The following is a 56,785-nucleotide window of genomic DNA, read 5'->3' as shown; positions in this document are numbered from 1 at the left end:
AAGGAGATCGTGCGGCGCCTCGCGAAAGAAGCGGATATCGTCGTCGAAAATTTCCGGCCGGGTTTGCTGGAAAAACTCGGGCTCGGCTATGACGTGCTCTCTGCGGAAAACCCCGGCCTCGTGATGGTGCGCCTGTCCGGCTACGGCCAGACCGGCCCGTATCGCGACCGGCCCGGTTTTGGCGCGATTGCCGAATCGATGGGCGGCCTGCGTCATATCACCGGCTATCCGGATTTGCCGCCGCCGCGCATCGGCATTTCGATCGGTGATTCGATTGCCGCGCTGCACGGTGTGATCGGCGCGCTGATGGCGCTGCATCACAAGCAGGTGAACGGCGGCAAGGGGCAGGTCGTCGACGTCGCGCTGTACGAGGCCGTCTTCAACATGATGGAAAGCGTGGTGCCCGAGTACGGCGTGTACGGCATGGTGCGCGAGCGCACCGGCGCGTCGCTGCCGGGGATCGTGCCGTCCAATACGTATCCGTGCCGCGACGGCAGCATTGTGATCGGCGGCAATAGCGATCCGATCTTCAAACGCCTGATGATCGCCATCGAGCGCGAGGATCTCGCAAACGATCCGGCGCTCGCGCACAACGACGGCCGCGTGCCGCGCACCCAGGAAATCGACGGCGCGATCGCCGCGTGGCTCGCCACGCGTACCATCGACGAAGCCCTCGCGGTGCTGAATGCCGCCGACGTGCCGGTGGGCCGCATCTACAGCGTGGCGGACATGTTCACCGATCCGCAGTTCATGGCGCGTCAGATGATCCAGCGTTTCAAGTGGCAGGACGGTCAGGAAATTACGCTGCCGTCGGTTACGCCGAAACTCTCGGCCACGCCGGGCGAGACGCGTTGGCTGGGCCCGGAACTGGGTGAACATACCGATGAAGTCCTGCAATCGCTAGGTTATGATGCAGACCACATTGCAAGGTTGCACGCGCAACAGATCGTTTGAGTAGCACACGCGGCGCCCACGAGCGCCGTGTTAAAAGATAAAAACCGGACAACAAAGTTTGGAGACTCGAGACCATGCAACGGAGAAGTTTTCTCGCCGGCACCGCCGCACTCGCGGGCGCCTCTCTCGCCGCCACGCCGCTCGCCTTCGCGCAGGGCAAACCTGAAACCACCAAGGTGGCGATCGCCGTCGGCGGCAAGAACCTGTTCTACTACTTGCCACTCACCATCGCCGAGCGTCGCAACTACTTCAAGGACGAAGGGCTAGAGGTCGAAATTTCCGACTTCGCCGGCGGCTCGCAAGCGTTGAAGGCGGCGGTCGGCGGCAGCGCGGATGTGGTGTCCGGCGCGTTCGAGCATACGTTGCTGCTGCAGGCGCAAAAGCAGATGTTCCGCGAATTCGTCCTGCAGGGACGCGCGCCGCAGATCGTGCTCGCGGTCTCGAAGAAGACCATGCCGAACTACAAGTCGATCGCCGATCTGAAGGGCAAGAAAATCGGCGTGACCGCGCCGGGTTCGTCGACCTCGATCATGGCGAGCTTCGTGCTGGCAAAAGCCGGGCTGAGCGCGAAAGACGTCGCGTTTATCGGCGTGGGCGCGGGCGCCGGCGCGATCGCCGCGTTGCAGTCGGGGCAGATCGACGCGATCGCCAATCTCGACCCGGTCATGACCAAGCTCGAGCGCACCGGCGAGATTCGCGTGGTGTCGGACACGCGTACGCTTGCCGACACGCGCAGCGTCTTCGGTGGCGATATGCCGGCGGGCTGCCTGTACGCATCGCAAAGCTTTATCACGAAGAATCCGAATACCACTCAGGCGCTGACCAACGCGATGGTGCGCGCGCTCAAGTGGCTGCAAACGGCGACCGGCAGCGAACTGATCAACACGGTGCCGGAAGGCTACCTGCTCGGCGACCGCGCGGTGTATCTGGACGCATGGCAGCACGTGAAGGAAGCGATGTCGCCCGATGGCCTGATGCCGGCGGACGGCCCCGCGACGTCGCTGAAGACCTTGCAGGCATTCGACCCGAACGTGCAGGGCAAGCCGATCGATCTGTCGAAGACGTGGACCAACGACTTCGTCAAGAAAGCGCTGACTACCGTCAAGGCTTGAGTCGAGCGCGTGGACGGGGAGGCCGTGACGCGCGGCGTTTTCGCCCGGCCGCGGCCCCGCATGCCATGACGCGATCACCAACCCAATCCGATCTTTCGAAGCGAGCTGAACGATGACCGTTGCCGCACTGGCGCTCGACAACATCACCTGCACGTTCGCTGCGCGCGACAACCGCGCACAGCGCTATACGGCGGTGAAGGACACTACCTTGCGCATCGCGCCGGGCGAGTTCGTCTCAGTGGTCGGCCCGACCGGCTGCGGTAAATCCACGCTGCTCAATGTCGGCGCGGGTCTGCTGGGGCCGTCGTCGGGCACGGTCAGCGTGTTCGGCGAGCCGCTCAAGGGCATCAACCGGCGCGCCGGCTATATGTTCCAGGCCGACGCGTTGATGCCGTGGCGCTCGGCCATCGACAACGTCATGGCTGGTCTCGCGTTCCACGGCGTGCCGCCCGTCGAAGCCCGCGTCAAAGCCGACGAGTGGTTAAAGCGCGTCGGCCTCGGCGGCTTTGGCGATCGTTATCCGCATCAACTGTCGGGCGGCATGCGCAAGCGCGTCGCGATGGCGCAGACGCTGATTCTCGATCCAGACATCATTCTGATGGACGAGCCGTTTTCGGCGCTCGATATCCAGACGCGTCAGTTGATGGAAAACGAGTTGCTCGACTTGTGGGCCGCCAAACGCAAAGCGGTGTTGTTCATTACGCACGATCTCGACGAAGCGATCGCCATGTCGGACCGCGTGGTGGTGCTCTCGGCCGGGCCGGGCACGCATCCGATCGGCGAGTTCACGATCGATTTGCCGCGTCCGCGCGACGTTGCTGAAATCCGTTCGCATCCGCGTTTCGTCGAGTTGCATGCGCAGATCTGGAGCGTGTTGCGCGACGAGGTGCTTAAAGGTTATCAGCAGCAACTCACTGCCGTTTAAACGGGTCACGTTTTTGCGTCACGTATTGGCCACTCAATCGTCCAAGGCAAACCGAGTCATGTGGAAGACGTTGCGCCCGAACCGGGCGAATCTGGTGATCTGGCAATGGCTGCTGCTCGTGCTGTGCTTCGTGCTCTGGTACGTGCTGACCAGCCCGACGCTGCTGCCGGCGTTCTATTTCGACGACCCCAACAAAGCCGCGTTCTTCTTCGGCGAGCCGCAGAAAGTGCTGCAGCGGATCTGGGAATGGTTCACGGGCGGCGAGATCTATCTGCACCTATGGATCACGCTGGTCGAAACCGTGCTCGCGTTCACGCTCGGCACTGCGCTCGGGCTCGGCGTCGGCTTGTGGCTCGCGCTCTCGCCGCTTGCGAGCGCGCTGTTCGATCCGTACATCAAAGCCGCTAACTCGATGCCGCGCGTGATTCTCGCGCCGATCTTCGGCGTGTGGTTCGGGCTGGGCATCTGGTCGAAGGTGGCGCTTGGCGTCACGCTGGTGTTCTTTATCGTGTTCTTCAACGTCTATCAGGGCGTGAAGGAAGTCAGTCCGGTCGTGCTCGCCAACGCGCGCATGCTCGGCGCGAACGGCAAGCATTTGCTGCGCTTCGTCTATTTGCCGAGCGCGATGAGCTGGGTGTTTTCCAGCTTGCACACGTCGGTGGGGCTAGCGTTCGTCGGCTCGGTGGTAGGGGAGTATCTCGGCTCGGCGCGTGGCGTCGGCTATCTGATTTTGCAGGCCGAAGGCACCTTCGATATCAATACCGTGTTTGCGGGGATTCTGGTGCTGACCGCGTTCGCGCTGATTCTGGATGCGATCGTCGGCATCGGCGAGCGGCGCTTGATGAAGTGGCAACCGAAGACGGGCGATACGGAAAAGCTGTAGGTCGGCGCGGCGCGGGGTTGTAAAACGCGAAGCTCAATAAAAACGACGCGCCGGTTGGAAAACCGCGCGTCGTTTCTTTTGGCGCCGAGCAGAACGAATCGGTCGCGCCAGGACTAAGGCGTCACCACCACCTTCCCGATCACACGACGCTCGGCCATGTCCCGCAACGCGCGCCCAGTGTCCTCGAGCGAATAGCGCGCCGACACGTACGGCTTGAGCTTGCCTTCACCGATCCACCGCGTCATCTGTTGAAACGCCGCGTGATTGTGCTGCGGTTCGCGCTTCGCAAAGTCGCCCCAAAACACGCCGACCAGACTCGCGCCTTTGAGCAGCGTCAGGTTGAGCGGCAGCTTCGGAATCTCACCGTTGGCGAAGCCCACCACCAGATAACGCCCGCGCCAGCCGATGCTGCGAAACGCCGGCTCCGCATACACGCCGCCGACGGGATCGTAGATCACATCCGGGCCTTTGCCGTCGGTGAGCGCCTTGATGCGCTCGCGCAGGTCTTCGGTGCTGTAGTTGATGGTGGCGTCCGCGCCGTGTTTGACGCAGGTCGCGAGTTTCTCGTCGCTCGACGCCGCCGCGATCACGCGCGCGCCGAGCGCTCTGCCGATTTCGACGGCCGCTAGTCCGACGCCCCCGGCCGCACCGAGCACGAGCATCGTCTCGCCCGCTTGCAAGGCGCCGCGATCGACCACGGCGTGATGCGACGTGCCGTACGCCAGCGTGAACGCTGCCGCCAGCTCGAAGTCGACATCGTCCGCCAACGGCACGCAGGCCGCGGCGGGCGCGAGCGCCTGCTCCGCGAAACCACCGTGGCCGGTGAAGGCGACCACGCGCGAGCCGGGCTTGAATTGCGTGACGTCGGCGCCGACCGCGCGCACCACGCCCGCGACTTCCGAGCCGGGCGTAAAGGGCAGAGGCGGTTTGAACTGGTATTTGTTCTCGATGATCAGCACGTCGGGAAAGTTGACGGCCGCGGCTTTGACGTCGATCACGACGTGGCCTGGCGGCGGCTCGAGGTCCAGCAGGTTTTCGACGACCAGGCTCTCCGGCGGCCCATATTGTTTACAGCGAATCGCGCGCATCGTGTCTCCATATCGATCAGGGGTTCGCAAGTATTCTGAGTGTAAAACAATCAGCACGACCGTGCGTTTTTATTGCTTCGCACGCGATCGGCAAATGCTCGATGCATGTCCGGCCGCGGACTCGCGCCAGCCTTTCACGATCCCGACGCGTGCGTGTTGCATACGTCGTGCGCACGGCCTGCCGTGTCGTTCGCGCGTCTTCTTTCCTCGGTTACAATCGCCGCATGCGAATCCTACTCAGTAACGACGACGGTTATCTGGCGCCCGGCCTTGCCGCGCTTTACGAAGCGCTCAAGCCGATCGCTGACGTCACCGTGATGGCACCCGAACAGAATTGCAGCGGCGCGTCGAATTCCCTGACGCTGTCGCGGCCGCTCTCGGTACTGCGCTCGGCCAATGGTTTCTATTACGTGAACGGCACGCCCACCGACTCGGTGCACATCGCGCTGACGGGCATGCTCGACCATACGCCGGACCTCGTGGTCTCGGGCATCAACAACGGTCAGAACATGGGCGAAGACACGCTCTATTCGGGCACCGTCGCGGCCGCCACCGAGGGCATCATGTTCGGTGTGCCGGCCATCGCCTTCTCGCTGGTCGACAAGGACTGGGTGCATCTCGACGACGCCGTGCGTGTCGCCGCTGAAATCGTCGCGCACTATCTCGAGCAGCCGTTGCCCGGGCATCCGCTTCTGAACGTCAACATTCCCAATCTGCCGTACGAGCAACTCAGCGACTGGCAGATCACGCGTCTCGGCAAGCGGCATCCGTCGCAGCCGGTGATCCGCCAGACCAACCCGCGCGGCGAACCGATCTACTGGATCGGTCCGGCGGGCAGCGCGCGCGACGCGAGCGAAGGCACCGACTTTCACGCCATCGCCAACGGCCATGTGTCGATCACGCCGCTGCAGCTCGACCTGACCCACACGCAAATGCTGCCCGCGGCGCGCGACTGGGCACGCGCAGGCAGCGGCGCTTCATGACCAGCGAGCGCGCCAAGCGCTTTCCGCTCGGCCTCGAGGACCTGGTGCGCGAACCGCGCCGGCCCGAAGGACGCCCAGGCGAAATCCGCGCGGCGGCGCTGGCCGCGAGCGCGGCGCTGAACGCGCGTCAGCAACCCGCGAAGAACGCGCCGCTCGGTTCCACGGGTAAGTCCCAATCCAAGCAGGCGAGGGCGCAGACCGCGGTGCAGATAAAGCCGCAAGCCAAGCCCTCGGCGGTGACGCCGCCGAAGCCGCTGGCCGCGCCTTCCGCCAAAGCACCGGTCAAGGCGCCACCTAAACCTGTCGTGCAGAGTTCGACCGCGCGTGCCGTGTCATCGTCGGCACCTACGCCGGCCAGGCCCGCTGCCCGATCCAACGAGCGCAGCGCCGCGCCGAATGTCGCTTTGAACGGCGCGATGGCACTGACGTCGGAACGGGTTCGCGAACGGATGGTCGAACGCCTGCGTGCGAACGGCGTGACCGATCAGCGCGTGTTGAACGCGATGTCGGTGGTGCCGCGCCACATGTTCGTCGACCCGGGTCTCGCGGTCCAGGCCTACGAAGATGCGGCCTTGCCGATCGGCCATCACCAGACGATCTCCAAGCCGTCGGTAGTCGCGCGGATGATCGAACTGGCCGCCGCCGGCCGCGCGCTGAACAACGTGCTCGAAATCGGCACCGGCTGCGGCTATCAGGCGGCCGTGCTGAGCCAGGTCGCGCGCGAGGTTTACTCGATCGAGCGCATCAAGCCGTTGTCCGAACGCGCGAAGACGAACTTACGTCCGCTGCGCATTCCGAACATCCGCTTGCACTATGGCGATGGGCGGTTGGGATTGCCGTCGGCGGCGCCGTTCGACGCGATCGTGATCGCCGCGGCGGGGCTCGACGTACCGCAAGCATTACTTGAACAACTCGCGATCGGCGGCCGTCTGGTCGCGCCGGTCGGCTCGCAGGACGGCCAGAACCAGGTGCTGACTCTGGTCGAGCGCCTCGGACCCGCGCAGTGGCGCGAGTCGCGGCTTGATCGCGTTTTCTTTGTACCCTTAAAATCCGGAGTGATTTGACACCGATGAGTATGTTGCGCGCGATGCAGAGAACCAGACTGAATGTCCCCATGACCGTAACCCAGCGTAGCGTGTGCGTGCTCGCCTTGTCCCTGTTGATGACGGCCTGTGCATCCCGGCTCGATCAGGCGCCGGTCGTCGACCGCTCCGGCGGCGGCGTGCTCACCACGCAAGGCGCGCAGCCGGCCGTGCCGCTCGGACCGCCGCCGCCGGGCTACTATCGCGTGAAGCCGGGCGACACGCTGTACCGGATCGCGTTGGAGAACGGCCAGAACTATCGCGACATTTCGGCGTGGAACAATCTGACCAACCCGAATCAGATCGAAGTCGACCAGTTGCTGCGCGTCGTGCCGCCGGGAGCGAACACCGCGGCGCTGACGCCGGGCGTGTCGACCGCGCCGATCGGCAGCGGTGGTGCGGTGCAAAGCGCACCGCTCGGCAGCACGCCGCCGTCGGGTGGGACTGCTGGCGCAGCCGGCGTCGCGGCGCCGCCGCTCTACGGTTCCGCCACGAACAACGCTTCGCTGACGCCGCCGGCCAGCCCGGGTGCGGCCAGCGACTCGAACGCCGGCGCGTCCGGCAACGTCGCCTTCGCATGGCCGGTGCGCGGACCGCTGCTCGGCACGTTCAACGATTCGACCAACAAGGGCGTGAATATCGGCGGCGCTGCGGGCGATCCGGTGAAGGCGTCGGCGGACGGTCGCGTCGTTTATGCAGGAAATGGGCTGCGTGGTTACGGCAATCTCATTATCATCAAGCATGATGCAACTTATCTCACGGCGTATGCACATAACCGCGCTTTGATGGTAAAAGAGGGAGACGCGGTAACGAAGGGGCAGAAGATCGCCGAGATGGGCAATAGCGATTCCGACCGTGTGATGTTGCATTTCGAAGTTCGCCGGCAGGGTAAACCTGTCGACCCACTGAAGTATTTGCCGCCGCAATAAGCGATACGATACGACCATGCCGAAATCGAAGCGCCGCCCACCGCAAGCCGAGTCTGAGACGATCAGCCACGCTATGTCCGCTTCGGTCGAAGAAAGCGGCGCTTCGGAAGTGGAAGAAGAGATCGCCGAGGAGCGCGATCTCGACGAACGCCAGGGCGGCGTGGATGAAGCCGGCGAGACCCGTGAAGGCGCGGCTGAAGCCGCGCCGGATGCGGACGATTTCCGCGCGCTGCTGCAAGCCGAGCTGACGGCCGACACGATTCAGCACTACCTGAACCGTATCAGCGTCAAGCCGCTCCTGACCGTCGAGGAAGAGCAGAAGTATTCGCGTCTTGCCAAGGCGGGCGAGTTCGAAGCGCGGCAGGTCATGATCGAGCGCAATCTGCGGCTCGTCGTCAGTATCGCCAAGGGTTATCTGAATCGCGGCGTACCGCTGCTCGATCTGATCGAGGAAGGCAATCTCGGCCTGATGCACGCCATCGAAAAATTCGATCCGACGCGCGGCTTCCGGTTTTCTACTTACGCCACGTGGTGGATCCGCCAGAGTATCGAGCGCGCCATCATGAACCAGGCGCGCACCGTCCGTTTGCCGGTGCACGTGATTCGTGAGCTCAACCAGGTGCTGCGCGCCAAGCGCCATCTGGAAAAAAATTCGATGAATTCCGGCGAGGCCGCCGAGCGCCGCGACGCCAGCATCGACGACATCGCCTATCTGACCGGCAAGACCACCGACGAAGTCACCGACATCCTCGCGCTGAACGAGCACACCGCGTCGCTCGACGCGCCGCTCGATCTCGATCCGGCGAGCAGCCTGCTCGATCTGCTGTCAGACGACCAGAGCCAGTCGCCGGATGCCGAAGTGCAGCACCGCGAACTGGAAACGCTTACACGCGCGTGGCTCGCTCGCCTGTCGGACAAGCATCGTCATGTGATCGAGCGCCGCTTCGGCCTGAATCACATCGAACCCGCCACGCTCGAAGAGCTGGCCGACGAAATGGGCCTCACACGCGAGCGTGTGCGCCAGATCCAACAGGAAGCGCTCGTGCGGTTGAAGCGCTTCTTCGCCTCCAACGGTGTTCGGAAGGACGCCGTTCTATAACCTGATGACACCGATTCTTGTATTCGACATCGAGACGATTCCCGATGTCGCCGGCATTCGCCGCCTCGAAGATTTACCTGCCACCTTGAGCGACGCCGAAGTCGCCGAGCATGCGTTCGCCGCGCGCCGCGAAAAAACCGGTAACGATTTCCTGCCGCACCATCTGCAACGGATCGCGGCGATTTCCTGCGTGTTCCGCGACAACAACGGTTTCCGCGTACGCTCGCTCGGCACGCTGGAAGACGGCGAAGCGGCGCTGGTGCAGTCGTTCTATCGCGTAATCGAGAAGTACACGCCGCAACTCGTGTCGTGGAACGGCGGCGGCTTCGATCTGCCGGTGTTGAACTACCGGGCGCTCGTCAACGGTATTCCCGCCTACAAGTTCTGGGATCTCGGCGAGGACGACCGCGAGTTCAAGTGGAACAACTACATCAGCCGCTATCACGCGCGTCATACGGATCTGATGGACGTGCTCGCCATGTACCAGGCACGCGCCAACGCGCCGCTCGACGCGCTCGCCAAGATGTGCGGCTTCCCCGGCAAAATGGGCATGGACGGCAGCCAGGTGTGGCACGCGTACCAGCAAGGGCGCATCGAGGAAATCCGCAATTACTGCGAGACCGACGTCGTCAACACGTACTTGCTCTATTGCCGCTTCCAACTGATCCGCGGCGCGTTTTCGCCCGCGGAGTATGCTGATGAGATCAACCTGGTCAAGAACGCACTGGCGCTGGAAACGGCGCCGCAATGGGCCGAGTATCTGGCGGCATTCGATCAGTAAGGTTGTACGGGGAGGGGGCGACGCCGTCTGACTGGCCAGCGCGTGCAGCGGCCGTTGCCGCCGTGCCGAATGATGGCGAGGCGCGGCGCTTCGTCTACAATCTCGCCTTTCCCCAAGTTTGTCAGGAAGTCGCAGGTGTCCCGAACTGCCCCCCATCGCCGCGCGCCGAAGCGCTACAAGACGCCCCCGCCCGCGCCGGCACACGTCGTCACCGGCAACGAGCCGGTCATCGAAATCGTTTCGCTCGATATGGAAGCGCGCGGCGTTGGCCGCACCGAGACCGACGACGGTACGCCCGGCAAGGTGATCTTTGTCGAAGGCGCGTTGCCCGGCGAGCGCGTCAGCTATTCGACGCATCGCAGCAAGCCCAAATTCGAGCAGGCCGAAGTGGTTCAGGTGTTCCGCGAAAGCGTGATGCGCACCAAGCCGAAATGCACTTACTTCGATATCTGCGGCGGCTGTTCGATGCAGCATCTCGACATCCGCGCTCAGGTGGCGGTCAAGCAGCGCGTGCTCGAAGACAACCTGCAGCATCTGGCGAAGCTGCGCCCGGAAACGGTGTTCCGGCCGATTCACGGGCCGTCCTGGGGTTATCGCTACCGTGCGCGTCTGGCAGTGCGTTTTCTGCCGGAAAAGGGCGGTATGCGGATCGGCTTCCACGAGAAGAAGAGCAGTTACATCGCCGACATGAAGACATGCGAAGTGCTGCCGCCGCATGTGTCGGCCATGCTGATGCCGCTGCGTTTCATGGTTCGCAAGCTGTCCATCTACGATCGCATGCCGCAGCTCGAACTGGCGGTCGGCTCGTCGGTCACGGCGCTGGTGGTGCGCAATCTCGAGCCCATCACGGCCTCGGACGAGCAGGTGCTGCGCGATTTCGCCGACGAGCACAAGGTGCAGTTCTGGCTGCAGCCGGGCGGCCCGGACACGGTCACGCCGTTCTATCCGCTCGACGTGGAACTCGACTACACGCTGCCGGAATATGGCATCCGCATGCCATTCAAGCCGACCGACTTCACCCAGGTGAATCACGCCATCAACCGCGTGCTGGTGAGCCGCGCGTTGCGGCTGCTGGCGCCCGCGCGCACGGATCGCGTGCTCGATCTGTTCTGCGGGATCGGTAACTTCACGCTGCCGCTCGCGCGGATCTCGAAGGAAGTGGTGGGCATCGAAGGCAGCGAAGTGCTGACCTCGCGCGCGCTGGCCAATGCCGAGCTGAACGGCGTGGCGGGGCATACGTCGTTTGCGTGCCGCAACCTGTTCGACATCACCGCCGACGACCTGCGCGCGCTCGGCCACTTCGACAAGTTCCTCATCGACCCGCCGCGCGAAGGCGCGCTAGCCGTCGCCAAGGCGCTGGTGGAGATCGCGCAGAGCGGCAATGGGCCGCTGCCGAAGCGCATCGTCTACGTGTCGTGCGCGCCAGCGACGCTCGCCCGCGATGCCGGCCTGCTCGTGCACGAGGCGGGCTACCGGCTGGTGGGTGCGGGTGTGGTCAACATGTTCCCGCACACGTCGCATGTGGAGTCGATTGCGTTGTTCGAGCGGGATTGAGTCGCGCCGCGGCACAGTAAGGCGCAAACAAAAACGCCACGACGGAAGTCGTGGCGTTTTCTATTTCCGGCTGATTTTCAGCGAGTCGCGTGGCTTAGAACTGCCACCACGACTTTTCCTTACCCGGCCTTGCATGCCCCGTGATGTACGGGCTGTCGGGGAAGGTGCCGGCCAGCACGCGCTTCGTGTCGTCGGCCAGTTGCGGCTGGTTCAGCTTCTCATACGACAGCATCATGATGTGCAGTGCGTCTTCGATAGCCGGTGCGTTCTTGTATTGCGTGAGCGCCAGTTGCGCGCGGTTGATCGCCGCGACGTAGGCGCCACGGCGGTAGTAGTAATCTGCCGCGTGGACTTCGTGCGACGCCAGCGCGTTGACGATATAGCGCATGCGCTGCGCGGCGTCCGGCGCATACTTGCTGTTCGGATACTTGTCCACCACGACCTTGAAGGCGTCGTACGACTCGCGCAGCGACTTCGGATCGCGCTCGCTCATGTCTTGGCCGGAGAAGCGGCCGAACAGACCGAGGTCGTCGTTGAAGTGGATCATGCCCTTCAGGTAGTACGCGTAAGCGATGTCCGGATGATCCGGGTGCAGCTGGATGAAGCGGTCGATAGCCTGGTCGGCGGCGGCGTTTTCGTTGTCTTTCCAGTTGCAGTACGCGACGTTGATCTGCGCCTGCTGGGCGAAGTGGCCAAACGGATCCCGACCTTCGAGCATTTCGAAGTACTTGGCGCACTTGCCGAAGTCACCACCGCTCAGGGCGTCGTTCGCCTCCGTATATAATTTGTTGTTGTTCCACGTTGCCGTCTCGTCGGTCTTTTCCGGCAGACCGTGGCAAGCCGCGACAACCGCGACGGCTGCGGCGCACGCAATGTATCCGGCCACTTTCCGGGCCGCCTTCTTGATGGCCGCCAAATTGATCGCCGCTTTAGTGATGGTGTTCAAGGCTCGCATTTTCCAGTCTAGCTTTACGTCCAGGTGACCCAGACTCAATGACCCGCTCAAATACTCCAGGCGCCGCAACCGGCGCCGGGAATAGCAACAAAGATTATAGCGTAAGCGCTGACCCCTCCGACGCGTTGGGCGTCGATTCCCTCGACGACGATCTCGGCAGCGACGCGCTCGGCGCCGCCGTTCTGCCCAGCCACGTGCCGACCGTGGCGAGCCGCGTGGCGGACGAGACGCCGCGCAGCGTCGTGGTGCCCGACGAGATGGCCGGCGAACGTCTCGACAAGGTGCTCGCGCGGGTTTTTCCCGAGTTCTCGCGCAACCGTCTGCAGAGCTGGATCGAGGCTGAGCGCGTGCGGATCGACGGCAAGCCCGCGAAAATCCGCCAGCCGGTGCCGCTCGGCGCGACCATCGAGCTCGTGCCCGATCTGCTGCCGGAGCAGCTCGCGTTCACGCCGGAGCCGGTGCCGCTCGAAATCGTCTATGAAGACGACACCCTGGTGGTCATCAACAAGCCGGCCGGCATGGTGGTGCATCCGGCGGCCGGCAACTGGAGCGGCACCGTGCTCAACGGTCTGCTGTATCGCTATGGCGACGCGGCGGCGGGCCTGCCGCGCGCGGGCATTGTGCACCGGCTCGACAAGGAAACCTCCGGCCTGATGGTGGTGGCGCGCACACTCGAGGCGCAGACCGACCTCGTGCGGCAGTTGCAGGCGCGCACGGTGAAACGCCGCTATCTCGCGCTGGTGTGGGGCAACATGCCCGAAGAAGGCACGATCGACGCCCCGATCGGCCGCGATCCGCGCGAACGCACGCGCATGGCGGTGGTCACGAGCGCCTCGGGCAAGCCCGCGCGCACGCATTTCCGGCGTGTCGATTCGGCGATCTGGCAGCGTCAGCCGGTCACCGCGATACATTGCGATCTGGAAACCGGGCGCACCCATCAGATTCGCGTCCATTGCGCGCACATCGGTCATCCGCTGCTCGGCGACCCGGTGTACGGGCGCGCCCGTGGCAAGCGTTCCGTCACGCCGCTGCCTGACGGGTTCGCGCGCCAGGCGTTGCATGCATGGCGCCTCGGTCTGATTCATCCGCAGACCGGCCGCACGATGCAATGGCGCGCCGATGTGCCGGCCGACATGGAAGCGCTGTCGGCGGCGCTCGGCCTCGGCCGCGACGACGCGGGCGAGTTCGACGAGACGTACTACGAGGAAGACGACTACGATGCGTCGCTCGACGAGGACGCTGATGAAGACGGCGCACTCGAACACGACGAAGCCGACGACGAAGCCGATGAACACGACGAGGACGATCACGCATGAATGTGCCCGAGCTGAGCTTTGCCGATGTCGTGCAACCCGCATGGAATGTCTCGCCGCGCGTGCGTGCGCTCGTCACCACGCGTGACGGCGGCGTGAGCGAAGCGCCGTTCGGCCGCTGGCAGAACGGCGTGGACTTGCCTGGCGGCCTGAATCTGGGCATGAAATCCGGCGACGATCTGGCCGCGGTCGCGGCCAACCGTGCGCGTTTGCTGAAGCTGGCCGGCGTGAGCGAGGCCGCGTGGCTCGAGCAGATTCACGGCGCCGGCATCGTGCGAGCGGAAGACGTGCTTGCACAGGCGCATGCGAACGGCACGCCGACGCGCGCCGATGCCAGCGTCACGGATCGTCCCGGCACCGTGTGCGTCGTGATGGTGGCCGATTGCATGCCGGTGCTGTTCTGCGACGAAGCCGGCCGCGCGGTCGGCGCGGCGCACGCGGGGTGGCGCGGGCTGGCGGCGGGCATCGTCGAACAGACGGCGCAGCGCGTCGCCGAACTTGCCGGCGTGGAGGCGGGCGCACTGCACGCTTATCTCGGTCCGTCGATCGGTCCTGATGCCTTTGAAGTCGGTGCAGACGTGCGTGACGCCTTCATGAACGGCGTCGGCGCCGCACAACGCGATGCGACTGCGAACGCCTTCGTCGAGCGTCCGCACAATCCAGGCAAATATCTCGCCGATCTCCCGGCGCTGGCGCGTTTGCGTCTGCAACGGCTCGGCGTGACGCGCATTGTCGGTGGCGATCTCTGCACGGTCACCCAACGTGAGCGTTTCTATTCCTATCGCCGCGATCGCGAGACCGGCCGCATGGCCGCGTTGATCTGGCTGGACGATCAGGCGCAGTCGATCGCGGACTAGCTTGCAACGCGCATCGCGCGCGGCCATTTTCTGCGGAATCCAAGGCACGTGTGCCCGCATCACGACGTCCACATGGCGAGACGTCCTGCATGCGGGCATGCTTGTCTGAGCATTGCCACGGCTCGCATGCCCCTTGCCCACGAACACACGTATGAGGGTTTGTTCGGAGAAGCGCAGGCGTTTTTGCTGCGCTGCCGGAATTCCCGACGCTGGCGTAAATCTGCCGCCAAAACTGTCCGCCCGCGAACGGATAAATGCACATAAGCCCATGCAATTTGGGAGCTTTTTTCGTTCGCGTGCGTCTCGAATCACGCAGGTTCCAAAAGCGCGTTCTTCTACACAGGGAAAACGATAATTAAAAAACTATCGCACTGCGGCAAAATCGGGAACAAGCATTGACATGCCTTGCGATGGGGAGCAAGAATGTTCCTCACGGCTCCTCGTACAAGGGACAGGGCGTGACGAGGTCGCGAGCATTTGCTCACGTGCGCACGAACCTGCCTCTCAACCCGTCCGCAAGGACTTACCGGTCAAAAGCAGGTATGGCAGCTTCACATTCCTCAGCTTCCCCCAGCACGGACTCCTCGACGGAGCACACGCAGCAGGCCGGTACGAGCGGTGCAACACCGGCCGCAGGCATGCAGCAGTTTCTCGACGCCTGGATGAACGCATGGCGTTCGCTCGGCACATCGCCTGGCGGTAGCGGCATGCCTTTCGCGATGCCTCAGATGCCGCTGCAAATGCCTCAAATGAGTCTGCCGCAGGGTTTCCCTCAAATGCCGTCGTTTCCCGGCATGCCGGACTTCAGCAAACTGGCGGCGGGATCGATGCCCGGCATGCCGTCCTTCGCCGGTCTGAGCATACCGAGCGCGGCCATTCCCTCCGGGCGTCTACAGAAACTGCAGGCTGACTATTCGCGCGAGGCAATGGATCTGATCCAGCAAGCCACCACGTCCGCGACTCAGGCGCCCCAACTCAAAGACCGCCGCTTCAGCTCCGACGCATGGAGTTCGGCGCCGGCCTATGCATTCACCGCCGCGTGGTATCTGTTGAACGCGCGCTATCTGCAGGAAATGGTCGACGCGCTCGACACGGAACCCAAGGTTCGCGAGCGCATCCGTTTCGCTGTCCAGCAGTGGACCGCGGCGGCCTCGCCGAGCAACTTCTTCGCGTTGAATCCGGAAGCCCAAAAGACCTTGCTGGACAGCAAGGGCGAGAGCCTGCGCCAGGGTGTGATGAACCTGCTCGGCGACTTGCAGCGCGGCAAGATCTCGCAGACCGACGAATCGGGTTTCGTGGTCGGTGAAAATCTCGCGAACACCGAAGGCTCGGTCGTGTTCGAAAACGACCTGATGCAGGTGATCCAGTACAAGCCGCGCACGGCGACCGTGCGCGAGCGGCCGCTTCTCATCGTGCCGCCTTGCATCAACAAGTTCTACATTCTCGATCTGCAGCCGGAGAATTCGCTGGTCGCTCACGGGCTCGATTCGGGGCACCAGGTGTTCCTGATTTCGTGGCGCAATGCCGATCAATCGATCGCGCATAAAACGTGGGACGACTACATCGGCGAGGGCGTGCTCACCGCCATCGATACGGTGAGCAAGATCAGTGGGCGCGAGCAGATCAATACGCTTGGCTTCTGCGTCGGCGGCACGATGCTCGCCGCGGCGCTGGCGGTGGCCGCCGCGCGCGGCGAACATCCGGCCGCCTCCATGACGCTGCTTACCGCCATGCTCGATTTTTCGGACACGGGCGTGCTCGACGTGTTCGTCGACGAGGCGCACGTGCAGATGCGCGAGCAGACCATCGGCGGCAAGAACGGTACGCCGCCGGGGCTGATGCGCGGCATCGAGTTCGCCAACACGTTCTCGTTCCTGCGCCCGAACGATCTGGTGTGGAACTACGTCGTCGACAATTACCTCAAAGGGCGCACGCCGGTGCCGTTCGACCTGCTGTACTGGAACAGCGACTCGACCAGCCTGCCGGGCCCGATGTACGTCTGGTATCTGCGCAACACGTATCTCGAGAATCGTCTGCGCGAGCCGGGTGCGTTGACCACGTGCGGCGAGCCGATCGATCTCTCGAAGATCGATGTGCCCACCTTCATCTACGGTTCACGCGAAGACCATATCGTGCCGTGGCAAACGGCGTACGCGTCGGTGCCGCTCCTCAACGGGCCGTTGAAGTTCGTGCTCGGCGCCTCGGGTCACATCGCCGGTGTGATCAATCCGCCCGCGAAGAAAAAGCGCAATTTCTGGATGCTGGACGGCGACGTCAAGGCGCTGCCGGAGAACCCGGAAGAATGGCTCGATCAGGCTACCGAAGTCCCTGGCAGCTGGTGGCCCGAATGGACCACCTGGCTCGATCAGTACGGTGGCAAGAAGGTGAAGCCGCGCGCCACGGCCGGCTCGGCTGACTTCCCGGTGATCGAACCGGCGCCGGGGCGTTATGTGCGGCAACGAGAGTAGGTTCGAGCGCGCTTCATGGCGCGGTTGTTTGCGGTGTGAATGAGCGTCTGATTGAGTTAGGGCGTGATTAAGAGCAACGAGATTTTTAACTTGACGGGCAGCGGCGCATGCGGCCGACCGCCCGGAGGATATGGAAATGACTGATGTTGTGATCGTATCGGCCGCCCGTACGGCAGTAGGCAAATTCGGTGGGTCGCTGGCGAAGATCGCCGCGCCCGAACTCGGCGCCACGGTGATTCGCGCCGTACTCGAGCGGGCTGGCTTGAAGCCCGAGCAGGTGAGCGAAGTGATCCTGGGTCAGGTGCTGACGGCAGGGTCGGGCCAGAATCCGGCGCGTCAGTCGCTGATCAAGGCGGGCTTGCCCGCGGCTGTGCCCGGCATGACGATCAACGTGGTGTGCGGCTCGGGTCTGAAGGCCGTGATGCTCGCGGCCAACGCCATCATCGCGGGTGACGCGGATATCGTGGTGGCCGGCGGTCAGGAGAACATGAGCGCGGCGCCGCACGTGCTGCCGGGCTCGCGCGACGGGTTCCGCATGGGCGACGCAAAGCTGATCGACTCGATGATCGTCGACGGCCTGTGGGACGTCTACAACCAGTACCACATGGGCGTGACGGCGGAGAACGTCGCCAAGGAATACGGCATCACGCGCGAGCAGCAGGACGCGTTCGCGGCGTTGTCGCAGAACAAGGCTGAAGCCGCGCAGAAGTCGGGCCGTTTCGACGACGAAATCGTGCCGGTCGAAATTCCGCAACGCAAGGGCGAACCGCTACGTTTCGCCACCGACGAGTTCGTGCGTCATGGCGTGACGGCCGAAGCGTTGGCGGGCCTGAAGCCGGCGTTCTCGAAGGAAGGCTCGGTGACGGCGGCCAATGCGTCGGGTCTGAACGACGGCGCGGCGGCGGTGCTGGTGATGTCGGCGAAGAAGGCCGAAGCGCTCGGCCTCAAGCCGCTCGCGCGCATCAAGGCGTACGCCACTTCGGGTCTGGATCCGAAGGTGATGGGCATGGGCCCGGTGCCGGCCTCGCGCCGCTGTCTCGAACGCGCGGGCTGGACGCCGGCCGATCTGGACCTGATGGAAATCAACGAAGCGTTTGCCGCACAGGCGTGCGCCGTGAATCAGCAGATGGGCTGGGACACGTCGAAGATCAACGTGAACGGTGGCGCGATTGCAATCGGTCACCCGATCGGCGCATCCGGCTGCCGGATTCTCGTTACGCTGCTGCACGAAATGCAGAAGCGCGATGCGAAGAAGGGTCTGGCGTCGCTGTGTATCGGCGGTGGCATGGGTGTGGCGCTGGCGCTCGAGCGCGCCTGAGCAAGGGCACGTGGCGGGCGCCGCGGGCGTCGGCCACGCGTCGAACGGAACGTTGTCGCGCGCTTTGGCGCGCGGTCAGCGGAGGCCTCGTCAGCCGGTCGCCCGGCGGCAGCGGAGATGAAGCACAGGCGAGGGAAGAGGCAGCCAGTCGGCGCCTCGAAAACGATAACGGAGTGTAGTTTATGACACAGCGAATTGCGTACGTAACGGGCGGGATGGGTGGCATCGGCACGAGCATTTGCCAGCGGCTGCACAAAGAGGGCTTCAGGGTCGTCGCGGGCTGCGGCCCGAACTCGCCGCGCCGCGTGAAGTGGCTCGAAGAGCAAAAGGCCCTGGGCTTCGATTTCGTCGCGTCAGAAGGCAATGTCGGCGATTGGGAATCGACCAAGACCGCGTTCGACAAGGTCAAGGCCGAAGTCGGCGAGATCGACGTGCTGGTGAACAATGCCGGCATTACGCGCGACGTCGTGTTCCGCAAGATGACGCACGAAGACTGGACGGCGGTGATCGACACCAACCTGACCAGCCTCTTCAACGTCACCAAGCAGGTGATCGACGGCATGGTCGAGCGTGGCTTTGGCCGCATCATCAACATTTCGTCGGTGAACGGCCAGAAGGGCCAGTTCGGCCAGACCAACTACTCGACCGCGAAGGCCGGCATTCACGGCTTCACGATGTCGCTGGCGCAGGAAGTGGCCACCAAGGGCGTGACGGTCAACACCGTGTCGCCGGGCTACATCGGCACCGATATGGTCAAGTCGATCCGCCCCGACGTGCTGGAAAAGATCGTCGCGACGATTCCGGTGCGCCGTCTCGGCCAGCCGGACGAAATCGGCTCGATCGTGGCATGGCTGGCATCGGATGAATCGGGTTTCTCCACGGGCGCTGATTTTTCGCTGAATGGCGGTTTGCATATGGGCTGAGTCAGCGGCGCGCCGCTCACAAGGCAGCGCGCTTCGGCTCAGATGGTTCGGCGGCGTCTCGACTGCGCAATAGCCCGATTGCGCAGCCGCATGACGCCGTTTCCGCGCTCAACTTGCGCTCAAAGGCGTTACATGACCACTACTACAAAGAAAACAGCCGAACGACTGATCAAGAAATATCCGAATCGTCGGCTCTACGATACCGAGACAAGCACGTACATCACGCTGACGGACGTCAAACAGCTCGTGTTGGATCAGGAGGATTTCAAGGTCATCGATGCGAAGAGCAACGAGGATCTGACGCGCGCCATCCTGTTGCAGATCATTCTCGAGGAGGAGAGCGGCGGCTTGCCGATGTTCTCGTCGTCGATGCTCTCGCAGATCATCCGTTTCTACGGTCATGCCATGCAGGGCATGATGGGCACGTACTTGGAAAAGAACATCCAGGCCTTCATCGACATTCAGGCGAAGCTCGCCGACCAGTCGAAGAATCTGTACGAAGGCAAGGCCATGAACCCCGAGGTCTGGTCGCAGTTCATGAACATGCAGGCGCCGATGATGCAGGGCATGATGACCAGCTATATCGAGCAGTCGAAGAACATGTTCGTGCAGATGCAGGAGCAGATGCAGAACCAGGCGAAGTCGATGTTCGCCACGTTCCCGTTTACGCCGGGTGGTGCGGTCAACGCGGCCAATCCCGGGAATGCGCCGGCCAATCCGCAAAGTAATCCGGAAGTCAATCCGGAGCCGGAGAAGAAGTAAGGGCGGCAAGGGCGTTCGGGCGAGCGGGGTTTCCCGGCGTTGGGCGCCGCCGGGGCACGGCCCCGGAGCCCTGACGCGTCGGCAGCTCAGCCTTTGCGTTGGGGCCAGGTGGCCTGGCGGCGGCCGGTTGGTGCCGACGCGGTACAATCGCCACCTGCGTGTGTGGGGCATTTTCCTCGGAGAGGGCGCTCTGGCCGCCAACTCCAACCCCATTCCGACGGCCGATCGCATGTTTCATGGATGTCCCACCTATCCTCAGGGAAAGCGCCACCTCCCGGCGCCCATTCCTGCATGAGCCGGCTCTATCTCGCGCCGATGGAAGGCCTCGCGGACTACGTATTGCGCGACGTGCTGACCGGCATCGGCGGATTCGACGGATGCGTGTCCGAGTTCGTCCGCGTGACGGGCTCCCTGCTTCCGAGCCGCGTCTACGAGCGCGAAGCGCCCGAAGTGCTCGATGGAGCCCACACTCGCAGCGGCACGCCGATGGTGATCCAACTGCTCGGCAGCGATCCCGAATGGATGGCCCTGAATGCCGCCCACGCGGCCACCTTGTCGCCACATGGAATCGACCTGAACTTCGGATGTCCCGCCAAGGTCGTGAATCAGCACGGCGGCGGAGCCATGCTGCTGGCCGACCCTGAACAACTCAACCGTATCGTGTCCGCCGTTCGCGCCGCTGTGCCTGTCGGCATCGCCGTGACGGCAAAAATGCGCCTCGGCGTGTCCGACACCTCGCTGGCGATCGATTGCGCCACGGCGCTGGCGGAAGGCGGCGCGGCCTCGCTCGTCGTGCATGCAAGAACGCGCGATCACGGCTACCGGCCGCCCGCGCATTGGGAGTGGATCGCGCGTATCGATGCCGCCGTGGACGTGCCTGTCGTCGCGAATGGAGAAGTCTGGACGGTGGCCGACTGGGAGCGCTGCCGCGCGGTCAGCGGTTGCGCGGACGTGATGATCGGGCGCGGCGCCGTATCGGACCCTTTCCTGGCGCTGAGGATACGCGGACTGATGGACCGCTCCCCATCCGCCGGGGAATGGCAGCACGTGCTTGGCCACATCGCCGGTTATCTGCGGAAATTGCAGGCCCGTGTCGGCTCCCGGCACGAGCACGGACGCGTCAAAAAGTGGCTCAGCTACCTGCAGCGCACCTGGCCGCAGGCGGCCGAGTTGCATGCGGCGATCCGCAGAGTGCATGATTCGCACGAAATCCTGGAAGTGATCGAACGCACTTTGAGCGTCGGCCAATTAATGGCGACACATCAATCCGCGCGCGTCGGCCGACTCGACCCGGCGGACGCCGCAGTAGTTTGAGGGCGAATATTCAAAGACTTACGAGCGGCAGCCTTGGCGAACCGCTACAATTCAGCGTTTAACGTCTTCAAGCGGTCCCCCATGTCTGCCACCCCCCCGATTGCCCCGACTGTCACGCCGAAGGTCGGCTTTGTGTCGCTCGGCTGCCCGAAAGCCCTGGTCGATTCCGAGCAGATCATCACCCAACTGCGCGCCGAAGGTTACGAGATTTCCGGCACGTACGACGGCGCGGACCTCGTGGTCGTCAACACCTGCGGCTTCATCGACGAAGCGGTGCAGGAAAGTCTCGACGCGATCGGCGAAGCGCTCAACGAAAATGGCAAGGTGATCGTGACCGGGTGTCTTGGCGCCAAGAAGAGCGCGAGCGGCTCGGGGCTGATCGAAGAAGTGCATCCGAAGGTGCTGGCCGTGACCGGCCCGCACGCGCTCGGCGAAGTGATGCAGCATGTGCACACCCATCTGCCGAAGCCGCACGATCCGTTCGTCGACCTGGTGCCGGCTGCGGGCGTGAAGCTCACGCCGCGTCATTACGCGTACCTGAAGATTTCCGAAGGCTGCAATCACCGCTGCACGTTCTGCATCATCCCGTCCATGCGCGGCGACCTCGTGTCGCGTCCCGTCGCCGACGTGATGCTCGAAGCGGAGAATCTCTTCAAGTCGGGCGTGAAGGAACTGCTGGTGATTTCGCAGGACACGAGCGCCTATGGCGTCGACGTCAAATACCGCACGGGTTTCTGGAACGGCAAGCCGATCAAGACGCGCATGACCGATCTGGTCGGCGCGCTCGGCGAACTCGCCGCGCAATACGGCGCGTGGGTGCGTCTGCATTACGTGTATCCGTATCCGAGCGTCGACGAAGTCATTCCGATGATGGCCGAAGGCCCGTACAAGGGCCACGTGCTGCCGTATCTCGACGTGCCGTTCCAGCACGCGCATCCGGAAGTGTTGAAGCGCATGAAGCGCCCGGCCAACGCCGAGAAGGTGATGGAGCGCGTGAAGAAATGGCGCGAGATGTGCCCGGATCTGACTATTCGCAGCACGTTCATCGCCGGCTTCCCCGGTGAGACGGAAGAGCAGTTCCAGACGCTGCTCGATTTCATCCGCGAGGCGGAACTGGATCGCGTCGGCTGCTTTGCCTATTCGCCGGTCGAAGGCGCGACGGCCAATGAACTCGACGGCGCATTGCCCGACGAAGTGCGCGAAGAGCGCCGCGCGCGTTTCATGGAAGTCGCCGAAGAAGTGTCGGCCAAGCGTATCGCAAAGAAGGTCGGCAAGACGCTGAAGGTGCTGGTCGACGAGATCAACGCGGATGGCGGCATCGGCCGCACCGCGGCTGACGCGCCGGAGATCGACGGCGTCGTGTATATCGCGCCGGCCGTCAAGGCGTCCAAACGCTACAAGGTCGGCGATTTCGTGTCGGTGAGGATTACCGGCGCCGACGGTCACGACCTGTGGGGCGAGGTTTAATCGATGACGGTGAGCACGGCCGCAGTGCCGCAAGCACGGCACCCCGAGATCCTCGCGCTCGGCGAGGCGATGATCGAATTCAACCAGTCGGCGAAAGACCAGCCGAACTATCTGCAAGGCTTCGGCGGCGATACGTCGAACTTCTGTATCGCGGCTGCACGTCAAGGCGCGCAGACTGGTTTCGTGTCCGCGGTCGGCGCGGATCACTTCGGGCGTTTGCTGGTCGATCTGTGGGAACGTGAACAGGTGGACACGTCGCTGGTGCGCGTCGATCCGCAGGCGCCCACTGGCGTCTATTTCGTGTCGCACGGTCCGAATGGCCACGCGTTCGACTATCTGCGCGCCGGCTCGGCCGCGAGCCGCTATGCGCCGCACGATCTGCCGCTCGACGCGATCGCCGCGGCCAAGGTGATTCATCTGTCCGGCATCAGCCTCGCGATCAGCCTGAGCGCTTGCGACGCGGCGCTCGAAGCGATCGCGCATGCGCGCGCCAACGGCGTGCGCGTGAGCTTCGACACCAATCTGCGTCTGAAGCTGTGGCCGCTCGCGCGGGCGCGCGCGGTGATGCTCGAAGCCATCCGCCAGACGGACATCTGCCTGCCAAGCTGGGACGACGTCACCGACCTCACCGGCTTGACTGGCCGTGATGAGATTGTCGATTTCCTGCTGTCGCAGGGTCCGAGCGTCGTTGCGCTGAAGCTCGGCAAAGAGGGCTCGTATATCGCGACGCCGAACGAGCGGCGCGTCGTGCCGGGCCACGTCGTCAATGCCGTCGATGCAACCGGTGCGGGCGACTGCTTCGGTGGCGCGTTCATCGCGCGCATCGTCGCGGGTGACGATCCATTCGCAGCGGCGCGTTATGCGAACGTCGCCGCGGCGCTGTCCACGCAAGGTTACGGCGCGGTGGCGCCGATTCCGCCGCGCGCGACAGTCGAACAACTTCTGGCGGGCTGAACACGCGCGCTATGGAGCGCGGCCCGCCGAGGCAAGATGATCTTTAGAGACTGGAAGAGGAGCGAGCGATGCAACGGGACGTAGTGGTGGTAAGCGGTGTGCGTACGGCAATCGGCGGTTTCGGCGGCAGTCTGAAGGATTTTTCGCCGACCGATCTCGGCGCACGCGTGGTGCGTGAAGTGCTCGCGCGCGCCAGCGTATCGGGCGACGAAATCGGCCACGTGGTGTTCGGCAACGTCGTGCATACCGAACCGAAAGACATGTACCTGGCGCGTGTGGCCGCGATCAACGGCGGCGTGGCGCAACATGCGCCGGCGTTGACCGTGAACCGTTTGTGCGGCTCCGGCCTGCAGGCCATCGTTTCGGCCGCGCAAAGCGTGCTGCTCGGCGACGCTGATATCGCGATCGGCGGCGGCGCGGAAAACATGAGCCGCGCGCCTTTCTCCATGCCGGCCGCGCGCTTCGGTCAGCGCATGGGCGACGCGCGCCTCGTCGACATGATGGTCGGCGCGCTGAACGACCCGTTCCAGTCGATCCATATGGGCGTGACCGCCGAGAACGTCGCGCGCAAATACGACATCTCGCGCGAAGCGCAGGACGCGCTCGCCCTCGAATCGCATCGCCGCGCGGCCAACGCGATCACGAGCGGCTACTTCAAGCAACAGATCCTGCCGATCACGATCCCGTCGAAGAAAGGCGACGTCGTATTCGACACGGACGAGCACGCGCGCATGAACGCATCGGCGGAAGACTTCTCGAAGCTCAAGCCGGTGTTCGCGAAAGAAAACGGCACGGTGACGGCGGGCAACGCGTCGGGCATCAACGACGCCGCCGCGGCCGTCGTGCTGATGGAGCGCGGCGTCGCCGAACAGCGCGGCATCAAGCCGCTGGCGCGGCTAGTCTCTTACGCGCATGCCGGCGTCGATCCGGCGTATATGGGCATCGGGCCGGTCCCAGCCACGCGCAAGGCGCTCGAACGCGCCGGGCTGACCGTTGCCGACCTCGACGTGATCGAGGCCAACGAAGCGTTCGCCGCTCAGGCCTGCGCGGTCAGCAAGGAACTGGGCTTCGATCCGGCCAAGGTCAATCCGAACGGCTCGGGCATTTCGCTCGGCCATCCGATCGGCGCGACCGGCGCGCTCATCACCGTCAAGGCGCTGTACGAACTGCAGCGGATCGGCGGGCGTTATGCGCTGGTCACGATGTGTATCGGCGGCGGGCAAGGCATCGCGGCGATCTTCGAACGGATCTGATGCGCGGCATGTCAGTAGCAAGCGGTATCGAGCAATGAGGAAGGAAGGGATGCGGGAATTGAAAGCGATGAAGGGTGCGGTGCGCCGGCGCGGTTGGGTAGTGACGGGCGTCGCCGCATTGCTGTGTGCCGGCGCAGCGGCGATGCTGCCCGCGCAGGCATGGGCGGAAAGCGGCGCGGTGAAGGAGCTGGCGGCGCCCCCGCCGATCCAGTTGCCGCTCAAGCCGAGCCCCGAATTCGCGAAATTCCCGCGCTACGCCGGCATGCTGGGCTCGCGCCAGATCGTGCTGAAGCTCGGCCCGAAAAGCGACGACCCATCCGGCGTCCACGGTGAGTATCAGTTCACGGATACCGGCGCGGTGATCCTGATCGCGGGCGACCGCGACGGTGACACGCTCGAAGTCGAGGAATCGAACGACGGCACGCATATCACCGGCAACTGGGTCGGCAAGTTCGCGGCGGACGGCTCGGTGGCGGGCGACCGCATGAACGTCGATGATTCCGACCCGCAGCCGTTCGACCTGAAACCGCTGGCAGCGGGGCAGGCGGTGCCGCCTGCCGGCGCGCCGGCGAGCGCCGCGAACAAGGCTGCGCCGCAGCCTTCCGCGGGCGCTGCCACGGTGCCGGCTTCAAGCGCCGCCGCTACCGGCGGCCACGCCGTGGGCGGCGTCAGCAACTTGCAAACCGGCGAGTGAACCAGCAGCCGCGGCGCCCAACAACTCGCGCGCTGTCTCTCAAGCGAAATCCTGCCGGCTCGTCTACTCTTGCGTGTGCGGCGCGCGCCCTGAAACCGCGTGCCTCCGTTTCCGTCTGCTTCTCAACGAAACTCACCATGACCCAATCCAAACTCCAACGCGGTCTGCAAACCCGCATCGTGCGTGCCGAGGACCAGCTCACGCCGGGCTTCGAGTCGTTCTCGATGCCGGTCACGCGGGCATCGACGGTCGTGTTCCCCGATCTCGCGACCATGCGCGCGCTCGACTGGAAAAACGACGCGCAATGGCGCTACGGCCTGCATGCCACGCCGACTTCGCTCGCGCTGGCGCAACGCCTTGCCACCATCGAGGGTGGCAACCACGCGTTGCTGCAGCCGTCGGGGCTGTCGTCGATTTCGAACGTGTATTTCGGCCTCGTCAAAGCCGGCGACGACGTGCTGATTCCCGATAACGTCTACTCGCCGAACCGCGATCACGGCGACTGGCTGGCGCGCGATTTCGGCATCACCGTGCGCTACTACGATCCGATGATCGGCGCGGGCATCGCCGATCTGATCCAGCCGAACACGCGCCTGATCTGGCTCGAAGCACCCGGCTCGGTGACGATGGAAGTGGCCGACGTGCCCGCCATCACCGCGGCGGCGCGCGCGCGCAACGTCGTCACGGCGATCGACAACACGTGGTCGGCGGGGCTGGGTTTCCGGCCGTTCGATCACGGCGTCGATATCTCGGTGCAGGCGCTCACCAAGTATCAATCGGGCGGCGGCGACGTGCTGATGGGCGCGACCATCACCGTCGATCGCGAGCTGCATCTGAAGCTGAAAGCGGCGCGCATGCGCATGGGCATCGGCGTCTCATCGGATGACTGCTCGCTGATTCTGCGCAGCCTGCCGACCATGCAATTGCGCTTCGAGCAGCATGATCGCGCGGCGCTCGGGCTGGCGAAATGGCTGAAGACGCGGCCGGAAATTTCAGCGGTGTTGCACCCGGCGCTATCCGATTGTCCGGGCCATGAGTTTTACAAACGCGACTTCACGGGCGCGGGCGGGCTCTTTTCGGTCGTGTTCGACGGCCGCTACAGCCCGGCGCAAATCGACACGTTCTGCGAGTCGCTCGATCTGTTCTCGCTCGGCTGGAGCTGGGGCGGGGCGCACAGCCTCGTGATGCCGTACAACGTCGCGTCGATGCGCACGGCGGGGCAGTGGCCGCATCGCGGGGCGTTGGTGCGGTTCTATATCGGGCTCGAAGCCGAGGCGGACTTGCGTGCGGATATGGAGCAGTCTCTGGCGGCACTGGGTTAAACGTCCGAGCGACGTTTTTCCGTAGGACAAGCAGGCCCATCGGGACGTGTTCCCGGTGGGCTTTTTTCTTGTCAACAGTGTGTGTCAAGGTAGCCAGTAAGCCTAACCATTCGGCTGAATGTTCGGCGTGAAATCTCGACGCTACGATGGCGTGCATCCCGACTAACGGTTGCCGCACCATGGTGAGCTTCGATGAATTTTTTCTTCTGGATGTTGCTGAATCTCGGCGTGCCGATCATCGGCCCGATCTTACGCTAGCGCTTGTGGCACCCGCGCACGGTTGGCGCGTCGCGAAGACATTGATCGCCGGATCCGTGAAAGACGGCCAACTGTTCTGGTGTGCGATCGGGCTGTTTGCGTCGGCGCTTTATGAGGTGGTGACGGCGCTGGAGCGGGGCCGTGGCGAGGCGTCGGTTCTGGCGTACTGTGCGGTTGGGCTGTGTGTGATGGCATTTGCCTGTTCCGGCCTCGTGATGTCGGCGCTGGTCAATCCACATTCCGGACGGGCAAGGGCGACGGCGGCGCAGCGGAACAGATCACTTGCAAATGGAAGCTTTTCGCCAACGGAAATAGCACTGTCAATTTTCTTCACGCTCGCTGCCGCAGCTTTCTTTGCATTCCTACATGTGCTGCTCATTTAGATTTTTCAGATAGTGCAGCATTTATACTGGTCCTCTCAAGGAGGCAATCATGAAAAAATTCTCGTTGTGGCTAGTCTCAGAGGAAATCTACCCACGCTTTTTGATGTGGACCACGATCATCGTGAGCCTTGATGCGATCAGCATGATCGTGGTACTCACAACGGACATTCTGAAAAAATAGAGTCACTGCCAGCGCTGGCCGTCATTGCATCGGCCAGCGCATCGAACCAATGTCAGAACAGGCGCAGCAGCCCGTCCAGCCCGACATGGTTGAACGCCACGCTGGCCGCTTCGCGCACTACCGGCTTCGCACGGAACGCAACGGAGAGCCCGGCCTCGGCCATCATCTTCAGATCGTTCGAGCCATCGCCCATGGCGATCGCCCGGCTCGGTTCAATGCCCAATTGCGCGCATGTTTCGCGCAGTGTGCGTGCTTTGACATCGGCATTGACGATCTCACCGATCACCTTGCCGGTCAGCTTGCCGTCCACGATTTCAAGCGTATTCGCGCGTGTGAAATCAAGGCCGAGACGTGCCTTCAGCTTCTCGGTGAAGAAGTTGAATCCGCCCGACACGAGCAGCGTTTTCAACCCAGCGGCCTTCGCACCAGCCAGCATCTGCGCGGCGCCCGGTGAGAGTTGCAGCCGCTCTTCGTACACACGTTCGAGCGCGCTTGCGTCGAGGCCTTCGAGCAGCGCCACGCGACGCGTCAGGCTTTCGTTGAAGTCCTTGATTTCGCCGCGCATCGAGGCCTCGGTGATCGCGGCCACTTCCGCTTTCAGCCCGCAGAAGTCGGCGATCTCGTCGATACATTCGATCGTAATCAGCGTCGAATCCATGTCCATCGCGACCAGCCCGAAGTCGCTCAACTGACGGCCGGCTTCGACAAACGCGTAGTCCAGTTGGTGGGTGCCGCAATACACGTCGAGGTCGGCGCGCTGGGCGACATTTGCGTCGGCAATGCGAATCGCGTTCGCGTCGATGACGCTGGCGTGCGAACCGCGCGCGAGCGCGACGAGCGCTTTGTGATGATCGGCGGAAAGGGGCGCGGAGCTTTGAATGACGAGGTTCATGGACGACGACGCAGTAACGCGGAAAAGGACGGACGCGCGGCGCGCGCGGAAAATCCCGCTATTGTAACGGTTCGCCGGTTGGCCACGCCTCTTGCGATCGGCATGTAGCGCTGAGCCGTACCTGTTGCAATCCGCTTGGGACGTTGCGTCGCGCCGCACCTCTTGCAATCCACCGGGCACGCCGCGCCGCACGTCGCGCCGTGCAAACCTGCGGCGCGCGGTCCATACTGGCGCTTCGAACAAACAACGCCTCGCAGCCAGTAAGCGCACCGGCCGGCGGCCGCGCCACCACACGCGGTGCGCAACGTCGCTATGCGCTCACACCGGCACCCATGACGAGGCGCATCACTACGGAGACAACGCATGCCCCCGGCGACCGCCAGCGACGCATCCACTCTTGCGCGCGACTTCAATTTGCGCCACCTGAATCCCGCTTTCTATGCCGATCCGTATCCGGTCTACCACGCGCTGCGCGCTCACGAGCCGGTCAAGCGCATGCCGGACGGTTCGCTGTTTCTGACGCGATTTCGCGACGTGCAGGCGGTCTATCGCGACCCGAAAACCTTCAGCTCCGACAAGACCGTCGAATTCAAGCCGAAGTACGGCGACTCGCCGCTCTACGCGCATCACACGACGAGTCTCGTCTTCAACGACCCGCCGCGCCATACGCGAGTGCGCAAGCTGATCGCCGGGGCGCTGACGGCGCGCGCCATCGCGGCCATGGAGCCGGGACTGGTGCGCCTCATCGACGGCTTGCTCGATGCCGCCGCCGAACGCGGCCGGATCGATCTGATCGGCGAGTTCGCGTCGGCGATTCCGGTCGAGATCATCGGTAATCTGCTGGATGTGCCGCACGCGGAACGCGAGCCGCTGCGTGACTGGTCGCTCGCGATTCTCGGCGCGCTCGAGCCGTCGCTCACCGAGGCGCAGCTCGAACGCGGCAATCGCGCGGTGAGCGAATTCGTCGACTATTTGCGCGGTCTGGTCGCGCGACGCCGGCGCGAGCCGGGCGACCCGCAGCATGACGTGCTGACGCGTCTGATTCAGGGCGAAGAGGGCGGCGAGCAATTGTCCGAAGCGGAGTTGCTGCAAAACTGCATTTTCATTCTGAACGCCGGTCATGAGACGACCACCAATCTGATCGGCAACGGTCTCGTCACGCTGGCGCAATGGCCCGAGCAGCGCGAGGCGCTGCTGCGCGAGCCGTCGCTGATCGGATCGGCGGTGGAGGAGTGTCTGCGTTTCGAGAGTTCGAATCAGCTCGGCAACCGCATGGCGACCGTCGACACCGAGATCGGCGGCGTCGCGGTGGCGCGCGGCACGCCGGTCACGCTGTGCATCGGTGCGGCCAATCGCGACCCCGAGCAGTTCGCGGATCCGGACCGCTTCGACATTCGCCGCGATCCGAACCGGCACCTTGCATTCGGTTTCGGCATCCACCAGTGCGCCGGGTTGTCGCTCGCGCGGCTCGAGGCGCGCATCGCGATCGGCCGTTTCGTCGAGCGCTTTCCGGCCTATCGCCTGAATGGCGAGCCCACGCGCGGCGGGCGCGTGCGGTTTCGCGGCTTCGCCGCGGTGCCGCTCGAACTCGAACCGGCGGGATCCCAAACGGCGTAGCGCACGGCGTAGCTTTTGCAGACCTGACGCAAGACTTACAGCCTGTGTATGAGGCCGTCAAATGGCGGCGCGCGCCGGCTATGGCTGACAAGCGGTGGCACGCTTGCTGCTTGACGTCAGGTCTTAGGCCTAGGGGAGCGCACGATGGCACACATGATCTGGAAGGGCGCAATCAGCTTCGGCCTCGTCCACGTACCGGTGCAGTTGTATCCGGCGACGCAGTCGGAGAAAGTCGGCTTCAATCTGCTGGATAAGCGCACGATCGATCCGATCGGCTACAAGCAGATCAACAAGCGCACCGGCAAGGATGTGACGCGCGAGAACATCGTGCGCGGCTTCGAGTACGAGAAGGACAAGTACGTCGTGCTCTCGGACGACGAGATCCGCTCGGCGAACCCCGAGTCGACGCAAACGGTCGATATTCTCGCGTTCGTCGACGCCCCCGACATCTCGTTTCTCTATCTCGACACGCCTTATTTCCTCACGCCCGACCGCAAGGGTGAAAAGGTCTACGCGTTGCTGCGCGAAGCCATGAAGGCGTCGGGCAAGATCGGCGTGGCGAGCGTCGTGCTGCACAACAAGCAGCATCTGGCGGCGCTGATTCCGGTCGGTCCGGTGCTGGCCTTGAACACGCTGCGCTGGGCCGCGGAGGTGCGCGATTTCGACGACTTCAAGCTGCCGGCCGACGGTGTCAAAGCCGCGGGCGTGTCCGCTCGCGAGCTCGACATGGCGAAGAAGCTGATCGACGACATGAGCGACAAGTGGGATCCGTCGCAGTATCACGATACCTTCCGCGACGACATCATGGCGCTGGTCGATCGCAAGATTCGCGCGGGCAAGACCGAGGAAATCACCGAAGTCGAAGCGCCGCACGAGTCGCGTCAATCCGCCGACATTCTCGATCTGTCGGACCTGCTCAAGCGCAGCCTTGGACGCGGCAAGAGCAAGCCGGCGGCGGCCGGCCGCAAGCGCGCCGCGGACGAGGACGGCGATGAGGACGACTCTGATGCCGAAGCAGAGGCTCCAGCCCGCAAGAAACCGCGCACGACGCGCACGGCAAGCAAGACCACCACGCGCGGCAGCGGCACCGGCGGCCGTGCAGCTGCCAAGACGGCAGCCACGCCAGCGGCCCGCAAACGTCGGGCAGCGGCCTGATCGTCAACGTCGCGCTGAGCCACTCACGACGAAGTCATCGCCATGAACGACAGACTCGACCTCTACAACCGCAAGCGCCGTTTCGACGAAACGCCGGAGCCATCGGGCGCGCGTGCAAGTCGCAAGCAAGGCGCCCGGAAAACGACAAGACAGGCAGCCGACGAAGCGCTCTCCTACGTGATTCAGGAGCATGACGCGCGGCGCTTACACTACGACTTCCGGCTCGAACTGAACGGCACGCTTCTCTCATGGGCGGTGCCGAAAGGGCCGAGCCTCGATCCGTCGGTAAAAAGGCTTGCGGTGCATGTCGAAGACCATCCGGTTGAATACGGTTCGTTCGAAGGCGAAATCCCAGCTGGCAACTACGGAGCAGGCAGCGTGATCGTGTGGGATCGCGGCACCTGGGAACCGGTCGGCGGCGCGGCGGAAGCGGCGCGATCATACGCGGCCGGCAAACTCAAGTTCCGGCTGCATGGCGAGAAGCTGCAAGGCGGCTGGACACTGGTGCGCAGCCATATGCGCGGCAGCGGCGACAAGGAGCAGTGGCTGCTGATCAAGGAACGCGACGATGAAGCGCGTGATGAGAGCGACTACGACATTCTGAAGAAGCGTCCGGGCAGCGTGCTCAGCGTCGGCGCCTCGGCGGGTAAAGACACGAAAACGACGCGGACAGCGGCAACCAAGGGCACTGGCAAAGCCGCAGCAGCCGCAATAGCGACTGCTGGGGCTTCCGATGCGAAGCCAGCCGCAAAACGAGCCGGCAAGAACAGCGCGAAAGCCGCGTCATCGAGCCGCGCCGATCCCAAGCGACCCGACATCGTAGCGACGCGCAACGCGCAGTCGCTGCGCGAACTAGCCGCCTCGCCCTCGATCGAGGGCGCGGTGAAAGCGCGCTTGCCCGCGACGTTCAAACCGCAACTGGCGACGCTTGTCGACGCCGCGCCTCCCGGCGATGAATGGTCGTACGAAATCAAGTTCGACGGCTACCGAGTGCTGGCCCGAATCGATCGGGACGCCAAGGGAAGCGCAGTTAAAGTATTCACTCGCGCGGGCAACGACTGGACCGCGAAATTCAGCAAACAGGTCAAGGCGTTCGAACAACTCGGCATCGAAAGCGCATGGCTCGACGGCGAAGCGGTGGTGCTGGACCAGAACGGCGTGCCGAATTTTCAGGGGCTGCAAAACGCCTTCGATGCGAACCGTCCGCAAGACATCATCGTCTACCTGTTCGACATACCGTTCCTGAACGGCTACGACTTGCGCGGCGTGCCGCTCGAACAGCGCCGCGCGATTCTGCGCGCCTTGATGGAAGAGGTCGACGACAGCGTCCTGCGCTTCTCGAACAATTTCGACTTCAGCGCGGAAGATCTGTTGAGGAGCGCGTGCGATATGGCGCTGGAAGGCATCATCGGCAAACGGCGCGACAGCGGCTATCTATCGGGTCGTTCGTCGACGTGGATCAAGCTGAAATGCCGCCGACGCCAGGAGTTCGTGATCGGCGGCTATTCGGAACCGTCCGGCAGCCGCGCGGCGTTCGGCGCGCTGCTGCTCGGCGTCTACGACGGCAAAGGCAAATTGCAGTATGCGGGCCGCGTCGGCACCGGCTTCGACGCGGCGTTACTGCGCTCGGTCAAGAAAGAACTCGACGCGCACGCGACCCAGCGCATGCCGTTTGCCGCCGCGCCGCGCGAGCGTAGTCGCACGCCGGTGCATTGGGTCGAACCGGTGCTCGTCGCCGAATGCAATTTCGCGGAATGGACGAGCGAGGGCATCGTGCGTCAGGCGTCGTTCGTGAGTCTGCGCAATGACAAGCCGGCGCGCCAGATCGTCAAGGAAACACCTCGCCAAGGAGCCGACGTGCAACAGCAAACCGATTCTGGGTCCGACGAAGCGCCGAAGAAACGTGTGGCGCGGAAAACTTCCGTCAGTACTGCGGCCGCATCCGGCGAGGGGAAAACCGCCGCGGCGAGTTCGAAGGCCGAGGCAAAAACGGCGGGCGCGAAAGACGTCGGCATGAAGAGCCGCGGCGTGGAGACAGGCAGCGCGAAGGCCAGTGCTGCGAAAACCGTTGCAACGAAAACCTCCGCCACCAAAGCCAAAGCAACCGAAGGCAAAGCCACAAAATCAAGCACCGCGTCCGCTCCCGCCGAAGTCGCAGGCGTCCGCATCTCGCATCCCGATCGCGTCATCGACAAAAGCAGCGGCGCGCGCAAGATCGATCTCGTGCAGTACTACGAATCGGTCGCCGACTGGATGCTGCCGCATCTGCAAGATCGCCCGGTGTCGCTGGTGCGTGCGCCCGAGGACATCGGCGGCGAGCTGTTTTTCCAGAAGCACAGCCAGAAGCTGTCGATTCCGAATGTCACGCAGCATCCAGGCCTCGATCCGGGCCATCCGGCGCTGATCACCGTCGATACGCTCAAGGCGCTGGTCGGCGCGGCGCAGATGGGCACCGTCGAATTTCACACGTGGAATGCCGTCGTGTCGAATATCGAAAAGCCGGACCGCGTGGTGTTCGACCTCGATCCCGACGCGTCGCTGGGTTGGGAGCGCATGATCGAAGCCGCGCAACTGACGCGTTCGCTACTCGAAGAACTCGGCCTCAAGTCGTTCTGCAAGACGAGCGGCGGCAAGGGCTTCCACGTGGTCGTGCCGCTCGCGAAACAGGCCGGCTGGGACGAAGTGAAGGACTTCTCGCAAGCCGTCGCGCAACACATGGCGGCGACGCTGCCCAAGTACTTCAGCGCGAAGATGGGCGCGCAGAATCGCAAGCAGAAAATCTTCGTGGACTATTTGCGCAACAACCGCGGCTCTAGCACGGTCGCCGCATTCTCGGCGCGGGCGCGTCCGGGCCTGGGCGTATCGGTGCCGCTTTCGTGGGATGAAGTCGCCAGCACCACGGGCGGCGATCAATGGACCATCGAGAATTTGCATGAGCGCCTCGCCGACCTCAAAAGCGACCCGTGGGCGGACTATACGAAGACGCGTCAGCGCATCACCGCAGCCATGAAGAAGCGTCTGGATGACGCAGAGTAAGCGCTTCGACGGACCCGATTCAGAACGACAAGGAGCAAGACCATGAAGACCTCACCGCAATCGTCCGACGGCGACAAGCAGGCAGACCCGCATGCCAAGAAGCAACCCAAATCGATGCAGGAAGCTGCCGCGCCGCTGCCGCATGAAGCCGATCAGGATCCCGAATCGCAGCACGAGGACGGTCCGCGCCATATCGGCAAGCAGGCGCATCGCGATCTCGAACGCGGGCTGAAAGATACCGACCGCCGCGGCGGCGACGAGTATCAGCAAAAGACGCAGAACGACGCGCACACCGACGTCAACTCCGACGGCAAAGGCGCCGGCGGAGCACGCGGCAAGCATTGACGACGTATCGATTCGGGCACCGTCGCCGGCGCATCTGTCTCAGCCCGGCTCTCTGTCCCAGTAAGGCGGATCGCCGAAGTGCGCCGCCAGGAATTCGATCAAGGCGAGCGTCTTCGGCGGCACGAACGAACGGCTCGGGTACACCGCCCAGATTGCCACGTTCTCGGCGAGCGGATAGCTGTCCAGCACGCTGACCAGTTCGCCGCTGCGCAAATAAGGCGCGACGTCCCAGGTCGATTTCAGCGCGATGCCGAAACCGGCCAGCAGGGCGTCGCGGATCACTTCGCCGTTGTCGGTGACGAGGCGCCCGCTCACGCGCACCTCGAGCGCTCCGGCGGGCGTCACGAAGACCCAGTCGCGCTGGTCCGACAGAATCATGCACTCGTGCTCCGCGAGGTCCGAAGGATGATGCGGCGTGCCGCGCCCGGCAAGATAAGCGGGCGCCGCGCACAGCACCCGCCGATTCACCGCGAGGCGCCGCGCCACCAGCGACGAATCCTTCAGCACGCCGACGCGGATCGCCACGTCGATACCCGCATCGACGAGATCGACCAACTTATCGGTGAGCCGCAAATCGACGCTCACGCCGGGATAGCGGCGCAGAAATTCGCTGATCACCGGCGACACGTGCTGCCGCCCGAACGACGACGGCATCGAGACCCGCAAGCGGCCCTGCGGCTCGGCCTGCGCCCGGCCCACGGAGGCGCGTGCGGCGGCGGCCGCGTCGAGCAGGGCTTCGGCGCGCGTCATGAAGACTTCACCGTCCTGCGTGAGGCTGATGCGGCGGGTGGTTCGGTGCAACAGACGCGCGCCGAGCAGCTTTTCCAGCTGCGCGATGCGGGAGCTGGCCACCGCCGCCGACAGCCCGAATTCGCGCCCGGCCGCCGACACGTTGGCCAGCAGCGCGGCGCGCACGAACAGGGCGACGTCGAGCAGATCGAGGCGCTCCCGTTCTCCGGACGAGGTACGTGTGGATGAGGCCGGAAGGTTCATTCTTCTGAAATTCAAAAAGATGTTTCAGCCATTATGACGGTTTTAAGAGAATAAGATCCGCCTTAGGATGACGCCAATGGGATCGATGACGCGCAAACGGCACGACAGGCCGCCCGCAAAAACCGCGATCCTTCAAACCTCGTCTGAACCAACAGGAGCATGTATGAAAGCCGTCGGTCTCTATCGCTATTTGCCGATCGATCAAGCCGAAGCCTTGGTCGATGTCGAAATCCCGAAACCGGAAGCCACCGGTCGTGACCTGCTGGTCAAGGTCGAGGCGATTTCCGTCAATCCGGTCGACACCAAAGTGCGCGCGCCGAAAGACACGGTCGAAAAGACGCCGCGCGTCCTCGGCTGGGACGCCGCCGGCACGGTAGTCGCGGTCGGACCGGACGTCACGCTGTTCAAGGTCGGCGATCCGGTGTTTTATGCGGGCAGCATCACACGGCCGGGCGCCAACAGCGAGTTCCACCTGGTCGATGAGCGGATCGTCGGGCGCAAGCCGGCGTCGCTCGATTTCAGCCACGCTGCCGCGTTGCCGCTGACCGCGATCACCGCATGGGAAGCCTTGTTCGACCGTCTCGGCGTGTCGCCGCAAGGCGCGGACGAAGGCCGCACCGTGCTGATCGTCGGCGGCGCGGGCGGGGTCGGCTCGATCGGCATTCAACTGGCGAAGCAGCTCGCGAAGCTGAAGGTGATCGCGACCGCGTCGCGGCCCGAGTCGGCCAAATGGGCCACGGAACTGGGCGCGGATCACATCGTCGATCATTTCGGCGACATGCCCGCGCAATTGAAAAAGCTCGGCATCGACCAGGTCGATTACGTGCTGATGTTCAACGACACCGACAAGAACTTCCCGGCCGCGGCCGAGGTGATCAAGCCGCAAGGCAGCATCTGCACGATCGTGGAAAACAGCAAGCCGGTGCCGGTCGAATTGTTGAAAGCGAAGAGCGCCGCCTTTCATTGGGAGTTCATGTTCACGCGCTCGATGTTCGGCACGCCGGACATGATCGAGCAGCACAAGCTGTTGACCGAAGTAGCGCGTCTCGTCGACGCGGGCACGCTGTGCACGACCGTCGGCCAGAACGTCGGCGCCATCAACGCCGCGAATCTGCGCCGCGCGCATCAGCTGCTCGAAGAAGGGCGCGCGATCGGCAAACTGGTGCTGACGGGATTCGACGAGTAAGCCGCAATTCGCCTGAACCGGGCCTGAACGAACATGGCCGGCGTCGCAGCAATGCGCGCCGGCCATGTTCATTTGATGCGCAACAAACGTGGCGATTGGGCGACGCGGCGTGTCGATTTGCAGCAGTGCGGCGCGGCGGGCGCGTGTGTGCGCCTGAGCCGCCACACGCGCAGAAAACGCGTCGCCGCAAGCGGGTTAACACCCGATTCGCGGGCAGCGCGCGCAGCGTCGCTTGGCGTTAGACTGGCAGGGCATCATGCTAAAACAGTTGCGTGTCTCGCAGCCCGGCGTCGTCCAGTCGGGCGGTGCGTGAGCAGTAGCGCTGAAGCGGGCGCGCAGCGGCACAACAACGAGGTGACAGTATGAGCTTCAGACTCTCCGCCGTTTCAGTTGTTGCTTCTCTCGCATGCGCGCTCGCGCCCGGCATGCTCGTGCCGGTGGCTCACGCCGCCACGCCGATCACGGTCACGTCCCAATCCGCCCTCGACGGCCCGATCCGCTACACGGTGCGCGTCACGTCGAAACAGTTCGGTAATTCGCAGGAAACGCGCACGATCCGCTCCGGCGAATCGGACGACTTCACGTGGAAGACCGTGCCGCCGGGTGGTCCGGTTCCCGCGACGGATGCGTGCCCGAACTACGCGTCGCTGCCGATCGACACCAACGGCGCGATGATCAGGCAGACGCAAATCCGGTTCGCGCCAGTCGTCGGCGGCGACGGCACGGCGACCGTGCAATTGAGCTTCCAGGCGCAGACGCCGAAGGGCGTGAAAACCGTGACGAGCGGCGGCAAAACGCTCAAGTGTCCGAACGACGTGACCGTCAGTCAGATTGTGCGATTCACGATGCCGGTCAATGGCAGCACGAAAACGCTCACGCTCAGCGACGGCACGGAAGTCGCGATCAGCGCGAAGCGTTGAGTCAGGCGTGTGATTGAGGGCACAGCGGCGGGTCGGAGCGCGCCTCAGCGCCGCACCGCGGCCCGCTCGACCAGCCGCGCCGACAGAAAGCGGTGCTCCGCCGAAAAGAGCCGCCGGTACGTGAGCAGCACCGCGCCCACCGTCCCCAGGGCCGACGACGCGGCGATCAGGAACATGATCACGATCTGATAGCGCACCGCCTGCAACGGCGACTGCCCGGCCAGCACCTGGCCGGTCATCATGCCGGGCAGGCTCACCACGCCGACCACGGCCATCTGATTGAGCGTCGGCATCATGCCCGCGCGCACGGCTTGGCGCGCCGGCGCCTGCGCCGCTTCCCAGCGTGTCGCGCCTAGCGCGAGCGCCATGTCGACGCGGTCGCGCCGAGCGGTCAATTCCTCGGTCATCCGTTCGATGCCGAGCGACACGCCGGTCAGCGTATTGCCGAGGATCATGCCGAGAATCGGAATCGCATACTGCGGCTCGTACCACGGGTGAATGCGGATCACGACGAACAGCCCGACCGCGGCCACCAGCCACGAACTGACCCAGATCGACAGCACACTGTCCGCGCGTTGTCCGCGATACGTGCGGTTGCCGCGCTGCGCGCCCGCGAAGCCGGCGATCAGCGTCATCACGATCATCAGCGGCAGCACCACGTACCAGCGGTCGTAACGGAACACCCAGCCGAGCACGTAGCCGATCGCCAGCAACTGCACGACGGTGCGCACGGCGGCCCACGCCAGCTTGCGCTCGAGATCGAGCTTGAGCGCCACCGACACGGCACCGTTCACGACGATCAGCAGCGCCGCAATCGCGACATCCCACAGACTCAGGTTTTGCAATGTCATTGGCCGAACTCCTGGTGATCCTGATGCGCGGGCGGTAGCTCGCGATGCGCGGTTTCGTCGAGCACGCCGGCGCGCATGGTCAGATGCCGCGCGCTCATGCGCGTGGCTTGCGCCGGATCGTGGGACACCCAGATCGACGCATGACGCCCGGGATCGGCGTCGAACCATGCGTGCACCAGACCTTCGATCGCATGCGACGACTCCGGGTCGAGCGACGCGGTGGGTTCGTCGAGCAACAGAACCTCGGGCGCGAGTTGCAGCACGCGAATCAGCGCGGCGATCTGCGCCTCGCCGCCGGACAACTCGCTCGAGCGCTTGTCGAGAAAGTCGTCGCCGCGGCCGGCCTGAGCGGCGAGGCTCGCCGCGCGCGCGCGATCGAAACGCACGTCGTGATACGTGCGCAACTCGAACGGATAGCGCAGATTGTCTTCGACGCTGCCGTCGAGCAGCGCGGGCCGTTGCCGGATATACGCGACGTTGCGCCGGTAGCGCGGAATAGCGGTGCGCTCCACCGGCGCGCCATGCCACATGATGCGTCCCGCATCGAGCGGATCGAGCAGCGCAAGGGCGCGCAGGAACACGCTCTTGCCCGAGCCGGACGGCCCGGTGATGGCGACGCGGTCGCCCGCGTGCAACACGAAGGTGGTCGGCTGCAGTAGCGTCTGGCCGCGCACGGCATCGCGCCGGACGATGCCGTCGGCGAGGACGAAGGGAACATCGGTCATGAGTGAATTTGTAATGGGGGATGCGTAAGGTCGAAGCTCGCTGCGACCTGCGTGTGCAACATGATAAAACGGCAAAGGCATAGCGCTTGCCGGCCACGGACCGGGCACGCAACGTGCTGAACGGTGCTCAACGTAGAAAAAAATAGCGGAGCTTCTCAATGGCAGTGTCGAGCACGATCGGAAGGCGGATCGGGAAAATCATCGCATGGCTGCTGGCGATCATCGTCATTCTGATTGTCGCGCTGGCCATTTTCATCATGACCTTCGACTGGAACCGGGCAAGACCCTATATCAACGACAAGGTCACGCAAGCCATCGGCAGGCCATTCGCCATCAACGGCGATCTGAAGGTCGGCTGGCGGCATCCGGTCGGCGAGACCGGCTGGCGAGGCTGGGTGCCCTGGCCGCGTTTCTCGGCGGCCAATATCACCGTGGGCAATCCGGACTGGACCAAGCAGCCGCAGTTCGCCACGCTCGACGAGATCGACTTCCAGGTCAAGGTGCTGCCGCTGCTCGCGCACGATATCGTGATTCCCACGATCAACCTCGTGAATCCTTCGGTCGATCTGGAGCGCGTGCTCGACGGCCGCAACAACTGGACCTTCAAACTGGCGTCATCCAGCGGGCCTTCCGAATGGAAGCTCGATCTGCACGATATCGCCTTTGCCAAGGGCAATATCGCGCTATCCGATCAGCAGAAGAAGGTCGATTTGCAGATGGCGATCGACACGCTCGGCCAGCCGATTCCGATCGGCGAAGCGATGAAGCAGCAGGAAGCGGCATCGCGCAGTTCCTCGGCGCAGACAATCGGCAAGTCGGGTGCGAACAAACTGACGCAGCAGGCGAATGCGCAGGCGGCGTCGGAAGCCGCGGCGGCGTCCGCGGCGGCAGCCTCCGGCGCGTCGTCGACGGATATCACCGCGTCCGGTACGACGGCGGCCACGGGCGCTTCGGGCGGGCTGGTCGCGGGCGGCTCGAAGGGCGCCAGCCAGGCCGTCGCCGCGGGCGCGAGCGGGGCAGTCGTGGCGTCCGCGCCGGCATCGGCTTCGGGCGCGAGCGGGGCGCAAGCTCAGGGCGGCGCGAAGCAGGAGATTCCGCCGTACGCCATCGGCTGGACCGTCAAAGGGACTTACAACAAGACGCCGGTGTCGGGCAGCGGTAAGGTCGGCGGCGTGCTGGCGTTGCAGGACGCGAACCGGCCGTTCCCGGTGCAGGCCGATGTGAAGGCGGGCGATCTGCATGTCGGCCTCGTCGGCACGATCACCGATCCCGCGCATCTCGCGGCGGTCGATCTGCGCCTCTGGCTGCAAGGCAACAGCATGGCGCGCCTCTATTCGCTGACCGGCGTGACCTTGCCCGACACGCCGCCGTATGCGACCGAGGGGCGGCTCGTCGGCCAGTTCAAGTCCACCGGCAACGTCTTCAAGTATGAAAATTTTACAGGCCGGGTCGGCGGCAGCGATATCAACGGCTCGTTGACGTATACGGCGCGTGAACCGCGTCCGCTGTTGCAGGGCGAACTGGTTTCGCATCTGCTGCAATTCTCCGATCTGGCGCCGGTGATCGGCGCGGATTCGAACGCGAGCAAAGCCAAGCGCGGTGATGCGACGGCGCAGCCGTCCAGCAAGGCGTTGCCGGTCGAGGAGTTCCGCACCGACCGCTGGAAGGCGATCGACGCCGACGTGAAATTCACTGGCCGGCGCATCGTCAAGGACGTGAATCTGCCTATCACGGATCTGTACACGCACGTCGTGATGACCGATGGCGTGCTCTCGCTGGAACCGTTGAAGTTCGGCGTGGCCGGCGGCACGCTCGCTTCGGACATTCATCTGGACGGCAGCGCGACACCGCTCAAAGGACGCTTCGCGACGTCGGCGCGGCATTTGAAGCTCAAGCAGTTGTTCCCGAGCTTCAAGACGATGCAGAACGCGCTCGGTGAAATCAACGGCGACGCCGCGCTCACCGCGACGGGCAATTCGCCGGCGGCGCTCGCGGCATCGTCGAACGGCGAGGTCAAGGCGCTGGTGACGGACGGCACGGTGAGCCGCCTGCTGATGGAAGCGGCCGGGCTGAACGTGGCGAACGTGGTGTATGAAAAGCTGTTCGGCAATCGCGACGTGAAGATCAACTGCGCGGCCGCCGATTTTGTCGCGACCAACGGCGTGCTCGAGTCACGCGTCTTCGCGCTCGATACGGACGACGCCGTGATCGATATCGACGGCAACGTGAACATGCGTGACGAATCGTTGGATCTCGGCGTGCATCCGCATACCAAGGGTTTCAGGGTGTTCTCGCTGCGCTCGCCGCTCTATGTGAAAGGCACCTTCAAGGATCCGCACGTGGGCGTGAACGCGGCCGCGCTGGCGTTGCGCGGCGGCGCGGCGGTCGGCCTCGGTTTGCTCAATCCGTTCGCGGCGCTGATTCCGCTGCTCGCGCCGAGCAACAACAAGCCGTTGCCGTGCACGCAGTTGCTGGCCCAGGTCCGGCAGGCGCCGACTGCGCCGCCGCCGGGCACGAAGCAGCAGCCCAAGTCCGCCATTTCTCTGGATGGCGCGCCAGTGAACAAGTCTTCTGGCGGCGCTTCGTCGCCGGCTGCGACGGACAAGAAAAAGCCGGCGGTGATGTCGCCTGCCAGCGCGGCTGAATACAAGGGGAGTTGATGATGCCTTTCATCCTGCCTGCGGACTGGCTGAACTGGAGCTTCGGCGGCGGCCTGTCCTTGATTCTTTTGTGGCTCATCAGCGTGCCGCCCGGTGGCGACCACATCGATGACATCACGATGAAATGAGAAGGCGAAATGAGGCAAGGCGAGCGCTGAACGCGCGCGTGAACACATCACCTGAGATGACACGCCGAATCAAGGAAAGGTGATGACGCAACGCCGCCTGACGAGCTTTGCCAACAGACGGTGTTGCGAGTGTGAAGGTCTACCGTAAAGCTAAAGGTCTACCTGAGCGAGCGCGGCGCGGCGTCTCCGGCAGCATCCTGCCGACGCACCCCACGACGGGCGCCGCCAATGCGAGTCGCGCCGAATTCCGTCAGGATCTTGCCGCGAGCGCGGCTGGCGAACACCAGAAAGCCGAAACCGTCCGCCTCATACCAGTAGCCGCCGTTCTCGAGGCCGTCGAGCGGTTGCTCCAGCGCATTGGTAATCGATTCGATACAGCGACGTCGCAACTCCGCAGGTGCAGGATAGGGCGGTTGCGCGCCACGCACACTACACAGCAGCACATCGAGCCCTGGCAGCACATGTGCATAAAGGACAGGCTCGTCTTGCGCGCGAGCGCGCGCAATCTTGGTGTCGAGCTGGCCGAACGGCTTGAAATGCCGTAGTACCGCGAGGAACGACTCATCGCCGTCCACCTTCGCGCGTCTACGCTTTTTCGGGAAGGACATAAAAATTCGCCTGAAAAAGAATTGCAAGAAACGCAGCGTCCTCATGCGACCACTCCCGGCTTCGCGCGCCGCACGTCGATCTTTTATAGCATACGACAAGGCCGGATTCACGGTGATTCGACGATTACGCCGCCCCACCGCCTCCCGCACGAATCATGCCGAACCGCCTCGCCGCGCGCTTTCGCTTCCCAGCACATCTGTCTCCATCATAGACGCACGAGGCGCTGAAAAATCATCTCATACCAATAAAAAAGTCATTTTTGTGTGGACGAGCGCATCCTGCCGCTACGTTGAAATATCTCGAATTCACGTCGATAATGGCCCGTCCGGCTGCACTGCGCCGAGCTCGCCGATCCGGCACCGCAAAGTCCCGCCAGCGCGGCGCGGCGTGGCCGGTCACGCGAACCGCCGCGGCTTGAGTGACCGCTTGAGTGACTCTTTGCGACCCTTCGGGCGAACATGAAACTATTCACCAAGGGTCTGCTGCTGATTGCAGTGCCGAGCGTGGTCGAGCTGGCGCTTCTCGGCGTCGTCTTCGATACCCAGGAGCAGACAGCGCAGGCCGCGCAGTGGGTCACCAACAGCAAGCAGATCCTCTATCAGTCGTCGGCCATCGTCGATCCGTTGCTGCGTCAGGCGGCGCGGGTTCGCACGGCTATGGTCATCGGTGATGCGTCGCTGATCGACCGCCATACGGTGTGGGTCGATCTGGGCGACCGGCTGTCGAATCTCGAGGTGCTGGTCGCCGGCACGCCGCAGCAGGTCGAGCGTGTGCACAAGATGCAGCGGGCGATCGACGCATATCGCGCGCAGACTGTCGCGATCTCACAGGCGCTGCATGCGGGGCATCGCCCGAATTCGTTTGCCGCGCTGGAGACCGGCGCGTTGCCGCAGCAGATCGCGGTGTTTCGCGACGAGCTCGCCGCGTTCGGCGACGAGGCATCGCGGCTCGACGCCGAGCGCTCGGCCGCGCTCGCGCGGCGGCGGGACCGCCAGCAGTACGCGCTGATCGGCGCCGTGCTCGGCTCGATGCTGATCTGGGCGGCCACCGCGGTGGTCTTTGCGCGCAGCATCGGCCGGCGGCTGGAAGTGTTGGCCGATAACGCCGAACGTTTGGGCAGCGGGCGCACGCTCGCGCCGCCGCTGTCGGGTAAAGACGAGATTGCCGCGCTCGACACCGTGCTGCATCAGACGGGCGCGCGCCTGCGTGAGGCCGACGCCGAGCAGGCCATGCTGAAAACGCGGCTCGAAGCGCGCGCGCAAGAATTGGCGGGCGTCAACGAGGAACTGCGTCAGGAGACGCAAGATAATGAAATGTTCATCTACAGCGTGTCGCACGATCTGCGCTCGCCGTTGGTGAATCTGCAAGGTTTCTCGAAGGAGTTGCAGGTCTCGTGCGACGAGCTGGACAGCGTCGTCGAGGCGGCAAAATTGCCGGAGGCCGAGCATCGGCGCATGGCGCATATTCTCGACGGCGAGGTGCGCGAGTCCTTGCAATATTTGCGCGCGGCAGTGACGCGGGCCGCCGCGATCATCGACGCGCTGCTGCGCATCTCGCGCGCCGGCCGGCTCGAGTACCAGTGGCAACGTGTGAGCGTCGGGCGCGTGGTGGGACGGGTGGTCGACGCGCTGCAGGGCGCGATCGGGCAGCATGCGGCCGTGGTGACCGTGCGCGACTTGCCACCGGCATGGGGCGACCCGGGCGCGATCGAGCAGATTTTCAGCAACCTGATCGGCAATGCGTTGAATTATCTCGATCCGGCGCGCAATGGGCGTATCGAAGTCGGCGCGCTGGAACCCGAACCGGGCGAGCCGGGCGAGGCGGGCGAACCGCGCGCGGTGCGCATGCGCACGTATTATGTGCGCGACAATGGCCTCGGCATTCCGGCCGCGTATATGTCGAAAGTGTTCCGGGCATTTCAGCGCCTGCACGGCGACGTCGCTAGTGGCGACGGCATTGGCCTCGCGGTGGTGCGTCGCACGGTGGAGCGGCATGGGGGACGCGTGTGGGTCGAGTCGGCGGAAGGCGCGGGGTCGACGTTTTTTGTGGTGTTGCCGGAACAGCCCGCGCGTCTCTGAACAAGAGCGGGTAGACGCGGGAGCGGCGCGGATCTTCACAAGTGGCAGGCATCAACCAATCGTTCAGCACGGAGAGCATATGAGTCACGGGGAAACGGTCAGCATCGTACTGATCGAAGACGACGACGGCCACGCCACGCTCGTCGAGCGCAATCTGCGCCGTGCCGGCATTTCGAACGGTTTCGTGCGCTTTCGCGACGGCCAGCAGGCACTCGATTATTTTTTCGGTCCAACGCCGTCCCCGGCGGACGCCGCCGCGAGTTCCGCGGCCGATCCCGCTGACAGCGCTGTACCCGCGCGCGAAGATTTGATGAATTTCGTCGTGCTGCTCGATCTGAAAATGCCGCGGGTGGACGGCTTCGAAGTCTTGCGGCGTCTGAAAGAGTCGCCGCAAACCGCCGCCGTGCCGGTGATCGTCCTGACCACGACCGACGACCCGCGCGAAATCGCGCGCTGCTACGAACTCGGCTGCAATGTCTACATCACCAAGCCGGTCGAGTACGATGCGTTCATCGAAGCCGTGCGGCGCCTCGGGTTTTTCCTGCAGGTGGTCAAGCTGCCCTCGGGGCATCGTCTCGCGGCGCCGTGATGGAAGGTTCGCATGAAGCCGGCCGAAAGCCGCTCGTGACAAGATAGACCACTTGAAGACCCTAGCCAGAGAAGACTCCGCATGACCGAAGAAGTGTCCACGCAGCCTGCCGCGTACGTGCTGGTCGTCGATGACGACGAAGGCATCCTGCGGCTCGCGCGCAAGTCGCTCGAGCGCGCGGGCTGCCGGGTCGCGATCTGCGCCGGCGTCGAAGCGGCCCGTGAGCGGCTTGCGGGCGGCGGTCCCGACTTGCTGGTGCTCGACTATCAACTGAGCGGGCCCGAGACCGGCCTGGACTTCTTTCGCCGTTTGCGCACGGAAGGCGTGCGGATTCCCGCCATCCTCGTGACCGGTTTCACCGACGAATCGCGAGTGATTGAAGCGCTGCGCGCTGGCGTGTCCGATGTGGTGCCGAAATCCGGCGATTACCTCGATTACCTTCCTGAAGCCGTCGAACGGGTGCTCTCGCAAGTGCGCCTGCAGCGCGCATCGGACGAAGCCTTGCTGCTGCGCGATCGCGAGCAGCATTACCGCACCTTGTCGGAGGCCTTGCCGCACCTCGTCATGACCTGCAACGCCACGGGCGACTGCGATTTTCTGTCGAAGCAGTGGTACGACTATACGGGCCTCGCTGAAAGCTGTTCGTACGGTCTCGCCTGGCTCGACGCCGTGCATCCGGACGACCGCGAAGAGGTTCGCCGTAGCTGGCTGAAGGCGGTGTCGGACAAAGTCGGCGACTACCGGCACGAGTTGCGGATTCGCCGGCACGACGGCGAATACCGCTGGTTCGACGTCCGCGTGGTGGCGATGCGCGACGCCGAAGGCAACGTCAGCAAATGGTTCGGCAGTTGCACGGACATTCATTCGCAGCGCGAGGCGAACGAGGAGCGCGAACGGCTGCTGGCGTCGGAGCAGGCCGCCCGCCAGACCGCCGAAGAAGCCAATCGCGCCAAGGACCGCTTTCTCGCCATGCTGTCGCACGAATTGCGCACGCCGCTCACGCCAGTGCTGGCCGGCGCCAGCGTGCTGGAGATGATCCCGGATCTGCCCGATCAGGCGCGCGCGAGCGTGCGCATGATCCGCCGTAACGTCGAACTCGAAGCGCGGCTGATCGACGACCTGCTCGATCTCACGCGCGTGGCGAACGGCAAGTTGCGGCTGTCGCTCGAAACCGTCGACGTGCACGAGGTGATAGACAGCGTGCTCGAACTGTTTCGCAGCGAGATTCAGGTCAAGCAGCAGGACGTGCACGTCCATAAGGACGCCCAGCACCATTACGTGCTGGCCGATCGCGCGCGGCTGCAGCAGATGCTGTGGAACCTGATTCGCAATGCCGCCAAGTTCACGCCGGACGGCGGCCATATTTATGTGCGCACCCGCGACGAACGCATGCACGTGCAGATATCGGTCGAAGACACGGGGATCGGCATCGAGCCGAAGCAGATCGGCAAGCTCTTCAACGCGTTCGAGCAGGGCAATCAGAACATGACGCGGCAGTTCGGCGGCCTCGGCCTCGGACTCGCGATCACGAAAGCATTGACCGACGTGCACGGCGGCACGGTGACCGCGCAGAGCCCTGGCGCGCACTGCGGCGCAACCTTCACGATCACCTTGCCGACTGCCGCTGCGCCTGAGGTGACGTCACCGGTCGTGGTGCCGGACGAAGTGCATTCGGCCGGTCTGCTGAACATCCTGCTGATCGAAGACCATTTGGACACCGCCGAGGTCATGGAGCAACTGATTCGCAGCCTTGGCCATGAGGTCACGACCGTGGGCCGGGTCGACGACGCGTTGGCCGCGACTCAATCGCAGACCTTCGATCTGATCGTCAGCGATGTCGGTTTGCCCGACGGCACCGGCCTCGACTTCATCAAGGCGTTCCGCGAGCACTCGGACGCGCCCGCGGTCGCGTTGACCGGCTTCGGCACCGACGAAGACGTGCGTCGCTGCCTGAGCGCCGGCTTCACTTCGCACCTGACCAAGCCTGTCAACTTCGGCCAGCTCGAGACGATGATCGAAGGCGCGGTCAGTCAGAAGGAGCAGAAGGACGCTTGAGCGTGTGCCGCCGGCATCGGCGCTCGGTAAGGAAAAAGGCCTGTTGCGAGGGAATCGCAACAGGCCTTTTGCTTGCGGCTTGTGGCTGGCTCCGGCTGAGACGCCGGCATGCTCAACGCGGTGAGTTCTTCAACGAATCGCGGATTTCACGCAGCAGCAGCACGTCTTCCGGTGTCGGCGGCGGTTCTGCCGGTGCGGCTTCAGCCGGCTTGCGCAGATTGTTGATGAACTTGACCATCAGGAAAATGATGAACGCGAGGATCAGGAAGTTGATCAGCACGGTGATGAACGAGCCATAACCGAACACGGCAACACCCGCCGTTTGCAAGTCTTTATACGACTCGGGACTGCCCTTGAAGCTAGGTGGAATTGCACCGAGCCGAACGAACTTATTGGAGAAATCGAGGCCGCCGGTGGCAAGCCCGACAACCGGCATGATCAGGTCTTTAACAATTGAATTGACGATGGTGGAGAAGGCGCCGCCGATAATCACACCGACCGCGAGATCCATCACGTTGCCCTTGAGGGCAAATTCCTTGAATTCCTTGACCATGCTCATAGAGGTTCCTCCCAGAAGTCGATATTCGAATGATACCAACCTGAGATTGATAGGCTAGTCTTTTGCCGGGGAATGCGAGGATTGTTTTTTATTGAGGAAACAGTGACTCGCTATGTCGCGCGTGGTCTATATGCGTGGCAAATGTGACCGGGTCGGTATTGGTGCCGCACAGCAGAACACCCACGCGTTTGCCTTGCAACTGTTCGCGCAGCGGGCCGAGCAAGCCGGCGGTAGCCGCGGCGCAGGCCGGCTCGACCGCAAGCTTCAGTTGTCCGAACAAGGTCAACATGGCCGCGCGTAACTGGTCGTCGGAAACCGTGACGAGCTGATCGATATGACGGCGGCACAATTCGTAGCTGTATTCCTCGGTATGCGGCGACATGAGCGAGTCGGCAATGCCGTGCATCTGGCGCATCTTGACCGTGTGATTGGCGGCGAAACTCTTGCCCATGACATCCGCGCCTTCGGGTTCCACGCCATATACATGCACGTTCGGATTCGCGAGCCGCATGGCGGTCGCCACACCCGCCGCGAGGCCGCCGCCGCCGATCGGCACGATCACCGCTTCGAGATCCGGCGTTTGCGTGGCCCACTCGTAGCCAAGCGTGGCCGAACCCAGCACCGTGCGATAGCCGTTGAACGGATGCACGAAATAGCGGCCTTCTTCAGCCTCGATACGGCGCACCAGTTCGAATGCCTCGGCAATGTCTTGCGCGAACACGATCTCGGCGCGGTATTGCCGGCACAGCGCTACGCGCGCCGGATTGGCCGCGTGAAACAGCACGACCTTGGCGCTGATGCCGAGGCGCATGGCCGCATACGCGACCGCCACCGCATGATTGCCGCCCGACACGCAAGTGACGCCCGCGCTGCGTTGCGCTTCGTCCAGTGCGAGCAGATTGGTGAACGCGCCGCGCGCCTTGAAGCTGCCGCCCGCCTGCAACAGCTCGAACTTGAAGTTCACCACCGTGCCTTCCAGCGACGGAAAGTCCGCCCTGTCGAACACCGGCGTTCGCGTCACCCACGGCGTCAACGCAAAGTGCTGTGCGGCGATGTCGTCGAGCGTGGGGATCGGCTCCCCGTCGATCGTATGGTCGGTGTGTTGCGGCGTGGCGGTGGACATGGCGTGGGCGTGCTTGGGTCGGTATGGGTAAGACTCTTTCTACGCGCGTCAGTTTCAGCGCGCGTGCGCGTCGACCGACATGCTGTGAATGAATTTGTGCAGGAAACGCTCGCACGCCACCAGTTGATCCAGCGCGACGAATTCGTTGGGCTTGTGCGCCTGCTGAATGTCGCCTGGGCCGCATACGATGCTCGGAATGCCCGCCAGCGAGAAGAGGCCGGCTTCCGTGCCGTAGGCGACCTTGCGCCTGTCCTGATCGGCGGTCAGCGCGCGCACCAGTTGCGTGATGGCGGCTTGTTCAGACGAATCGAGTCCGGGCGCCGCGGCGATCTTCGTAATCTCGATCGCCGCCGATGGATGCTCGCGCAACATTTTCGGCAGCAGCGTTTCGCGTGCGTATTGATCGACGCGCGCGAAGATCGGTTCGGGATCGAGCGTGGGCAGGTTGCGGAATTCGAACTGGAACTTGCATTCGGCCGGCACGGTATTGATCGCATTGCCGCCCACGATCGTGCTGGTTTGCGCGGTGGTGAAGGGCACGTCGTACAGTTCGTCGAACGGGCCCTGCTCGCGGAACTGGTCGGCCATGTCGCGGATGTAGCAGATCAGCCGCGCGGCGTATTCGATCGCGTTCAAACCCTTCGGCGTAAGCGACGAATGCGCCGCCTGACCGCGCACACAGCACTGGTAAGCATTGATGCCTTTGTGCGCCACGATCGGCCGCATGCTGGTCGGCTCGCCGACGATGCAGCCGTCCGGCTTCACGCCGCGCTTCATCAGGTCGGCAATCAGGAGCGGCGCGCCCGCGCAGCCCACTTCCTCGTCGAACGACAGGGCAAAGTGAATCGGCTTCGCGAGTTTGGTGCGCTGCATCTCCGGTACGAGTGTCAGCGCCGCGCCGATGAAGCCTTTCATGTCGCAGGTGCCGCGGCCGTACAGCTTGTCACCGCGAATTTCCGGCTTGAACGGATCGCTGTCCCATTGCTGGCCGTCCACGGGTACGACGTCGGTGTGGCCCGACAGCACCACGCCGCCGTTCGTTTCGCCGTCGTGTGCGGGAATCGTCGCGAACAGGTTGGCCCATTTGCCGCTTTCGTCGTGCGTGAGCGTGGCCTGAATACCGACGGCACGCAATTCGTCGCGCACGGTTTCGATCAGGCCGAGATTCGGATTGCGGCTGACCGTGTCCATCGACACGAGACGGGTCACCCACGGGAGCGAGACAGGCGAGGAGGAATTCGAAGCGGAGGCGGACGATTGCGAAGACTGCGCTGATTCAGCGACGTGAGACATGACAAGACTCCGGCATTTAAGTCTTTCGATCATACCCAAAAAAAAGCCGTCCGTATGCTGCGGCGCGCGTTTGCGCACCGCAGCATGAACGAAAAAACGCTAGACGTCCCGCGTTTTTTAACGCCGCGCCAAGGCCGCATTAGCGCGGCGCGATCGACGAACTCATCGCGCAGCAGCGCTGGCCGCGGTGCCGCGGCTCGGCGTGCCGAGCGCGCGCAAGGTTTCCTTGACCGTGGCGACACGCACCGCGAGATCCGGGCTGCGCGTTTCGATACGCAGCTTGTCCTGGCCCGCGAGCTTGATGTGCTTGTGCTTCTGCACCATCTCGATGATCCGCATCGCGTCGATCGGCGGATTGGGGATGAACTGCAAGCCGATCACCGCTTCGCCGGCGTCGATCTTCGAAATACCCAGCGGCTTCGCCGCCAGCCGCAGACGATGCGTCTCCACCAGCGCATGCGCTTGCGGCGGCAACTTGCCGAAACGGTCGATCAATTCTTCCTGAATGCCGTCGATCGAATCGTTGTGTTCGCAATTAGCCAGCCGCTTGTAGAGCGACAGACGCTCCTGCACATCACCGCAATAGTCCGCCGGGAGAATCGCCGGCGCGTGCAGGTTGATCTCGGTGGTCGCGGCGAGCGGTGCGGTGAGGTCGGGCTCCTTGCCTTCCTTGAGCGCCTTCACGGCGTCGTTCAACATGTCGGTGTAGAGCTGGAAGCCGATCTCGTGAATCTCGCCGGACTGTTTGTCGCCGAGCACTTCACCCGTGCCGCGAATCTCGAGGTCGTGCATGGCCAGATAGAAGCCTGAACCGAGTTCTTCCATCTGCTGGATCGCTTCGAGGCGGCGTTGCGCCTGTTTGGTCAGCCCTTGCGGATCGTGGACCAGCAGATACGAATACGCCTGGTGATGCGAACGGCCTACACGGCCACGCAACTGATGCAATTGCGCGAGACCGAACTTGTCGGAGCGATGAATCAGGATCGTATTGGCGCTCGGCACGTCGATACCGGTTTCGATAATCGTCGTGCACAGCAACACGTTGGCGCGCTGCGCAACGAAGTCGCGCATCACGCGTTCGAGTTCGCGTTCATGCATCTGTCCATGCGCGACCGCGATACGCGCTTCGGGCACCAACGTTTCGAGCATCTGCCGGCGATTTTCGATCGTCTCGACTTCGTTGTGCAGGAAGTAGACCTGGCCGCCACGCTTCAACTCGCGCAGCATGGCTTCGCGAATCACGCTGTCTTCCTCGCGCCGCACGAAGGTTTTGATCGCGAGGCGCTTTTGCGGCGCGGTGGCGATCACGGAGAAATCGCGCAGGCCTTCGAGCGCCATGCCGAGCGTACGCGGGATCGGCGTGGCGGTGAGCGTGAGCACGTCCACTTCGGCGCGCAAGGCCTTCAAGGCCTCTTTCTGACGCACGCCGAAACGGTGTTCCTCGTCGATGATCACGAGTCCCAGCCGCTTGAACTGCACGTCGGACGAGAGCAGCTTGTGCGTGCCGATTACGATATCGACACTGCCGTCGTTGATCTGCTGGATCGCCGCGCTGACTTCCTTGGTCGATTTGAAGCGCGACAGTTCGGCGATCCGCACCGGCCAGTCGGAGAAGCGGTCGTTGAAGGTTTGTGTGTGCTGTTCGGCGAGCAGCGTGGTGGGCGAGAGCAGCGCAACCTGCTTGCCGCCCATTACCGCGATGAACGCCGCACGCAGTGCCACTTCGGTCTTGCCGAAGCCGACGTCGCCGCACACGAGGCGATCCATGGGTTTGCCGCTCGTCATGTCGCCGATCACGGCCGCGATGGCCGCAGCCTGGTCGGGCGTTTCCTCGAAGCCGAAACTCTCCGCGAACTTCACGTAGTCTTTCGGTTCGAGCGCGAACGCATGGCCCGAACGGGCGGCGCGGCGCGCGTAGAGATTCAGCAGTTCGGCCGCGGTGTCGCGGATCTGCTGCGCGGCCTTGCGTTTGGCTTTTTCCCACTGGCCTGAGCCGAGCGAGTGCAGCGGCGCGCTTTCTGGATCGGCGCCGCTATAGCGCGAGATCACGTGCAACTGCGCGACCGGCACGTAGAGCTTGCTGTCGCCCGCGTATTCGAGGTGCAGGAACTCGGTCTCGCCTTCGCCGAGATCCATGGTCACGAGTCCCATATAGCGGCCGATGCCGTGCTGCGAATGCACGACCGGATCGCCCACTTTGAGCTCGGACAGATCGCGCACCATCGAATCGACGTTGCTCGCCTGTTCCTGACGGCGGCGCCCCGAGCGACGCGCGAGCGGACCATACAGCTCGGTTTCGGTGATGATCGCGATGCCGTCGACCGGCACGGCAAAACCGTTGGCGAGCGGCGAGACGCCCAATGAAAAGCGCTCGTCGCTCGTGAGCCAGTCCTGGAAGCTGTCGCTCGATACCGGTCGCAGATGATTGTCGGCGAGCAACTGCAACAGCGTTTCGCGCCGGCCCGCCGATTCGGTGGCAAACAGCACGCGGTTCGGCGTGGTGTCGAGATACGCGCGCAAGGCTGCGACCGGATCTTCCGCATGACGATCGATCGCGAGATTGGGCAACGGCGTCGACCAGCCGCCGCCGGCGTTGGCGGGCAGCGAGAGCCGCGCGAACGGTTTGGCGAGCGTGAAGAAGTCTTCGTCCGACAGGAACAGGCGCTGCGGCTCCAGAATCGGCCGGTCGCGGTCGTGCGAGAGGAAGTTGTAGCGCTGCTTCGTGTCGTTGGTGAAGCGCCGGATCGCCGCCTCGAGATCGCCGACGAACGCCAGTTGCGCGCCTTGGGGCAGGTAATGGAACAGCGTGGCCGTGTCGTCGAAGAAGAGCGGCAGATAGTATTCGATCCCCGCGGACGGCACGCTGTTGCCGATGTCCTTGTAGATCGACGCGCGGCTCGGGTCGCCCTCGAAGGTCTCGCGCCAGCGGCTGCGGAAAGCGGTGCGGGCGGCTTCATCGAAGGGAAATTCGCGGCCCGGCAAGAGGCGCACGTCTTTCACCGGGTACAGGCTGCGCTGCGTGTCCGGGTCGAACGCGCGGATCGAGTCGACCTGGTCGTCGAACAGGTCGATCCGGTAGGGCAAGGGCGAGCCCATCGGATAGAGATCGAGCAGCGAGCCGCGTACGCAGTATTCGCCCGGACGCACCACCTGGCTTACGTGTTCGTAGCCGGCCAGGGTCAACTGCGCCTTGAGCTTCGCTTCGTCGAGGCGCTCGCCTTGCGAGAAGGAGAACGTGTACGCCGCCAGGAACGAGGCGGGCGGCATGCGGTACAGCGCCGTGGTGGCGGGCACCAGCAGGATGTCGCAGCGGCCTTCGCCGAGATCGTGCAGCGTGGCGAGGCGCTCCGAGACCAGATCCTGATGCGGTGAAAAGGTATCGTAAGGGAGCGTTTCCCAGTCTGGCAGCAGGCGCACGCGCGCCTCGGGCGCGAAAAAGCCGATTTCTTGTGCCAAACGCTGCGCATCGACGGCGCTTTCGCACACGACCGCCAGCAGCGGCACCTTCTCGCGATAGGCGAGATGGTAGCGGGCGATCAGCAGCGCGTCGGACGAGCCGTGCGTGCCGTCGAAGGCGAAACGCTGGCCGGCCTTGACGAGCGCGACGGGCGGGGAGTACTGCGATGATGCGGCGATGTCTGGCATAGATGAGAAAAAGCGGCCTCAGGCTCACACGTGACCGGCAAGTTTACGCGTGTCGGGGCGTGGATGCGAAGGACCTATTATAAAATCCGTCCTTTACTTTGACTTCGCGGCATCCGCACTCGTGACTTCCCGTCTATTTGCCCTGATTCCGTGCGCTGGCACCGGCAGCCGTTCCGGCGCCGCGATGCCCAAACAATATCGCACTGTCGCCGGCCGCGACATGTTGCATTACTCGCTGGCGGCATTCGACGCCTGCAGCGAGTTTGCGCAAACCCTCGTCGTGATCGCCCCGGACGACGCGCACTTCGACGGCCGCCGCTTCGGCGGCTTGCGTTTTGCCGTGCGCCGCAGCGGCGGGCCCTCACGCCAGGCGTCGGTGCTCAACGGCCTGCATGCGCTCGCCGAGTTCGGCGCGCGTGACGACGACTGGGTGCTCGTGCACGACGCGGCGCGGCCGGGCATCACGCCCGCGCTGATCCGCACGCTGATCGGCGCGCTGAAGGACGACGCGGTGGGCGGCATCATGGCCTTGCCCGTGGCGGACACGCTGAAACGGATCGACGCTAGCTCGTCCGACGGCCGGATCGCCCGCACCGAGGCGCGCGATGGCTTGTGGCAGGCGCAGACGCCGCAGATGTTCCGCATCGGCATGCTGCGCGAGGCGATCCTGCGCGCGCAGGCCGACGGTCACGACCTGACGGACGAAGCGAGCGCTATCGAATGGCTGGGCTATGCGCCGAAGCTGGTGCAGGGCAGCTTGCGCAACTTCAAGGTGACATATCCGGAAGACTTCGATCTGGCCGAGGCGATTCTGAGCCGGCCGGCGGCTGCGTGATCAGCGATTTCAATTTTAGTGAGCGGACTTGAGGACTTGACGCATATGGATTTCAGAATTGGGCAAGGGTATGACGTGCATGCGCTGGTGCCGGGACGTCCGTTGATCATCGGCGGCGTGACGATTCCCTATGAGCGCGGCCTGCTCGGCCATTCGGACGCGGACGTGCTGCTGCACGCCATTACCGACGCCATTTTCGGCGCCGCCGCGATGGGCGATATCGGCCGGCATTTCTCCGATACCGACGCGAAATTCGCCGGCGCCGATAGCCGCGTGTTGCTGCGTGAATGTTTCGCGCGCGTGAAGGCGGCGGGTTTTTCCATCGCCAATGTGGATAGCAGCGTGGTGGCGCAGGCGCCGAAGCTGGCGCCGCATATCGAGGGCATGCGCGCCAATATCGCCGCGGATCTTGATCTGCCGATCGAGCGGGTCAACGTCAAAGCCAAGACCAATGAGAAGCTCGGTTATCTCGGCCGAGGCGAGGGCATTGAAGCTCAGGCTGCGGTTCTGCTGATCAAGAACTGATTGGTTTTACAAAGCGCGCAGCGGCGGGAGCCTCGCCGCGTTGCGCGCATTCAAGCCCTAGGCGGGCTTTTCACCAGCACCGCTTAGAGCGTGTCGCCGCCGACTTCGCGGTTGCAAGCACACGGCTCGTCCGTTTGCAAGCCGTCCAGAATGCGCAGCACTTCTTCCGGGTTGCGGCCCACGTTCAAATTGTTCACCGACACGTGCTGGATCGTGTTGTCCGGATCGACGATGAAGGTGGCGCGCAACGCGACGCCGGCTTCCTGGTCACGCACGCCCAGCTGGTCGATCAGCTCGCCCTTCACGTCGCCGAAGGCGTAGTGGTTCAGCCTGTCCAGGTCCTTGTTCGCGCGGCGCCATGCCAGTTTCACGAATTCGTTGTCGACGCTGCCGCCCATCAACACCGCGTCGCGCTCTTCGAAATCTTTGGCCAACTTGGCGAATTCGACGATTTCCGTCGGACACACAAACGAGAAATCCTTCGGGTAGAAGTAGATGATCTTCCACTTGCCCGGGAACGACTGCTCCGTGATCTCTTCGAACGCCGACATGCCGTTCTCTTCATGATGGTTGAAGCCCGGCTTCGCGGCAGTGACGGTGAACGCTTCGAGTTTATCGCCAACGGTTCTCATGGAAGTGCTCCTTCGTGTGTCGGAAAACAGCATGCTTTCAGGCTACCAACTCGCCGCAACGAGCGCGTTCCATGTGATTCGCGGTCGTGCTATTGAATTATCTGTCCGATAGCTATAAATAACTAACCGGGTGGTTATTATTCGACGCGGCATATCCTCACGAAGGACGGATGACGCCCGTTCCGATCAGATGCCCTTGGCGAGCGGAAACTCGATGGTGACCTCCAGACCCGGTCCAGGCGTGCGATTGCGCAAGCGCAGCGCGCCTCGGTAACGGCCCACGAGGCGCTGGACGATGGCCATGCCAAGGCCCGTGCCGTTCGCCTGAGTGCGCGCCGAATTCACACGATAGAACGGCCGCGTGACAAGCGCCAACTGGTCTTCCGGAATACCGGGGCCTTCGTCGACCACGGACAGCTCGACCCGCGAGTGCGACACCCGCGTTTCCAGAATCACGTGCGGAATGCCGTCGCCGTCGCTCAGACCATACTTGCGCGCGTTTTCCAGCAGGTTGCCGACCAC

Annotated in this window: 50 protein-coding genes (2 of these 50 cut by a window edge); 37 read left to right on the top strand and 13 right to left on the bottom strand. The window is 63.8% G+C overall.

Annotation, left to right across the window (positions count from 1 at the left end; all coding sequences use genetic code 11):
* The 4 genes from P0D96_RS09825 to P0D96_RS09810 form a co-directional block, all read left to right on the top strand.
* Nucleotides 1-954, top strand: the 3' portion of a protein-coding gene (locus P0D96_RS09825) for a CaiB/BaiF CoA transferase family protein (protein WP_408175571.1). 288 nt of this gene lie to the left of the window's left edge; 954 of the gene's 1,242 nt are visible here — the last part of the coding sequence; its start codon lies beyond the left edge, outside the window; it ends in the stop codon at nt 952-954.
* Between the two features lie 74 nt (nt 955-1,028).
* The gene (locus P0D96_RS09820) at nt 1,029-2,066 is read left to right on the top strand and encodes an ABC transporter substrate-binding protein (protein WP_408313212.1); all 1,038 of its coding nucleotides are present in this window, start codon (nt 1,029-1,031) and stop codon (nt 2,064-2,066) included.
* Between the two features lie 112 nt (nt 2,067-2,178).
* A complete protein-coding gene (locus P0D96_RS09815; RefSeq protein WP_132374772.1) occupies nt 2,179-2,991 on the top strand; it encodes an ABC transporter ATP-binding protein in 813 nt (270 codons plus the stop codon).
* Between the two features lie 58 nt (nt 2,992-3,049).
* The gene (locus P0D96_RS09810; protein WP_132374771.1) at nt 3,050-3,874 is read left to right on the top strand and encodes an ABC transporter permease; all 825 of its coding nucleotides are present in this window, start codon (nt 3,050-3,052) and stop codon (nt 3,872-3,874) included.
* Nucleotides 3,875-3,987: 113 nt separating this feature from the next.
* On the opposite strand, the gene P0D96_RS09805 is transcribed toward P0D96_RS09810, so the two are convergent.
* Nucleotides 3,988-4,962: an NADPH:quinone oxidoreductase family protein gene (locus tag P0D96_RS09805; RefSeq protein WP_408313209.1), complete on the bottom strand. Its 975-nt coding sequence runs from the start codon at nt 4,960-4,962 to the stop codon at nt 3,988-3,990.
* A 224-nt stretch (nt 4,963-5,186) separates the two neighbouring features.
* Between P0D96_RS09805 and surE the strand changes: the two genes are divergently transcribed.
* The 6 genes from surE (at nt 5,187) to rlmD (ending at nt 11,390) form a co-directional block, all read left to right on the top strand.
* Nucleotides 5,187-5,945 (top strand): 5'/3'-nucleotidase SurE, encoded by a 759-nt coding sequence (surE, locus tag P0D96_RS09800; protein WP_408175566.1) that lies wholly within the window; start codon nt 5,187-5,189, stop codon nt 5,943-5,945.
* Nucleotides 5,942-7,009: a protein-L-isoaspartate(D-aspartate) O-methyltransferase gene (locus tag P0D96_RS09795; RefSeq protein WP_408175565.1), complete on the top strand. Its 1,068-nt coding sequence runs from the start codon at nt 5,942-5,944 to the stop codon at nt 7,007-7,009. Before surE ends, P0D96_RS09795 begins: the two co-directional genes overlap by 4 nt.
* A 5-nt stretch (nt 7,010-7,014) precedes the next feature.
* A complete protein-coding gene (locus tag P0D96_RS09790; RefSeq protein WP_408175563.1) occupies nt 7,015-7,956 on the top strand; it encodes a peptidoglycan DD-metalloendopeptidase family protein in 942 nt (313 codons plus the stop codon).
* Nucleotides 7,957-7,972: 16 nt separating this feature from the next.
* Nucleotides 7,973-9,055, top strand: a complete 1,083-nt coding sequence (rpoS, locus tag P0D96_RS09785) for an RNA polymerase sigma factor RpoS (RefSeq protein WP_132374766.1) — start codon at nt 7,973-7,975, stop codon at nt 9,053-9,055.
* 4 nt (nt 9,056-9,059) lie between these two features.
* Nucleotides 9,060-9,836: a 3'-5' exonuclease gene (locus P0D96_RS09780; protein WP_132374765.1), complete on the top strand. Its 777-nt coding sequence runs from the start codon at nt 9,060-9,062 to the stop codon at nt 9,834-9,836.
* A gap of 135 nt (nt 9,837-9,971) precedes the next feature.
* On the top strand, nt 9,972-11,390 hold the full coding sequence (gene rlmD, locus P0D96_RS09775) for a 23S rRNA (uracil(1939)-C(5))-methyltransferase RlmD (protein WP_408313205.1): 1,419 nt from the start codon (nt 9,972-9,974) through the stop codon (nt 11,388-11,390).
* Nucleotides 11,391-11,484: 94 nt separating this feature from the next.
* Here rlmD and P0D96_RS09770 read toward each other — a convergent pair whose 3' ends face one another.
* Complete coding sequence (locus P0D96_RS09770; RefSeq protein ID WP_132374763.1) at nt 11,485-12,345, bottom strand: outer membrane protein assembly factor BamD; 861 nt, start codon at nt 12,343-12,345, stop codon at nt 11,485-11,487.
* Nucleotides 12,346-12,383: 38 nt separating this feature from the next.
* On the opposite strand from P0D96_RS09770, the gene P0D96_RS09765 reads away from it, so the two are divergent.
* The 14 genes from P0D96_RS09765 to P0D96_RS09700 all read left to right on the top strand — a co-directional run bounded on the left by P0D96_RS09765 (nt 12,384) and on the right by P0D96_RS09700 (nt 27,812).
* Nucleotides 12,384-13,661 (top strand): RluA family pseudouridine synthase, encoded by a 1,278-nt coding sequence (locus P0D96_RS09765; protein WP_408175561.1) that lies wholly within the window; start codon nt 12,384-12,386, stop codon nt 13,659-13,661.
* Nucleotides 13,658-14,515, top strand: a complete 858-nt coding sequence (pgeF, locus tag P0D96_RS09760) for a peptidoglycan editing factor PgeF (RefSeq protein ID WP_408175560.1) — start codon at nt 13,658-13,660, stop codon at nt 14,513-14,515. The genes P0D96_RS09765 and pgeF overlap by 4 nt, the downstream gene beginning before the upstream one ends.
* 638 nt (nt 14,516-15,153) lie before the next feature.
* Nucleotides 15,154-16,983, top strand: a complete 1,830-nt coding sequence (gene phaC, locus P0D96_RS09755) for a class I poly(R)-hydroxyalkanoic acid synthase (protein ID WP_408175793.1) — start codon at nt 15,154-15,156, stop codon at nt 16,981-16,983.
* A 136-nt stretch (nt 16,984-17,119) separates the two neighbouring features.
* Entirely contained in the window at nt 17,120-18,301 is a 1,182-nt protein-coding gene (locus tag P0D96_RS09750; RefSeq protein ID WP_408175559.1) for an acetyl-CoA C-acetyltransferase, read from the top strand.
* Between the two features lie 182 nt (nt 18,302-18,483).
* Nucleotides 18,484-19,224, top strand: coding sequence for a 3-ketoacyl-ACP reductase (locus P0D96_RS09745; protein WP_408175557.1), 741 nt, complete (start codon nt 18,484-18,486; stop codon nt 19,222-19,224).
* A 132-nt stretch (nt 19,225-19,356) separates the two neighbouring features.
* Complete coding sequence (phaR, locus tag P0D96_RS09740) at nt 19,357-19,986, top strand: polyhydroxyalkanoate synthesis repressor PhaR (RefSeq protein ID WP_132374758.1); 630 nt, start codon at nt 19,357-19,359, stop codon at nt 19,984-19,986.
* A 291-nt stretch (nt 19,987-20,277) separates the two neighbouring features.
* Nucleotides 20,278-21,300 (top strand): tRNA dihydrouridine synthase, encoded by a 1,023-nt coding sequence (locus P0D96_RS09735; RefSeq protein WP_408175556.1) that lies wholly within the window; start codon nt 20,278-20,280, stop codon nt 21,298-21,300.
* Between the two features lie 81 nt (nt 21,301-21,381).
* Nucleotides 21,382-22,767, top strand: a complete 1,386-nt coding sequence (gene rimO / locus P0D96_RS09730; RefSeq protein ID WP_408288078.1) for a 30S ribosomal protein S12 methylthiotransferase RimO — start codon at nt 21,382-21,384, stop codon at nt 22,765-22,767.
* 3 nt (nt 22,768-22,770) lie between these two features.
* On the top strand, nt 22,771-23,721 hold the full coding sequence (locus P0D96_RS09725) for a sugar kinase (protein WP_408288075.1): 951 nt from the start codon (nt 22,771-22,773) through the stop codon (nt 23,719-23,721).
* A 68-nt stretch (nt 23,722-23,789) separates the two neighbouring features.
* Complete coding sequence (gene bktB, locus P0D96_RS09720) at nt 23,790-24,974, top strand: beta-ketothiolase BktB (protein ID WP_408288072.1); 1,185 nt, start codon at nt 23,790-23,792, stop codon at nt 24,972-24,974.
* A gap of 49 nt (nt 24,975-25,023) precedes the next feature.
* Entirely contained in the window at nt 25,024-25,668 is a 645-nt protein-coding gene (locus P0D96_RS09715) for a hypothetical protein (protein ID WP_408288069.1), read from the top strand.
* 137 nt (nt 25,669-25,805) lie between these two features.
* Nucleotides 25,806-26,990, top strand: a complete 1,185-nt coding sequence (locus P0D96_RS09710; protein WP_408313200.1) for a cystathionine beta-lyase — start codon at nt 25,806-25,808, stop codon at nt 26,988-26,990.
* A gap of 179 nt (nt 26,991-27,169) precedes the next feature.
* On the top strand, nt 27,170-27,631 hold the full coding sequence (locus tag P0D96_RS09705; RefSeq protein WP_408288065.1) for a hypothetical protein: 462 nt from the start codon (nt 27,170-27,172) through the stop codon (nt 27,629-27,631).
* A gap of 49 nt (nt 27,632-27,680) precedes the next feature.
* Complete coding sequence (locus P0D96_RS09700) at nt 27,681-27,812, top strand: hypothetical protein (protein ID WP_408288062.1); 132 nt, start codon at nt 27,681-27,683, stop codon at nt 27,810-27,812.
* 52 nt (nt 27,813-27,864) lie between these two features.
* On the opposite strand, the gene serB is transcribed toward P0D96_RS09700, so the two are convergent.
* Nucleotides 27,865-28,704 (bottom strand): phosphoserine phosphatase SerB, encoded by an 840-nt coding sequence (gene serB, locus P0D96_RS09695; protein ID WP_408313198.1) that lies wholly within the window; start codon nt 28,702-28,704, stop codon nt 27,865-27,867.
* Between the two features lie 363 nt (nt 28,705-29,067).
* On the opposite strand from serB, the gene P0D96_RS09690 reads away from it, so the two are divergent.
* The 4 genes from P0D96_RS09690 (at nt 29,068) to P0D96_RS09675 (ending at nt 34,857) form a co-directional block, all read left to right on the top strand.
* Nucleotides 29,068-30,321 carry a cytochrome P450 gene (locus P0D96_RS09690; RefSeq protein WP_408313195.1) on the top strand — a complete coding sequence of 418 codons (1,254 nt, stop codon included), beginning with the start codon at nt 29,068-29,070 and terminating at the stop codon, nt 30,319-30,321.
* Nucleotides 30,322-30,465: 144 nt separating this feature from the next.
* Nucleotides 30,466-31,476: a non-homologous end joining protein Ku gene (ku, locus tag P0D96_RS09685; protein WP_408175541.1), complete on the top strand. Its 1,011-nt coding sequence runs from the start codon at nt 30,466-30,468 to the stop codon at nt 31,474-31,476.
* Nucleotides 31,477-31,518: 42 nt separating this feature from the next.
* Nucleotides 31,519-34,512, top strand: coding sequence for a DNA ligase D (gene ligD, locus P0D96_RS09680; protein ID WP_408175540.1), 2,994 nt, complete (start codon nt 31,519-31,521; stop codon nt 34,510-34,512).
* Between the two features lie 42 nt (nt 34,513-34,554).
* Nucleotides 34,555-34,857: a hypothetical protein gene (locus P0D96_RS09675; RefSeq protein ID WP_408175538.1), complete on the top strand. Its 303-nt coding sequence runs from the start codon at nt 34,555-34,557 to the stop codon at nt 34,855-34,857.
* Nucleotides 34,858-34,896: 39 nt separating this feature from the next.
* Here P0D96_RS09675 and P0D96_RS09670 read toward each other — a convergent pair whose 3' ends face one another.
* Nucleotides 34,897-35,850 (bottom strand): LysR family transcriptional regulator, encoded by a 954-nt coding sequence (locus P0D96_RS09670; protein WP_408313191.1) that lies wholly within the window; start codon nt 35,848-35,850, stop codon nt 34,897-34,899.
* Nucleotides 35,851-36,013: 163 nt separating this feature from the next.
* Between P0D96_RS09670 and P0D96_RS09665 the strand changes: the two genes are divergently transcribed.
* Nucleotides 36,014-37,036 carry a zinc-binding alcohol dehydrogenase family protein gene (locus P0D96_RS09665; RefSeq protein WP_408313188.1) on the top strand — a complete coding sequence of 341 codons (1,023 nt, stop codon included), beginning with the start codon at nt 36,014-36,016 and terminating at the stop codon, nt 37,034-37,036.
* Between the two features lie 362 nt (nt 37,037-37,398).
* On the top strand, nt 37,399-37,956 hold the full coding sequence (locus tag P0D96_RS09660; RefSeq protein WP_408175534.1) for a DUF6013 family protein: 558 nt from the start codon (nt 37,399-37,401) through the stop codon (nt 37,954-37,956).
* A 44-nt stretch (nt 37,957-38,000) separates the two neighbouring features.
* Here the strand turns inward: P0D96_RS09660 and P0D96_RS09655 are convergent, their stop codons facing one another.
* Both P0D96_RS09655 and P0D96_RS09650 read right to left on the bottom strand, forming a co-directional pair.
* Nucleotides 38,001-38,807 carry an ABC transporter permease gene (locus P0D96_RS09655; RefSeq protein ID WP_408313185.1) on the bottom strand — a complete coding sequence of 269 codons (807 nt, stop codon included), beginning with the start codon at nt 38,805-38,807 and terminating at the stop codon, nt 38,001-38,003.
* Nucleotides 38,804-39,532, bottom strand: a complete 729-nt coding sequence (locus P0D96_RS09650) for an ABC transporter ATP-binding protein (protein WP_408286734.1) — start codon at nt 39,530-39,532, stop codon at nt 38,804-38,806. The genes P0D96_RS09655 and P0D96_RS09650 overlap by 4 nt, the downstream gene beginning before the upstream one ends.
* Before the next feature lie 158 nt (nt 39,533-39,690).
* On the opposite strand from P0D96_RS09650, the gene P0D96_RS09645 reads away from it, so the two are divergent.
* Together P0D96_RS09645 and P0D96_RS09640 are read left to right on the top strand one after the other, a co-directional pair.
* The gene (locus P0D96_RS09645; protein ID WP_408313183.1) at nt 39,691-42,192 is read left to right on the top strand and encodes an AsmA family protein; all 2,502 of its coding nucleotides are present in this window, start codon (nt 39,691-39,693) and stop codon (nt 42,190-42,192) included.
* A complete protein-coding gene (locus tag P0D96_RS09640) occupies nt 42,192-42,320 on the top strand; it encodes a hypothetical protein (protein ID WP_279388571.1) in 129 nt (42 codons plus the stop codon). Before P0D96_RS09645 ends, P0D96_RS09640 begins: the two co-directional genes overlap by 1 nt.
* 158 nt (nt 42,321-42,478) lie before the next feature.
* Here P0D96_RS09640 and P0D96_RS09635 read toward each other — a convergent pair whose 3' ends face one another.
* Nucleotides 42,479-42,973 (bottom strand): hypothetical protein, encoded by a 495-nt coding sequence (locus P0D96_RS09635; protein WP_091794435.1) that lies wholly within the window; start codon nt 42,971-42,973, stop codon nt 42,479-42,481.
* A gap of 414 nt (nt 42,974-43,387) precedes the next feature.
* Between P0D96_RS09635 and P0D96_RS09630 the strand changes: the two genes are divergently transcribed.
* The 3 genes from P0D96_RS09630 (at nt 43,388) to P0D96_RS09620 (ending at nt 47,651) form a co-directional block, all read left to right on the top strand.
* Nucleotides 43,388-45,007: a sensor histidine kinase gene (locus P0D96_RS09630; protein ID WP_408313179.1), complete on the top strand. Its 1,620-nt coding sequence runs from the start codon at nt 43,388-43,390 to the stop codon at nt 45,005-45,007.
* 79 nt (nt 45,008-45,086) lie between these two features.
* The gene (locus tag P0D96_RS09625) at nt 45,087-45,596 is read left to right on the top strand and encodes a response regulator (RefSeq protein WP_408175526.1); all 510 of its coding nucleotides are present in this window, start codon (nt 45,087-45,089) and stop codon (nt 45,594-45,596) included.
* An 81-nt stretch (nt 45,597-45,677) separates the two neighbouring features.
* Nucleotides 45,678-47,651, top strand: a complete 1,974-nt coding sequence (locus P0D96_RS09620) for a hybrid sensor histidine kinase/response regulator (RefSeq protein ID WP_408313176.1) — start codon at nt 45,678-45,680, stop codon at nt 47,649-47,651.
* 112 nt (nt 47,652-47,763) lie between these two features.
* Here the strand turns inward: P0D96_RS09620 and mscL are convergent, their stop codons facing one another.
* The 4 genes from mscL to mfd all read right to left on the bottom strand — a co-directional run bounded on the left by mscL (nt 47,764) and on the right by mfd (nt 54,271).
* Entirely contained in the window at nt 47,764-48,210 is a 447-nt protein-coding gene (gene mscL / locus P0D96_RS09615; RefSeq protein WP_310812031.1) for a large conductance mechanosensitive channel protein MscL, read from the bottom strand.
* Nucleotides 48,211-48,298: 88 nt separating this feature from the next.
* On the bottom strand, nt 48,299-49,333 hold the full coding sequence (locus tag P0D96_RS09610) for a threonine/serine dehydratase family protein (protein WP_408175522.1): 1,035 nt from the start codon (nt 49,331-49,333) through the stop codon (nt 48,299-48,301).
* Between the two features lie 54 nt (nt 49,334-49,387).
* A complete protein-coding gene (argE, locus tag P0D96_RS09605; protein WP_408313173.1) occupies nt 49,388-50,626 on the bottom strand; it encodes an acetylornithine deacetylase in 1,239 nt (412 codons plus the stop codon).
* A 162-nt stretch (nt 50,627-50,788) separates the two neighbouring features.
* Entirely contained in the window at nt 50,789-54,271 is a 3,483-nt protein-coding gene (gene mfd, locus P0D96_RS09600) for a transcription-repair coupling factor (RefSeq protein WP_408313170.1), read from the bottom strand.
* A 121-nt stretch (nt 54,272-54,392) separates the two neighbouring features.
* Between mfd and ispD the strand changes: the two genes are divergently transcribed.
* A complete protein-coding gene (ispD, locus tag P0D96_RS09595; protein ID WP_408175518.1) occupies nt 54,393-55,106 on the top strand; it encodes a 2-C-methyl-D-erythritol 4-phosphate cytidylyltransferase in 714 nt (237 codons plus the stop codon).
* Between the two features lie 45 nt (nt 55,107-55,151).
* Entirely contained in the window at nt 55,152-55,631 is a 480-nt protein-coding gene (gene ispF / locus P0D96_RS09590) for a 2-C-methyl-D-erythritol 2,4-cyclodiphosphate synthase (protein ID WP_132374734.1), read from the top strand.
* 83 nt (nt 55,632-55,714) lie between these two features.
* Here ispF and P0D96_RS09585 read toward each other — a convergent pair whose 3' ends face one another.
* Nucleotides 55,715-56,263 (bottom strand): peroxiredoxin, encoded by a 549-nt coding sequence (locus P0D96_RS09585; protein WP_408175517.1) that lies wholly within the window; start codon nt 56,261-56,263, stop codon nt 55,715-55,717.
* Between the two features lie 186 nt (nt 56,264-56,449).
* On the bottom strand, nt 56,450-56,785 hold the final stretch of the coding sequence (locus tag P0D96_RS09580) for an ATP-binding protein (protein WP_095419485.1). Its footprint extends 1,014 nt past the window's final position; the window shows 336 of its 1,350 coding nt (coding positions 1,015-1,350); the start codon falls outside the window, past its right edge; its stop codon occupies nt 56,450-56,452.

It is taken from the genome of Paraburkholderia sp. RL17-347-BIC-D (assembly GCF_046027915.1).
GTDB lineage: Bacteria > Pseudomonadota > Gammaproteobacteria > Burkholderiales > Burkholderiaceae > Paraburkholderia.
Note: the sequence above shows the minus strand (reverse complement) of the source record. Positions and strands in the feature narration are given on the sequence as shown.

What these genes read in the sequence shown, in the direction of transcription:
- P0D96_RS09820 (WP_408313212.1), top strand. Translation starts at nt 1,029, where the DNA reads ATGCAACGGAGAAGTTTTCTCGCCGGCACCGCCGCACTCGCGGGCGCC.
- P0D96_RS09815 (WP_132374772.1), top strand. Translation starts at nt 2,179, where the DNA reads ATGACCGTTGCCGCACTGGCGCTCGACAACATCACCTGCACGTTCGCT.
- P0D96_RS09810 (WP_132374771.1), top strand. Translation starts at nt 3,050, where the DNA reads ATGTGGAAGACGTTGCGCCCGAACCGGGCGAATCTGGTGATCTGGCAA.
- P0D96_RS09805 (WP_408313209.1), bottom strand. Translation starts at nt 4,962, where the DNA reads ATGCGCGCGATTCGCTGTAAACAATATGGGCCGCCGGAGAGCCTGGTC.
- surE (WP_408175566.1), top strand. Translation starts at nt 5,187, where the DNA reads ATGCGAATCCTACTCAGTAACGACGACGGTTATCTGGCGCCCGGCCTT.
- P0D96_RS09795 (WP_408175565.1), top strand. Translation starts at nt 5,942, where the DNA reads ATGACCAGCGAGCGCGCCAAGCGCTTTCCGCTCGGCCTCGAGGACCTG.
- P0D96_RS09790 (WP_408175563.1), top strand. Translation starts at nt 7,015, where the DNA reads ATGAGTATGTTGCGCGCGATGCAGAGAACCAGACTGAATGTCCCCATG.
- rpoS (WP_132374766.1), top strand. Translation starts at nt 7,973, where the DNA reads ATGCCGAAATCGAAGCGCCGCCCACCGCAAGCCGAGTCTGAGACGATC.
- P0D96_RS09780 (WP_132374765.1), top strand. Translation starts at nt 9,060, where the DNA reads ATGACACCGATTCTTGTATTCGACATCGAGACGATTCCCGATGTCGCC.
- P0D96_RS09770 (WP_132374763.1), bottom strand. Translation starts at nt 12,345, where the DNA reads ATGCGAGCCTTGAACACCATCACTAAAGCGGCGATCAATTTGGCGGCC.
- P0D96_RS09765 (WP_408175561.1), top strand. Translation starts at nt 12,384, where the DNA reads ATGACCCGCTCAAATACTCCAGGCGCCGCAACCGGCGCCGGGAATAGC.
- pgeF (WP_408175560.1), top strand. Translation starts at nt 13,658, where the DNA reads ATGAATGTGCCCGAGCTGAGCTTTGCCGATGTCGTGCAACCCGCATGG.
- phaC (WP_408175793.1), top strand. Translation starts at nt 15,154, where the DNA reads ATGCAGCAGTTTCTCGACGCCTGGATGAACGCATGGCGTTCGCTCGGC.
- P0D96_RS09750 (WP_408175559.1), top strand. Translation starts at nt 17,120, where the DNA reads ATGACTGATGTTGTGATCGTATCGGCCGCCCGTACGGCAGTAGGCAAA.
- P0D96_RS09745 (WP_408175557.1), top strand. Translation starts at nt 18,484, where the DNA reads ATGACACAGCGAATTGCGTACGTAACGGGCGGGATGGGTGGCATCGGC.
- phaR (WP_132374758.1), top strand. Translation starts at nt 19,357, where the DNA reads ATGACCACTACTACAAAGAAAACAGCCGAACGACTGATCAAGAAATAT.
- P0D96_RS09735 (WP_408175556.1), top strand. Translation starts at nt 20,278, where the DNA reads ATGAGCCGGCTCTATCTCGCGCCGATGGAAGGCCTCGCGGACTACGTA.
- rimO (WP_408288078.1), top strand. Translation starts at nt 21,382, where the DNA reads ATGTCTGCCACCCCCCCGATTGCCCCGACTGTCACGCCGAAGGTCGGC.
- P0D96_RS09725 (WP_408288075.1), top strand. Translation starts at nt 22,771, where the DNA reads ATGACGGTGAGCACGGCCGCAGTGCCGCAAGCACGGCACCCCGAGATC.
- bktB (WP_408288072.1), top strand. Translation starts at nt 23,790, where the DNA reads ATGCAACGGGACGTAGTGGTGGTAAGCGGTGTGCGTACGGCAATCGGC.
- P0D96_RS09715 (WP_408288069.1), top strand. Translation starts at nt 25,024, where the DNA reads ATGCGGGAATTGAAAGCGATGAAGGGTGCGGTGCGCCGGCGCGGTTGG.
- P0D96_RS09710 (WP_408313200.1), top strand. Translation starts at nt 25,806, where the DNA reads ATGACCCAATCCAAACTCCAACGCGGTCTGCAAACCCGCATCGTGCGT.
- P0D96_RS09705 (WP_408288065.1), top strand. Translation starts at nt 27,170, where the DNA reads ATGGTGAGCTTCGATGAATTTTTTCTTCTGGATGTTGCTGAATCTCGG.
- P0D96_RS09700 (WP_408288062.1), top strand. Translation starts at nt 27,681, where the DNA reads ATGAAAAAATTCTCGTTGTGGCTAGTCTCAGAGGAAATCTACCCACGC.
- serB (WP_408313198.1), bottom strand. Translation starts at nt 28,704, where the DNA reads ATGAACCTCGTCATTCAAAGCTCCGCGCCCCTTTCCGCCGATCATCAC.
- P0D96_RS09690 (WP_408313195.1), top strand. Translation starts at nt 29,068, where the DNA reads ATGCCCCCGGCGACCGCCAGCGACGCATCCACTCTTGCGCGCGACTTC.
- ku (WP_408175541.1), top strand. Translation starts at nt 30,466, where the DNA reads ATGGCACACATGATCTGGAAGGGCGCAATCAGCTTCGGCCTCGTCCAC.
- ligD (WP_408175540.1), top strand. Translation starts at nt 31,519, where the DNA reads ATGAACGACAGACTCGACCTCTACAACCGCAAGCGCCGTTTCGACGAA.
- P0D96_RS09675 (WP_408175538.1), top strand. Translation starts at nt 34,555, where the DNA reads ATGAAGACCTCACCGCAATCGTCCGACGGCGACAAGCAGGCAGACCCG.
- P0D96_RS09670 (WP_408313191.1), bottom strand. Translation starts at nt 35,850, where the DNA reads ATGAACCTTCCGGCCTCATCCACACGTACCTCGTCCGGAGAACGGGAG.
- P0D96_RS09665 (WP_408313188.1), top strand. Translation starts at nt 36,014, where the DNA reads ATGAAAGCCGTCGGTCTCTATCGCTATTTGCCGATCGATCAAGCCGAA.
- P0D96_RS09660 (WP_408175534.1), top strand. Translation starts at nt 37,399, where the DNA reads ATGAGCTTCAGACTCTCCGCCGTTTCAGTTGTTGCTTCTCTCGCATGC.
- P0D96_RS09655 (WP_408313185.1), bottom strand. Translation starts at nt 38,807, where the DNA reads ATGACATTGCAAAACCTGAGTCTGTGGGATGTCGCGATTGCGGCGCTG.
- P0D96_RS09650 (WP_408286734.1), bottom strand. Translation starts at nt 39,532, where the DNA reads ATGACCGATGTTCCCTTCGTCCTCGCCGACGGCATCGTCCGGCGCGAT.
- P0D96_RS09645 (WP_408313183.1), top strand. Translation starts at nt 39,691, where the DNA reads ATGGCAGTGTCGAGCACGATCGGAAGGCGGATCGGGAAAATCATCGCA.
- P0D96_RS09640 (WP_279388571.1), top strand. Translation starts at nt 42,192, where the DNA reads ATGATGCCTTTCATCCTGCCTGCGGACTGGCTGAACTGGAGCTTCGGC.
- P0D96_RS09635 (WP_091794435.1), bottom strand. Translation starts at nt 42,973, where the DNA reads ATGAGGACGCTGCGTTTCTTGCAATTCTTTTTCAGGCGAATTTTTATG.
- P0D96_RS09630 (WP_408313179.1), top strand. Translation starts at nt 43,388, where the DNA reads ATGAAACTATTCACCAAGGGTCTGCTGCTGATTGCAGTGCCGAGCGTG.
- P0D96_RS09625 (WP_408175526.1), top strand. Translation starts at nt 45,087, where the DNA reads ATGAGTCACGGGGAAACGGTCAGCATCGTACTGATCGAAGACGACGAC.
- P0D96_RS09620 (WP_408313176.1), top strand. Translation starts at nt 45,678, where the DNA reads ATGACCGAAGAAGTGTCCACGCAGCCTGCCGCGTACGTGCTGGTCGTC.
- mscL (WP_310812031.1), bottom strand. Translation starts at nt 48,210, where the DNA reads ATGAGCATGGTCAAGGAATTCAAGGAATTTGCCCTCAAGGGCAACGTG.
- P0D96_RS09610 (WP_408175522.1), bottom strand. Translation starts at nt 49,333, where the DNA reads ATGTCCACCGCCACGCCGCAACACACCGACCATACGATCGACGGGGAG.
- argE (WP_408313173.1), bottom strand. Translation starts at nt 50,626, where the DNA reads ATGTCTCACGTCGCTGAATCAGCGCAGTCTTCGCAATCGTCCGCCTCC.
- mfd (WP_408313170.1), bottom strand. Translation starts at nt 54,271, where the DNA reads ATGCCAGACATCGCCGCATCATCGCAGTACTCCCCGCCCGTCGCGCTC.
- ispF (WP_132374734.1), top strand. Translation starts at nt 55,152, where the DNA reads ATGGATTTCAGAATTGGGCAAGGGTATGACGTGCATGCGCTGGTGCCG.
- P0D96_RS09585 (WP_408175517.1), bottom strand. Translation starts at nt 56,263, where the DNA reads ATGAGAACCGTTGGCGATAAACTCGAAGCGTTCACCGTCACTGCCGCG.